At 72.4% G+C, this 56,704-nt stretch carries 49 protein-coding genes and 1 riboswitch (1 of these 50 only partly in view); of the genes, 32 read left to right on the plus strand and 17 right to left on the minus strand.

What is annotated here, in order from left to right; all coding sequences use genetic code 11:
• Positions 1-220: 220 nt before the first annotated feature.
• Positions 221-730 carry an ATP-binding protein gene (locus HHX41_RS01750; protein WP_310741720.1) on the minus strand — a complete coding sequence of 170 codons (510 nt, stop codon included), beginning with the start codon at positions 728-730 and terminating at the stop codon, positions 221-223.
• A 200-nt stretch (positions 731-930) separates the two neighbouring features.
• On the opposite strand from HHX41_RS01750, the gene HHX41_RS01755 reads away from it, so the two are divergent.
• The 3 genes from HHX41_RS01755 (at position 931) to HHX41_RS01765 (ending at position 2,406) form a co-directional block, all read left to right on the plus strand.
• Positions 931-1,752: a helix-turn-helix transcriptional regulator gene (locus HHX41_RS01755; RefSeq protein ID WP_169978942.1), complete on the plus strand. Its 822-nt coding sequence runs from the start codon at positions 931-933 to the stop codon at positions 1,750-1,752.
• The gene (locus HHX41_RS01760) at positions 1,753-1,986 is read left to right on the plus strand and encodes a DUF397 domain-containing protein (protein ID WP_169978940.1); all 234 of its coding nucleotides are present in this window, start codon (positions 1,753-1,755) and stop codon (positions 1,984-1,986) included.
• A 144-nt stretch (positions 1,987-2,130) separates the two neighbouring features.
• A complete protein-coding gene (locus HHX41_RS01765; protein WP_182904536.1) occupies positions 2,131-2,406 on the plus strand; it encodes a hypothetical protein in 276 nt (91 codons plus the stop codon).
• 42 nt (positions 2,407-2,448) lie between these two features.
• Here HHX41_RS01765 and HHX41_RS01770 read toward each other — a convergent pair whose 3' ends face one another.
• A complete protein-coding gene (locus HHX41_RS01770; RefSeq protein ID WP_169978935.1) occupies positions 2,449-3,030 on the minus strand; it encodes a histidine phosphatase family protein in 582 nt (193 codons plus the stop codon).
• Positions 3,031-3,129: 99 nt separating this feature from the next.
• Here HHX41_RS01770 and HHX41_RS01775 point away from each other — a divergent pair, with 99 nt between their 5' ends.
• Complete coding sequence (locus tag HHX41_RS01775) at positions 3,130-4,002, plus strand: Gfo/Idh/MocA family protein (RefSeq protein ID WP_182904537.1); 873 nt, start codon at positions 3,130-3,132, stop codon at positions 4,000-4,002.
• Here HHX41_RS01775 and HHX41_RS01780 read toward each other — a convergent pair.
• Positions 3,965-5,260, minus strand: a complete 1,296-nt coding sequence (locus HHX41_RS01780; protein WP_259400553.1) for an acyltransferase — start codon at positions 5,258-5,260, stop codon at positions 3,965-3,967. The genes HHX41_RS01775 and HHX41_RS01780 overlap by 38 nt on opposite strands.
• A gap of 637 nt (positions 5,261-5,897) precedes the next feature.
• On the opposite strand from HHX41_RS01780, the gene HHX41_RS01785 reads away from it, so the two are divergent.
• The 9 genes from HHX41_RS01785 to HHX41_RS01815 all read left to right on the plus strand — a co-directional run bounded on the left by HHX41_RS01785 (position 5,898) and on the right by HHX41_RS01815 (position 15,213).
• Positions 5,898-7,877, plus strand: a complete 1,980-nt coding sequence (locus tag HHX41_RS01785) for a hypothetical protein (RefSeq protein ID WP_182904538.1) — start codon at positions 5,898-5,900, stop codon at positions 7,875-7,877.
• A 73-nt stretch (positions 7,878-7,950) separates the two neighbouring features.
• Positions 7,951-10,065, plus strand: coding sequence for a hypothetical protein (locus HHX41_RS01790; protein ID WP_182904539.1), 2,115 nt, complete (start codon positions 7,951-7,953; stop codon positions 10,063-10,065).
• Positions 10,066-10,095: 30 nt separating this feature from the next.
• On the plus strand, positions 10,096-10,218 hold the full coding sequence (locus tag HHX41_RS40100) for a hypothetical protein (protein ID WP_259400554.1): 123 nt from the start codon (positions 10,096-10,098) through the stop codon (positions 10,216-10,218).
• Between the two features lie 15 nt (positions 10,219-10,233).
• Positions 10,234-11,196, plus strand: a complete 963-nt coding sequence (locus HHX41_RS01795; RefSeq protein WP_182904540.1) for a hypothetical protein — start codon at positions 10,234-10,236, stop codon at positions 11,194-11,196.
• A gap of 1 nt (position 11,197) precedes the next feature.
• Positions 11,198-11,332 (plus strand): hypothetical protein, encoded by a 135-nt coding sequence (locus HHX41_RS40105; RefSeq protein WP_259400555.1) that lies wholly within the window; start codon positions 11,198-11,200, stop codon positions 11,330-11,332.
• A 77-nt stretch (positions 11,333-11,409) separates the two neighbouring features.
• Positions 11,410-11,546: riboswitch (cobalamin riboswitch) on the plus strand.
• 78 nt (positions 11,547-11,624) lie between these two features.
• On the plus strand, positions 11,625-12,590 hold the full coding sequence (locus HHX41_RS01800; protein WP_182904541.1) for an ABC transporter substrate-binding protein: 966 nt from the start codon (positions 11,625-11,627) through the stop codon (positions 12,588-12,590).
• A 45-nt stretch (positions 12,591-12,635) separates the two neighbouring features.
• Positions 12,636-13,676, plus strand: a complete 1,041-nt coding sequence (locus HHX41_RS01805) for an iron ABC transporter permease (RefSeq protein WP_169978929.1) — start codon at positions 12,636-12,638, stop codon at positions 13,674-13,676.
• Positions 13,673-14,494, plus strand: coding sequence for an ABC transporter ATP-binding protein (locus tag HHX41_RS01810; protein WP_310741721.1), 822 nt, complete (start codon positions 13,673-13,675; stop codon positions 14,492-14,494). Before HHX41_RS01805 ends, HHX41_RS01810 begins: the two co-directional genes overlap by 4 nt.
• Positions 14,495-14,499: 5 nt before the next feature.
• Positions 14,500-15,213: an adenosylcobinamide amidohydrolase gene (locus tag HHX41_RS01815; protein ID WP_182904797.1), complete on the plus strand. Its 714-nt coding sequence runs from the start codon at positions 14,500-14,502 to the stop codon at positions 15,211-15,213.
• Here the strand turns inward: HHX41_RS01815 and HHX41_RS01820 are convergent.
• Both HHX41_RS01820 and HHX41_RS01825 read right to left on the minus strand, forming a co-directional pair.
• Positions 15,206-17,059, minus strand: a complete 1,854-nt coding sequence (locus HHX41_RS01820; RefSeq protein ID WP_182904542.1) for a serine/threonine-protein kinase — start codon at positions 17,057-17,059, stop codon at positions 15,206-15,208. The two genes, HHX41_RS01815 and HHX41_RS01820, sit on opposite strands and share 8 nt — an antisense overlap.
• 43 nt (positions 17,060-17,102) lie before the next feature.
• A complete protein-coding gene (locus tag HHX41_RS01825; RefSeq protein ID WP_182904543.1) occupies positions 17,103-18,788 on the minus strand; it encodes a zinc ribbon domain-containing protein in 1,686 nt (561 codons plus the stop codon).
• A 195-nt stretch (positions 18,789-18,983) separates the two neighbouring features.
• Here HHX41_RS01825 and HHX41_RS01830 point away from each other — a divergent pair, with 195 nt between their 5' ends.
• Both HHX41_RS01830 and HHX41_RS01835 read left to right on the plus strand, forming a co-directional pair.
• Positions 18,984-20,168, plus strand: a complete 1,185-nt coding sequence (locus HHX41_RS01830; RefSeq protein WP_169978925.1) for a sensor histidine kinase — start codon at positions 18,984-18,986, stop codon at positions 20,166-20,168.
• On the plus strand, positions 20,165-20,827 hold the full coding sequence (locus HHX41_RS01835) for a response regulator transcription factor (RefSeq protein WP_169978923.1): 663 nt from the start codon (positions 20,165-20,167) through the stop codon (positions 20,825-20,827). Before HHX41_RS01830 ends, HHX41_RS01835 begins: the two co-directional genes overlap by 4 nt.
• On the opposite strand, the gene HHX41_RS01840 is transcribed toward HHX41_RS01835, so the two are convergent.
• Positions 20,767-21,477 carry a hypothetical protein gene (locus HHX41_RS01840; protein WP_182904544.1) on the minus strand — a complete coding sequence of 237 codons (711 nt, stop codon included), beginning with the start codon at positions 21,475-21,477 and terminating at the stop codon, positions 20,767-20,769. The two genes, HHX41_RS01835 and HHX41_RS01840, sit on opposite strands and share 61 nt — an antisense overlap.
• Before the next feature lie 177 nt (positions 21,478-21,654).
• On the opposite strand from HHX41_RS01840, the gene HHX41_RS01845 reads away from it, so the two are divergent.
• The 3 genes from HHX41_RS01845 to HHX41_RS01855 all read left to right on the plus strand — a co-directional run bounded on the left by HHX41_RS01845 (position 21,655) and on the right by HHX41_RS01855 (position 25,574).
• Positions 21,655-23,745, plus strand: a complete 2,091-nt coding sequence (locus tag HHX41_RS01845) for a DUF6421 family protein (RefSeq protein ID WP_182904545.1) — start codon at positions 21,655-21,657, stop codon at positions 23,743-23,745.
• A gap of 23 nt (positions 23,746-23,768) precedes the next feature.
• Positions 23,769-24,422 carry an SDR family oxidoreductase gene (locus HHX41_RS01850; protein WP_182904546.1) on the plus strand — a complete coding sequence of 218 codons (654 nt, stop codon included), beginning with the start codon at positions 23,769-23,771 and terminating at the stop codon, positions 24,420-24,422.
• A gap of 78 nt (positions 24,423-24,500) precedes the next feature.
• Positions 24,501-25,574 (plus strand): low specificity L-threonine aldolase, encoded by a 1,074-nt coding sequence (locus HHX41_RS01855; RefSeq protein ID WP_310741722.1) that lies wholly within the window; start codon positions 24,501-24,503, stop codon positions 25,572-25,574.
• Between the two features lie 26 nt (positions 25,575-25,600).
• Here HHX41_RS01855 and HHX41_RS01860 read toward each other — a convergent pair whose 3' ends face one another.
• Positions 25,601-26,494: an AraC family transcriptional regulator gene (locus HHX41_RS01860; protein WP_182904547.1), complete on the minus strand. Its 894-nt coding sequence runs from the start codon at positions 26,492-26,494 to the stop codon at positions 25,601-25,603.
• Between the two features lie 90 nt (positions 26,495-26,584).
• Between HHX41_RS01860 and HHX41_RS01865 the strand changes: the two genes are divergently transcribed.
• Positions 26,585-27,433 (plus strand): alpha/beta fold hydrolase, encoded by an 849-nt coding sequence (locus tag HHX41_RS01865; protein ID WP_182904548.1) that lies wholly within the window; start codon positions 26,585-26,587, stop codon positions 27,431-27,433.
• A gap of 49 nt (positions 27,434-27,482) precedes the next feature.
• Here HHX41_RS01865 and HHX41_RS01870 read toward each other — a convergent pair whose 3' ends face one another.
• A complete protein-coding gene (locus HHX41_RS01870) occupies positions 27,483-28,151 on the minus strand; it encodes a DUF305 domain-containing protein (RefSeq protein WP_182904549.1) in 669 nt (222 codons plus the stop codon).
• Between the two features lie 106 nt (positions 28,152-28,257).
• Between HHX41_RS01870 and HHX41_RS01875 the strand changes: the two genes are divergently transcribed.
• A complete protein-coding gene (locus HHX41_RS01875) occupies positions 28,258-28,941 on the plus strand; it encodes a DUF3105 domain-containing protein (RefSeq protein WP_182904550.1) in 684 nt (227 codons plus the stop codon).
• Between the two features lie 16 nt (positions 28,942-28,957).
• Here the strand turns inward: HHX41_RS01875 and ald are convergent, their stop codons facing one another.
• Positions 28,958-30,076, minus strand: a complete 1,119-nt coding sequence (ald, locus tag HHX41_RS01880; protein WP_182904551.1) for an alanine dehydrogenase — start codon at positions 30,074-30,076, stop codon at positions 28,958-28,960.
• Between the two features lie 176 nt (positions 30,077-30,252).
• On the opposite strand from ald, the gene HHX41_RS01885 reads away from it, so the two are divergent.
• Positions 30,253-31,752: a SecDF P1 head subdomain-containing protein gene (locus HHX41_RS01885; RefSeq protein ID WP_396793968.1), complete on the plus strand. Its 1,500-nt coding sequence runs from the start codon at positions 30,253-30,255 to the stop codon at positions 31,750-31,752.
• Positions 31,753-31,896: 144 nt separating this feature from the next.
• The gene (locus HHX41_RS01890; protein ID WP_182904553.1) at positions 31,897-32,559 is read left to right on the plus strand and encodes a hypothetical protein; all 663 of its coding nucleotides are present in this window, start codon (positions 31,897-31,899) and stop codon (positions 32,557-32,559) included.
• On the opposite strand, the gene HHX41_RS01895 is transcribed toward HHX41_RS01890, so the two are convergent.
• Positions 32,544-34,817 (minus strand): molybdopterin cofactor-binding domain-containing protein, encoded by a 2,274-nt coding sequence (locus HHX41_RS01895; protein ID WP_182904554.1) that lies wholly within the window; start codon positions 34,815-34,817, stop codon positions 32,544-32,546. The two genes, HHX41_RS01890 and HHX41_RS01895, sit on opposite strands and share 16 nt — an antisense overlap.
• Before the next feature lie 106 nt (positions 34,818-34,923).
• Here HHX41_RS01895 and HHX41_RS01900 point away from each other — a divergent pair, with 106 nt between their 5' ends.
• The gene (locus HHX41_RS01900; protein ID WP_182904555.1) at positions 34,924-36,447 is read left to right on the plus strand and encodes a PucR family transcriptional regulator; all 1,524 of its coding nucleotides are present in this window, start codon (positions 34,924-34,926) and stop codon (positions 36,445-36,447) included.
• Positions 36,448-36,462: 15 nt separating this feature from the next.
• Here the strand turns inward: HHX41_RS01900 and HHX41_RS01905 are convergent, their stop codons facing one another.
• Both HHX41_RS01905 and HHX41_RS01910 read right to left on the minus strand, forming a co-directional pair.
• Complete coding sequence (locus HHX41_RS01905; RefSeq protein ID WP_182904556.1) at positions 36,463-39,348, minus strand: BTAD domain-containing putative transcriptional regulator; 2,886 nt, start codon at positions 39,346-39,348, stop codon at positions 36,463-36,465.
• A gap of 26 nt (positions 39,349-39,374) precedes the next feature.
• Entirely contained in the window at positions 39,375-42,314 is a 2,940-nt protein-coding gene (locus HHX41_RS01910) for a BTAD domain-containing putative transcriptional regulator (RefSeq protein WP_182904557.1), read from the minus strand.
• Positions 42,315-43,615: 1,301 nt separating this feature from the next.
• Here HHX41_RS01910 and HHX41_RS01915 point away from each other — a divergent pair.
• From HHX41_RS01915 to HHX41_RS01925, 3 genes are all read left to right on the plus strand, one after another.
• Entirely contained in the window at positions 43,616-44,908 is a 1,293-nt protein-coding gene (locus HHX41_RS01915) for a helix-turn-helix transcriptional regulator (RefSeq protein ID WP_182904558.1), read from the plus strand.
• A 185-nt stretch (positions 44,909-45,093) separates the two neighbouring features.
• A complete protein-coding gene (locus HHX41_RS01920; protein WP_182904559.1) occupies positions 45,094-45,660 on the plus strand; it encodes a copper resistance CopC family protein in 567 nt (188 codons plus the stop codon).
• Positions 45,657-47,651 (plus strand): cytochrome c oxidase assembly protein, encoded by a 1,995-nt coding sequence (locus HHX41_RS01925; RefSeq protein WP_310741723.1) that lies wholly within the window; start codon positions 45,657-45,659, stop codon positions 47,649-47,651. The genes HHX41_RS01920 and HHX41_RS01925 overlap by 4 nt, the downstream gene beginning before the upstream one ends.
• A gap of 80 nt (positions 47,652-47,731) precedes the next feature.
• Here the strand turns inward: HHX41_RS01925 and map are convergent, their stop codons facing one another.
• Complete coding sequence (map, locus tag HHX41_RS01930; protein ID WP_169978888.1) at positions 47,732-48,580, minus strand: type I methionyl aminopeptidase; 849 nt, start codon at positions 48,578-48,580, stop codon at positions 47,732-47,734.
• A 42-nt stretch (positions 48,581-48,622) separates the two neighbouring features.
• Between map and HHX41_RS01935 the strand changes: the two genes are divergently transcribed.
• A complete protein-coding gene (locus HHX41_RS01935; protein WP_169978886.1) occupies positions 48,623-48,799 on the plus strand; it encodes a hypothetical protein in 177 nt (58 codons plus the stop codon).
• Positions 48,800-48,916: 117 nt separating this feature from the next.
• On the opposite strand, the gene HHX41_RS01940 is transcribed toward HHX41_RS01935, so the two are convergent.
• On the minus strand, positions 48,917-49,312 hold the full coding sequence (locus tag HHX41_RS01940) for a hypothetical protein (RefSeq protein WP_182904560.1): 396 nt from the start codon (positions 49,310-49,312) through the stop codon (positions 48,917-48,919).
• Between the two features lie 104 nt (positions 49,313-49,416).
• Here HHX41_RS01940 and HHX41_RS01945 point away from each other — a divergent pair, with 104 nt between their 5' ends.
• The gene (locus HHX41_RS01945) at positions 49,417-50,376 is read left to right on the plus strand and encodes a LysR family transcriptional regulator (RefSeq protein WP_169978885.1); all 960 of its coding nucleotides are present in this window, start codon (positions 49,417-49,419) and stop codon (positions 50,374-50,376) included.
• A gap of 22 nt (positions 50,377-50,398) precedes the next feature.
• Here the strand turns inward: HHX41_RS01945 and HHX41_RS01950 are convergent, their stop codons facing one another.
• Positions 50,399-50,977, minus strand: a complete 579-nt coding sequence (locus HHX41_RS01950) for a hypothetical protein (RefSeq protein WP_182904561.1) — start codon at positions 50,975-50,977, stop codon at positions 50,399-50,401.
• Between the two features lie 131 nt (positions 50,978-51,108).
• Between HHX41_RS01950 and HHX41_RS01955 the strand changes: the two genes are divergently transcribed.
• Both HHX41_RS01955 and npdG read left to right on the plus strand, forming a co-directional pair.
• Positions 51,109-52,257 (plus strand): lipase family protein, encoded by a 1,149-nt coding sequence (locus tag HHX41_RS01955; protein WP_220503629.1) that lies wholly within the window; start codon positions 51,109-51,111, stop codon positions 52,255-52,257.
• A 99-nt stretch (positions 52,258-52,356) separates the two neighbouring features.
• A complete protein-coding gene (gene npdG, locus HHX41_RS01960) occupies positions 52,357-53,028 on the plus strand; it encodes an NADPH-dependent F420 reductase (protein ID WP_169978848.1) in 672 nt (223 codons plus the stop codon).
• Positions 53,029-53,031: 3 nt separating this feature from the next.
• On the opposite strand, the gene HHX41_RS01965 is transcribed toward npdG, so the two are convergent.
• Positions 53,032-53,712 carry an alpha/beta hydrolase gene (locus tag HHX41_RS01965; RefSeq protein ID WP_182904562.1) on the minus strand — a complete coding sequence of 227 codons (681 nt, stop codon included), beginning with the start codon at positions 53,710-53,712 and terminating at the stop codon, positions 53,032-53,034.
• A gap of 113 nt (positions 53,713-53,825) precedes the next feature.
• Between HHX41_RS01965 and HHX41_RS01970 the strand changes: the two genes are divergently transcribed.
• On the plus strand, positions 53,826-55,004 hold the full coding sequence (locus HHX41_RS01970; protein WP_182904563.1) for a PLP-dependent aspartate aminotransferase family protein: 1,179 nt from the start codon (positions 53,826-53,828) through the stop codon (positions 55,002-55,004).
• 54 nt (positions 55,005-55,058) lie between these two features.
• Here HHX41_RS01970 and panB read toward each other — a convergent pair whose 3' ends face one another.
• Entirely contained in the window at positions 55,059-55,904 is an 846-nt protein-coding gene (gene panB / locus HHX41_RS01975) for a 3-methyl-2-oxobutanoate hydroxymethyltransferase (RefSeq protein ID WP_169978842.1), read from the minus strand.
• Between the two features lie 200 nt (positions 55,905-56,104).
• Between panB and HHX41_RS01980 the strand changes: the two genes are divergently transcribed.
• A protein-coding gene (locus HHX41_RS01980) for an MFS transporter (protein ID WP_182904564.1) crosses the window boundary here: on the plus strand, positions 56,105-56,704 show its 5' end (the start). 651 nt of this gene lie beyond the right edge of the window; 600 of the gene's 1,251 nt are visible here — the first part of the coding sequence; the start codon lies at positions 56,105-56,107; its stop codon lies off the right edge, out of view.

Here is a 56,704-nt window from a genome sequence, read left to right on the forward strand (position 1 = left end):
TGTTCCGGGGAATCCGGGCCGCCGGCCGAAGGGCGCTCCCATGCATTCCGGGCTGCACGGGAGCGCTCTTCGGCCTGCGGACCGTAATCGGGGACAGGCAGATCTAGCGGTCGGGTTAGGTTTTCCGACGCCCCTGACGGAAGAGCGGCCATCCCCTTACTCAGGCGGCGGAGAGCCCCGGCGAAGCGAGTGGCCCCGCCGTCCGGCCGCCGGCCGGTGTTCAGGCCGCCAGTACGGCCCACACCGCCTTGCCCTGCGGGACGAGCGGGCACCATCCCCAGTGCACGCTCAGCGACTCCACGATGTGCAGTCCGAGGCCGCCCGGCTCGAAGGGGGTGGGGTCCCGCAGCACCGGCGCGGCCGACCCGGGATCGGTGATCGCGCAGGTCACGTGGGCGCCCCGCCGGATCAGCGACAGCCGCATGGCCTCCCGCGCGCGGGTGTCGGCGATCGTCATGCCGTGCCGCAGGGCGTTGGTGACCAGTTCGGAGACGACCAGTTCCATCCCGTCGAGCAGGTCCGCCAACTGCCAGCCCGCGAGCGTCCCGGCGGCGAAGCTGCGCGCCGAGTGGACCGACTCCGCGCGGGGCGGCAGGACGAAGGTGGCGCTGGCGGTGGCCGACCCGGGGTCGAGGAGATCGCGTGCGGGCTCCGGCCACCAGCCGATAGGGGGCCACCAGTCGAGCGCCGACCACTGGTTCTGGCCACGAGTCAGGTTCGTGGACTGCACGGGATCATGATGAAGGACACTCCTGTGCATGTGCAAGAGCGAATGCACGTGCAAGCGCGTTGTGCAAGCGCTACGGTTACCCCCGAACACCACTGGGACGAAGGGGGCGATCTTTGACAGACTGTGAACCAGTCCACAAAGCGGAGGAATAGCACGTGTCCATAGATCCGCCCGGATCCGGTTCCACCGTTCGACGCATCATGCTCGGTGCGAGCCTTCGCCGGCTGCGCGAGCAGCGGGGGTTGACCCGTGAGGTCGCCGGATTCCACATCCGTGCCTCAGAGTCGAAGATCAGCCGGATGGAGCTCGGCCGGGTCGGGTTCAAGACACGTGACGTCGAAGACCTCCTCACGCTGTACGGCGTCCACGACGACGACGAGCGGCGTGGCCTGCTGGAGATGGTCCGCGAGGCGAACACGCCCGGGTGGTGGCACAAGTTCGGCGAGGTGCTGCCGAACTGGTTCGTCACCTACGTCGGCCTGGAGGAGGCCGCCAGCGTGATCCGCACCTACGAGGTGCAGTTCGTGCCCGGCCTGCTGCAGACGGCGAAGTACGCCCAGTCGGTGATCCGGCTCGGTCATCCGGACGCCCCGGAGGACGAGCTCGAACAGCGCGTCCATCTGCGGATGCAGCGGCAGGAACGGCTCACGCGTAAGGACGGTCCCCGGTTGTGGGCCGTCATCGACGAGGCCGCGCTCAAGCGGCCCATCGGAGGGAGTGCGACGATGCGCGAACAGCTCCAGCATCTGCTGGAGGTGTCCACGCTGCCCAACATCACCCTTCAGGTGATGCCCCTTCGCTACGGGATGCACGCGGCCGAGGGAGGCGCGTTCACCATCCTCCGCTTCCCGGAGTCCGACCTTTCGGACGTGGTCTACGTCGAGCAGCTCTGGGGTGCGCTCTACCTGGACAAACGTGAGGACATCGATCCCTACCTCACGGCCATGGAGCAGCTGTGCGTGGAGAGCACCACGCCCGGCGGCACTGCCGAGATCCTCGGCGAACTTCTCAGAGAGACATGAATGCAGACATATAACGGGATGCCCGCAACCGACATCGCCGGGGTGACCTGGCGGAAGAGTGCCCACAGCAACTCGACCGGCAACTGCGTGGAGCTGGCCGAGCTTCCCGACGGCAGCGTGGCCGTCCGGAACTCCCGCTATCCCGAGGGGCCGGCGCTCATCTACACCCGAGACGAGATACGGGCCCTGGTGCTCGGGGTCAAGGACGGCGAGTTCGACGGCCTCCTGGTGTGATCGGACGGTGTGACCGGACGGTGTGACCGGCCTTTCTGGTGTAACCCGTGTTCACCCGCTTCTCACGGGCGTAACAACGCGACGCGGGAGGCGTAACACGGATCCGGCACAGTGAGTCCCAGGAAAGCTCACAAGGGGGACCCCGTGCTGGACCAGATGACTCTTTACCCGGTGGCCGACGACGTGCTGTTCGCACCCGGAGGCCGTGTGGTGATCCGCACCTACGGCGTCGCCTCGCCGGTGGATCCGGCGGACGGGCGGCCCAGGTCGGTGGCCTACCGGACGTGGGTCACCGGGGTGCGGGAGCAGCCCAGGTACTGGCGGTGGGGGCACTTCGAGGACGCCCGGCGCGGCCACCGCAAGGTCCTGGATTGGCTGACCGGCCGAGGGCCGCAACCCCAGCCGGTCGCCCAGGCGTGATCGTCACGTTCTGGTCGTCACGGCGTGATCGTTTGTGATCGTTCAGGCGGGCGCGTTCCAGCGCAGCAGGACGGGCTCGTCGCCGTGCTCGTGCCCGAGGACGGAGTACGTCCCGGTGTCGAGGCGGAAGTACCTGCCGTGGTCGGGTGGCAGCCCGAGCCAGCGGGCCGCCAGCACGCGCAGCATGTGCGCGTGCGCCACCACCAGCACGTCGCCGTCCGCCGAGCGGATCCGGGCGAGGACCTTGTCCGCCCGCTGTCCCACGTGCTCGACGGTCTCACCCGGGTGCGCCTCGTCTCCCGGGACGACCCCGTCCCGCCAGACGAACCAGCCGGGACGTGACGTGCGGATGTCGGCGGTGGAGACGCCCTCGTAGCCGCCGTAGTCCCACTCCCACAGGTCCGGGTCCACCTCGTACGGCCCGGCCCCGGCCAGTTCGGCCGTACGGCGGGCCCGCTGCGCGGGACTGACGAGGACCAGCGCGAACGACCGGTCCGCCACCAGGGGGGACAGGGCGCGCGCCTCCTCCTCGCCGTGCGGGGTCAGCGGCAGGTCGGTGCGGCCCGTGTGCCGCCCGGCCCTGCTCCATTCGGTCTCGCCGTGCCTCAGCAGGATGACGTTCATAAGGGCTCCATCTTGCCCGTACGGCCGGTTCCACGCGCGGCGGCCCCCTTGACCGCGCGGCGGCGGCCTGCAGTAGGGTCCCCGCGGAGAGGGGACGCCATGGAGCCGGTGCGGGTGGGACTCGTCGGTGCGGGACCGTGGGCGGAGATGGTCCACGCGCCCGCCCTCGCGGCGGGGCCGCACACGACGCTCTCCGGGGTCTGGGCACGCAGGCCCGAGGCGGCGCGCGAGCTCGCGGACGCCCACGGCGCGCCCTCCTTCGAGCGGCTGGAGGACCTGTTCGCGGCGTCCGAGGCGGTCGCCTTCTGCGTGCCGCCCGCCGTGCAGGCCGAGCTGGGCGTGCTCGCGGCCCGGGCGGGCAGGGCACTGCTGCTGGAGAAGCCGCTCGCGGCCGACCTCGATGGCGCCCGGCGCCTGGCCGGGGCGATCGAGGAGGCGGGAGTGGCCTCCCAGATGCTCTTCACCTTCCGATACTCGGCGGCGACCGTCGAGTTCCTGGACCGCGCCCGGCTCATCGAGCCCTTCGGCGGGCACGCCGCCAACATCTCCGGCAGCCTGCGCGGCGGCCCTTTCGCCACCCCTTGGCGGCTGGAGCGCGGGGCGGTGCTCGACGTGGGCCCGCACACGATCGACCTGCTCGACGCCGCGCTCGGCCGGGTGGTCGCGGTCAGGGCACACGGCGATCCGCTCGGCTGGGTCGGCCTGCTGCTGGAGCACGAGGGCGGCGCGGTCAGCGAGGCGTCGCTGTGCATGGCCGCCGAGGGCGAGACCCCGCCCAGCCGGATCGACGTGTACGGCCGCCGCGGCAGCGCCTCGCTGCTCGGCTCCGAACTCGGCGACGTCGTCCCCGAGGTGGTCAGGCAGTTCGCGGGCACGGTGCGCGACGGCGGCGGGCATCCGCTCGACGCCCGCCACGGCCTGCGCCTGCAGGAGATCATCGACGACGTGGAGCGGCAGCTGCGGGCCGGCTGACCAGGGCCAGCCCCGCGACCAGGGCGGCGGACGCGATAACCGGCGCGGGGCCGGGCGCGAAACCGGTGATCGTGAGGGTGAGCAGCGCGCCGCCGACGAGCGGGGCGGCCGCGGGCACGAGCCGGTGGGCGGCGGCCCCCACGGGGTCCTCGAATCGGCCGAGCATCGCGGTGAGCGCGACCAGGACCAGCGCCAGGGCGGCCAGCCACAGCGGGACTGCGCTCCACCAGGTCGCCGAGCCGGTGTCCGGGGTCGCCAGCCCGAACCCGACGATCGCCACACCGGCGACGGCGACGAGCGCGGTCATGTGCCACAGGTAGACGGTCATCATGCGCGGCGCGAGCGCGGTGAGCACCGCCTCGGCCCTCGGCCGGGCGGCCAGCGTGTTCAGGGCGGGGCGCAGCAGCATCGCCAGGCCGAGCTGGCCGGCGAACAACGCGAGCAGGCAGGCGCTCGGCGGGGCCATGTTCGAGATCATCCCCGGCATCCCGATCATGCTGGCGGGGTAGGGCCCGGTCGTCACGAGGGCCGCCACCATCGCGAACCCGGCCACCGCGAGCCCGGCGGCCCGCCGTCCCGTCAGCCACTCCAGGCCGCCCTCGGCGTACCGGAACCCGACCTGGTGGACCGCCAGCCAGACGAACGCGACGTTGAGGTAGCCGGCCGCCTCCAGGCCGGAGAAGCGCACCACGTCCATCAGCACCGCACCGCCCGCCAGCACCGGCAGGGCGACCCCGGCCCGCACCCGCAGCAGGTGCGGCGTGGCAACCACGGCCAGCAGGTAGACCGCCAGGAACCAGAGCAACTGGCCGACCGTACGCGCGGCCACCTCCACCGGCTGCGCGGGCACTCCGAGCGCGACCAGGAGATGGGGGAGCGGCAGCCACACGACCGCGAGCGGCACGACCGGCCAGGCCAGGCGGCGCACCCGCCGCGCCGTCCACGCCCGCGCCACGCCGGACCGCGCCTCCGGGCGCCCCGCACGGCGCGCCGCGGACCGGAAGCTGATCGCGTTGGCCGCGCCCCCGGCGAAGAAGACCAGCGGCATGACCTGCGAGATCCAGGTGACGTACGGAACCGCCGCCAGGGCGTTGCCCGTGGTCAGCCGTCCCTGGGCGTACGACAGGACCGGCATCGTCCAGTGCTGGACGACCACGAGGACCATCCCGAAGACGCGCAGGACGTCGATGAAGCGGTCCCGTGGCGTGGGCGCGGCCGGGGCCCTTTCCGGAGCGGGGGGAAGCATGGTCAGGGACATGGGGGGACGCCTTCGCTGTGTCGGGCCGCCGTGCGAGGTGCGTCCGCGGGCGGCGGGGGGTCGAGCACGTCTAGCGTCCCGCCGCGGCCCCGGCCGGCGCAGCGACGCGGTCCCTACTTCCGATCATGGGCGACCCCCTACCGCCGGGGTAGGGCCTGCCCTACCGTCCCCGCGAACGCCCAGGTGGACGGAGCACGCGACCGGCCACTCGGGCCCGATAGCGCGCTCGGTCCTCCCCGTCGTGTAAAACGCACCCGGCCTCTCGCATCATGAATGGCGGCCTCGGTTTACGGGGTCATACATCGGCCGGAGGCGCTATCGCCGAGAAAGCGCAATGCGGTCGCTCGGCGAAATCCGCTGATATCACGAGATGGTTATGGGATGCGCGATCTCGATTGGTGGATTAGTCTGACCTGGTTTCCGGCACTTCGCCGTTCGAGCATCATCCGAGGCAGACGGGTCGATCGAAACAGGCGCCAGCGAGGAAAGAATGGATGTCGAACCGCTCGCGAGCACGACGACGCGATCCGGAAGCCGGCCCGCGGATCCTTTTGCGCGAAGGACCATCGGTGGCAGCTTTTCGGTCATTTTCGGCACGACCCGCTGCCTTTATCGGCACCTGCTGACGATATGCGCCATGACCCTCGTCCCGGGCCTTGTGGCGCCGTTGGCCGTGCTCGTCGCCGCGGGCGACCGGGTCGCGGTCGTCGGCGGAATCCCGCGATTCGTCGAGTCCTCACCGGTCTTCGGCGTGATCCTCGCCGTGTCCGCGGTGACCGCGATCGCGTCGGGCCTCGCCGCCCTGGCCGGCGGCGCCCGTCTCGTGCTGGACTTCACCGACGGCCGTCCGTTGTCGGCCCGGCTCGCGGTGACGGCCGTCCTGCGCCGGGCGCCGACGTTCGCCATGCTCGTCGTCCTGTTCGTGCCGGCCGTCCTCGTGCTGGTGGCCATCGGTGCGGCACTGGCGGCCTCGGCGCCGTCCGTCGTCCCGGCGGTGATCGTGGTGACGGTGGTCGGCGTCACCACGCTGCCGCTGATGATCGCGTGGGCCGCGCTGACCGATGGGGTGCCTCCGCTGCGCACGACGTGGCGGCTGATCTCCCGTGGCTACGGCCGAGCCGTCTGGATGCTGGCGCCGGGATACCTCGCCGTTCCCGTCCTGCTCCAACTGGGCCTGTTCGCACTGGGCGGGCTGCTTCCCGACCCCACCGACGGGCTGTTCCGCGACGCGGCGCGGCCGGCCGCGGCCGTCCTGCAGACGCCGCTCCAGGCCGTCGCCGTCGGCTGCTGCTACGCCTACCTGCGCCGGCTGGGGCCGGCCACTGTTGACGACCTCGACCGGGAGAAGGGCCGCGAGCGCGGCCGTGAGCGCGCCGGGTGGCGGTGGCCGCCGATCATCGCGGGGCCGGCCGTACTGCTGGTCGCCCTGCTGCCCGGCCTGCTGTACGGCGGGTACGCGGCCGAGCCGCTCTCCTGGGCCCGAATGGTCGACAACGAGATCGGCGTAAAGGAAGAGAACGTGTTCCACCCGTCGCGCACCGAGATCATGCTCGGCCCCGGCGGGAAGCCCGTCGTCTTCCGCGACGAGCACCGCCCGGTGATGGTGTTCTGCGGCGACGACACGTGTGGCGACCATGTCAGCGTCACGCTGGACCAGTACTTCCGCACCCATCCGGCGACGGCGGTCGCGCCCGACGGCTCGCTGGTCGTCGCGGGCTGGACGAATGAGATCGGCGCCTCCCAGATGGAGCTGGTCATGTTCTCCTGCCGGCCCGACGGCTGCGTCCGGCGGCCGGGCGAGCCGCTGAAGGCCACCGAGGAGACGTCGGACGCGCGGGCCGCCGCCGTGGCGACACCGCACGGCCTCGCCATCGCCTGGAGCGTCCGCCTTCCCGGCCATGACAAGAAGCCTCTCTCCCGCGTCGAGCTCGCGCTGTGCGACGACGTCGCCTGTGCCCGGCGTCGCGTCGTTTCGGTGGGCGACATCGTCGACAGCTTCACGCTGGATGACATGGACGCCCGTGTCCTGGCCGTCGCCGCCTCCCCGGACGGGCGGCCGGTCGTCGCCTACACCGACCGGGGCGCCCACAAGATCACTGTGGCGAGCTGCGAGTCCGCGGCGTGCGCGCACCCGTCGATCCATGCGTTCGACCTGCCCGCGCTGACGAGGTACACCTGGCTGACCAGCACCCTGCGCACGCAGGTGGTGGTGCGGCCGGACGGGCGGCCGGTCATCGTGTACAGCGACCCCGGCGACGGCCACACCTCGACGATCCTGCTCTGCTCCGATCCGGCCTGTTCGGGCACGCCTCGTTTCGTGCCGGTGCCCGAGGTCGTCGCGGTGAGCGCGCCCGGCCTCGCCCTGGACGCCCATGGCCTCCCTCTGCTGGCCGGTTACCGCTGGAAGGGCGCCCTGATCGATCTGGTCGCGTGCGAGGACCAGAACTGCGCCCGCCGCTCCGCCTCCCCTCTGCTGCCCGCCGGCGGGGTCGGGCAGTTCGACCTCGCCATCGGCTCCGACCAGCGGCCGCGCATTCTGTGGTACGGCACGGCCGATCCGGCCGGCGGCAACGCGTATCACCTGCTCACCTGCGCCGACCCGCACTGCGCCCCATGAGGAACGGGGATCGGGGCGCTGATCTGCCCGCGGCCCGTCTTCGCGCGACCGGGCCGCCACCACGAGGGGGGAAATGAGTCGCGAATCGTCCACCAGCCCGGCGGCCCGATCGGAAGCGTGGTCGCAGGAGACGCTCGCCCAGGTGTGGGGCGAGCGCGACCTCGAGATCGTGTACGGCACCGCGGGCCGCCTCTACCGGCCGCTGCTGGCCGTGTGCGCCATGACGATCGTGCCGGCCCTCATGGCGACGGCGGCCGTGGTCGTGGCCCTGGGCGACCGGATCGCCATCGTCAACGGGGCCCCGCTGCTCCTGACCTCGTCGCCGGGTGTCCTGTGGGCGTACGCCGGGGTGCTGCTCATCATGATCGCCGCCGGACTCGCCTGTTCGGCCGCGGGCAGCCGCCTCGTCGTCGATCACATCGATGGCCGCCCGTCGTCGCCGGCGCGTGCCGTCCTGGCCGTCCTGCGCCGCCCGCACGCCTTCCTGCTGCTCGCCGCCGAGTTCACGCTGGCGGCCGGAGCGCTGCTCGTCCTGGTCGTCGTCGTGGCGGAGTTGGTGGAGTCGATCGTTCTGGCGCTGATCCTGGCCGCGGTGGCCGGCCTCTTCACGCTGCCCGCCCTGCCCGCCCTGCTCGCCCTGACCGCGCTGACCGTGTCTCCGGGGCGCGTTCCTCCGCTGAGAACGGCGTTCCGCCTGGCCGCCCGCGACTACACGGGAACGGCCTGGAGGATGGCGCTGGCGGGTCTCGTCATCCCCGGCCTGGCCCAGGCGGCCCTGTACGGCCTGCGCTTCCTACTCCCGGTTCCCACCGGCGTGGCGATCGCCGACGCCGCACGGGTGACGGCGGCGGTCCTGCTGGCACCGTTCCAGGCGGCCACGCTGGGGTGCTACTACGCCCACCTCAGGGGATGGGACACGCCGGAGCCCACGACGACCGGCGAACCCGCCAAGCGGCGGACCAGGTCCTGGCCCGTCGTGGCCGCGCTGCTCCCCGGCCTGCTGTACGGGGTGTTCGCCGCCGCCAACCCGCTCGGGCGGGCCGAGGTGGTCGACAACGAGCTCATCGCGAAGGAGCTGTACCCGGGCCACTCGATCAGCGCCCAGATCGTCACCGGCTCCGGCGGCCGACCGGTCGTCATCACCGACCAGGGCATGCCGAAGCCGGCCTTCTGCGGCGACGGCGCCTGCGCGCGGCAGGCCGCCGTCCCCCTGGGGGCCTACCTGAACGGGCAATCCGTCGCCACATCCATGCCCGACGACTCGGTGCTGATCTCCGGATGGGTGTACGAGCCGTCGCCGAGCGACGACGTCGAACTCCACCTGTTCTCGTGCCGCCCCGGCGGCTGTGCGCGACGGCCGGGAAATCCGCTGCGGTTGGCGCGGAAAGGGTGGCTCCACGTGAACGTCGCCGCGGCCGCGACACCGGACGGCGTCGCCATCGCCTCGATCGCGCCCGAGCCGGGCTCCGACGGCGTTTTCGCGCGCGTCGAGCTCACGCTCTGCCGGGACGCCGCCTGCGCCGCCCCGCGGACCATCGCTGTCGGCCGCCTCCGCGACAGGCCCATCGTCAGCGTGGACAACCGCACGGTCGCCGTCGCCGTCTCCCCGGACGGGCGCCCCGTGATCGCCTACGTCGACCGGGTCTCGCGGAAGACGACCGTGGTGAGCTGCGACACTCCCGCCTGCCCGCATCCGCGGACCCACGCGTTCACGGCATCCGAGTCGCCCGAGCCGGTCCTGTGGGGCTGGCTTAACCGCTCACTGCGGATCCAGATGGCGATCGGGCCGGACGGCAGGCCGGTGATCGTCGAGAACGACCCGGAGCGTGAGGTCTCGAAGATCCTCTTCTGTCCCGACCGGGAGTGTTCCGGGCCCCCGCGGTCCGTGACCGTGTCCGAGATCGCCACGAGGAGCGCCCCCGGCCTGGCCCTTGACGCCGCCGGCCGTCCGATCCTGGCCGGCTACGACACGGAGGACCTCCGCGTGACCGTCCTGGCGTGCGAGGACACCGGCTGCGCCCGCCGCCGGCTCACCCACCTCATTCCCGCGAACGCGTTCGGTTCCCTCGACCTCGTCGTGGGCCCCGACCGCCGCCCGCGCATCGTCTGGTACGGCACGCCCGATCGCGGGGGGACGCCCACTTATCACGTCCTCACCTGCGCCGACACGTACTGCCGGAAGTCCTAGACGAAGCGCCCGGACATCCCGAGGAGGGACATGAGTCTCGGAACGCCGGTGAGCGCGACGGGGTCGCCCGCCGCCTGGCCGGATGACGCGTTCGACCGGTTGAAGGGCCTTCGCGGCCTGCGCATCATGTACGGCACGGCCGTCCGTCTCTAGCGGCACCTGCTGGCGGTGTGCGCCCTGGTCCTCGTCCCGCCGTTCGTGGCGCCGGTGGCCGTGCTGGTGGCCCTGAGCCACCGGGTCTCCTTCGTCAACGGAGCTCCTGTGCTCCTCGTGCCCTCACCGGCCGTCCTATGGATCTTCGCCGGACTCGTGCTGACGGCCGTCGTGTCAGGGTTCGCCTGCCTGGCCGCGGGCAGCCACCTCGTGGTGGGCCACATCGAGGGCCGCCCCCTGTTGGCGGGGCGTGCTGTCCTGGCCGTTCTCCGGCGCCCGCACGCCGTGCTGCTGCTCACCGTCAATCTCGTGGTGATCCTCGCCGCGCAGACCGGTGTCATCGCCGTGGTGGCCCATGCGACGGGATCGATCGTCGCGGTGGTGATCCTGGGCGTGCTGCTCGTCCTCCTGACGCTTCCGGCCGTACTCGCCTGGGCGGCGCTGCCCGAGCGAATTCCGCCGCTGACGGCGGCGTACCACCTGGTGGCCTACGACTTCTGGTGGACGATCCGGACGATCGCGGTGGCCTTCGCCGCCGTTCCGGTCCTGGCGCAGCTCGGTCTGCACCTCCTCTGCGCGGCACTCCCCGTCCCGACCGGCGTGCAGATCGGTGACGCCCTGCGGATGACGGTGGCCATCCTGCTGGTGCCCTTCCAGGCCGCAGTGCTCGGCTGCTGCTACGCGCGGCTCCATCGGGAGAACCAGGCGCGCTGGGGAGCCCTGGTGATCCGGGGAGACAAGGGTGGGCGTGGGCGGTCCGCGACCGCGACCGGCGGCGCACCCGGCGGGCGACGCACCCGTTGGTGGCCGGTCGGGCTGGTGCTTCTGCCCGGCCTGCTGTATGGCGGCTACGCGGTGGCCGGTCCGCTCAGCGGCGTGATCGACAACGAGATAGCGGGCGAGGACCTCGGCTGGGATCTCGGCGAGCTGCGTGGGGAGAGACGTCACCCACCTGATCCCCACGTCCTACGTGGGTGAGGTGGACGTCGCCATCGGTCCCGGCCGACGCCCGCGCATCGTCTGGTACGGCACGCTCGATGGCAGGAGACCTCCCACCTATCACCTCCTCACCTGCGCCGACGCCTGGTGCGGCCTGCGGCCGTCGCCGTCCTGACGGGCAGCCGTCGCCGACGGGGGCGGCGGGCGGCACGGGGGCCTGGGCGGAGCCCGGCGGGGGCGGGGGGTGGACGCCGGACAGGGGATTGGTACCGTTGCGTCCGACGCGCGCCGCGCAGCGAAGTCCGGTGAGAATCCGGCGCTGTCCCGCAACTGTGGTTCCCCGCCCCCGGGGACGAGCCAGGTCGCCTGCGCTGTGCGCCGACGCCATCGACCCTCGTGGAAAAGGGTGATCCGTCGCTTCCAGCGGGTCCCTCGATTCCCGGCATTCCCCCTGATGGAGGACCCTCGTGAGGCCCGTACGCACGGCCGTCGCGGGTGTGGTGCTGGGCGTGCTCGGACTGGCCGGCTGCGGCCAGACCGACGGCGCCGCCACGTCCGCGGCCACCACCCCCGCAGTCTCGGACACCGCCGCCTCGAACAGCACGGGGCAGGGCGCCTTCCCCGTCACCGTGCAGGCCGGAAACGGCGCGGTGACCATCGCCAAGCGCCCCGAGCACATCGTGTCGCTCTCGCCCACGGCCACCGAGATCCTGTTCGCGATCGGCGCGGGCGCGCAGGTGTCGGCGGTGGACGACCAGTCGAACTACCCGCCGGAGGCGCCGAAGACCTCGCTGTCGGGGTTCAAGCCCAATGTCGAGGCGATCGTGGCCGCCAAGCCCGACCTCGTCGTGCTCGCCAACGACCTGGAAGGCGTCGTGGCCGGTCTGGGGAAGGTCGGCGTGCCGGTGCTGCTCGAACCCGCCGCGACCAAGCTGGACGAGACCTACGACCAGATCAGGGACCTCGGCGCGGTCACCGGCAACACGGCCAAGGCCGAAGAGGTGGCGAACGGCGTCAAGGAGAAGCTCGACGCCCTCGCGGCGGCGGCGCCGAAGGGCAAGAACCTGACGTACTACCACGAGCTGGACAGCACGCCCTACGCGGCGACGTCGAGCACCTTCCTCGGGCAGGTCTACAACCTGTTCGGGCTGAAGAACATCGCCGACGAGGCGCCCGACGCGGCGGGCGGTTACCCCAAGCTGTCGGCGGAGTTCATCGCCAAGGCCGACCCCGACCTGATCTTCCTGGGCGACACCAAGTGCTGCGGCCAGAACGCCGCCGCGCTGGCCAAGCGGCCCGGCTGGTCCGGCCTGTCCGCGGTGAAGAAGGGCCGCGTGGTGGAGCTGGACGACGACATCGCCTCCCGCTGGGGGCCGCGGGTCGCCGATCTCGCCCAGGCCGTCGGCGACGCCGTCCAGAAGGCGGCGAGCTGAGCCCGTGGTGGTGTGACGCGTGGCCGGTGAATGCGTGGCCGGTGAATGCGTGGTGACGCCGTGACCCCGGCCCGGCGCGGCCGGGCGCTGCTCGTCGCGTCCGCCGTGCTGGCGGCCAGCCTCGCCGTCGGCCTGGTGGCGGGCGCGGCGGGCATCTCGCCCCGCGCCATCGCGCTCGCGCTGCTCGACCGGCTGCCGCTGGTGTCCCTGCACTCGGGGCTCGCGCCGGTCGAGGAGGGGCTGCTGTTCCAGCTCCGGGTGCCGCGGGTGCTGCTCGCCGCCGTCGTGGGCGGGCTGCTCGCCACGGCCGGGGCGGGTTACCAGGGCGTGTTCCGTAACCCGCTGGCCGATCCGTACCTGCTCGGCGCGGCGGCCGGGGCCGGTCTCACGGTCACGCTCGTCGTGGTCTTCCTGGGCGGCGACGCCGGGGTGACCGCGGTGCCGGTCGCCGCCTTCGCCGGGGCCGTCGGCGGGGTGTTCCTCGCGTACGCGCTGGGCCACACGGCGGGCCGGGGCGGCGGCACCGCGACGCTCGTGCTCGCCGGGGTGGCGGTCACCTCGTTCCTCACCGCGATCCAGACCTTCGTGCAGCAGCTCAAGGTGGAGGAACTGCAGCGGATCTACGCCTGGATCCTCGGCGACGTCGGCGGCGGCTGGGACCAGGTCCGCATGATCGCGCCGTACGCCGTGGTGTCGACCGTCGTCATGCTGCTGCACGGGCGGCTGCTCGACGTGCTGTCGGTCGGCGACGAGGAGGCGGTCAGTCTCGGCCTGCACGCGGCGCGCGTGCGTTTCGCCGTGCTGCTGGCCGCCTCGCTCGCCACCGCGGCGGCGGTCGCGGTCAGCGGGCTGATCGCGTTCGTCGGGATCGTCGTGCCGCACGTGGTCCGGCGGCTCGCCGGCTGGTCGTACCGGATCGTGCTGCCGCTGTCGTTCCTCGGCGGCGCCGCGTTCCTCGTGCTGGCCGACACGATCGCGCGTACGGTGCTCGCGCCGGCCGAGCTGCCGATCGGGGTGGTGACGGCGTTCGTCGGCGCGCCCTTCTTCGTCACCGTCCTGCGCGTGACCCGGCGGGTGGAGACGTGAGCGGCGACGGGCACCCGGCGATCGAGGCGCGCGGCGTGGGTGTCACCCTCGGCGGGCGGCGGGTGCTCACGGACGTCACGCTGTCGGCCGCGCGCGGCCGGTGGCTGGCGGTCATCGGGCCGAACGGCGCGGGCAAGTCCACGCTCCTGCGGGCCGTCGCCGGGCTGGTCCCGAGGGAGGGCGAGGTGCTCGTCGACGGGACGGCCGTGGACGACCTGCGCCCGCGCCGGCGGGCCCGGCTGATCGCCTACGCCCCGCAGAGTCCCGCGCTGCCGCCCGACATGAAGGTGTACGACTACGCGCTGCTGGGCCGCACGCCGTACATCCCCTATCTCGGCAGCGAGAGCCCGCGGGACCGCGAGGTGACGCGGTCGGTGCTGGAACGGCTCGACCTGGACGGCTTCGCGTCCCGGCCGCTCGGGCACCTGTCCGGCGGCGAGCGGCAGCGGGTCGTGCTCGCCCGGGCGCTGGTGCAGCAGGCGCCGGTGCTCCTGCTGGACGAGCCGACGACCGCGCTCGACCTGGGTCATCAGCAGCAGGTGCTCGAACTCGTCGACCGGCTGCGCCTGGCCGACGGCCTCACCGTCGTGACGACGCTGCACGACCTCAGCCTCGCCGGGCAGTACGCCGACGAGCTCGTGCTGCTCGCCGCCGGGCGCGCGGTCGCGGCCGGGCCGCCCGAGCGGGTGCTGGCGGAGCCGCTGCTGACCGAGCACTTCGGCGCCAGCGTGCGGGTGGAGCCCGGCCCCGACGGGCGCCCGCTCGTCCACCTGGTCCGGCCGCTGACCTCCCGGATGACTCCCGTGGAGGGAACGTGACGGGCCTGGCGCGGCCGTCCCTGACGTACCGCGTGGAGGACGGCCTGCGGCTCGGCGCGCTGCTGTGGCGGTTCGGGCCCGGCTGGCGGATGATCTCCTCCGCCATGCTGGGCGGCGGCGTCGGCCGCCGCGAGTGGGTGCTGAACGCGCAGGTGGCGGCCGGTTACTCACGCATGGACCCGGTGGAGCACATGGACGCGCTCGGCCCCGGCGGTCCCGGAGTCGGCATGATGACGGCGGCGCTGGTGGAGCGCTACGCCGCCGCGTCGGACGGGGGAGCGGAGGCCGTCGCCACGGTGGGGCTCGGCGTGCCGACCTGGGCGGCCTCGCCCGAGGGCGTGCCCGACCCCGGCGTGCCGGCCGCCGCGGAGCCGGGCGAAGAGCCCGCGCGGGAGGCCGTCGGCGCGGGAGACGCGGGGGCGAGCGTGCCGCGCCCGGGGACGATCAACATCCTGGTGGCCGTCCCGGTCGCGTTCTCCGACCCGGCACTGGTCAACGCCGTGATGACGGTGACCGAGGCGAAGACGCAGGCGCTGATCGAGGCGGGCTTCCCCTGCACGGGGACCGCGTCGGACGCCGTCTGCGTCGCCGTACGGGAGGAGGGCCCGGTGGAGGCGTTCGGCGGCCCGCGCTCGGTCTGGGGCGCGCGGATCGCCCGCGCGGTCCACCGGGCCGTCCTCGACGGCGCGCGGGACTGGCGGGCCCGGCGGGCTACTTGAAAGTGATCGTGTTCACCATGTGGTCGATGAGCGGGCGGTCGCACCGGCCGGCCGGGCAGAAGAACGCGATCAGGACGGTCGTGCCGGCGTCGCTCTGACGGACGACGTAGGCGGAGAAGTCCAGGCGCCCGGTCTGCTGGGGGTCGCTGAGCACGCCCTCGATCCGGAACGCGGGCTTGGCCCCGACGGTGGTGGGAGTCGGCACGCCGTAGTAGGTGGTCACGCCGGGGAGCGCGGGGCCCAGGCTCTCCTGCAGCTCCAACGGCGAGTCCGAGGTGCTCAGGGTGTTGCTGACCTGGGCGAACACCCCTGTGGCCCGGTCCGGATGGGCCGTGATGATGGAGTTCACCTTCGACCAGTCGGTGTTGCCCGGCACCGCGAACAACGCGTCGAACTCGTCCACGGCCGGTGAGGCGATCATCCACTGGTCGGCGTTGGTCCTGGCCTCGCCCCAGGTCGCGGGGTAGGCCATGGTGAACGGCGCGGCGGTGCTGCCGGGGTAGGTGTTCCACGTGGCGGCGGCGTCGCCGCCACGGGTGAGCAGCAGTGCGGCGGCGACGGCGATGGACACCAGGACCGCCAGACCGCCGATCAGCGGCCCGAGCGGCAGTCCCCGCCGGCGGCCCGGCGAGGCCGCCGACGCGACCGTCGCCTGCGCGTGCGACGACTCGGGAGGGTAAGAGCCGTGCCCCTGGGCCTGCCTGTGACCGGAGGCCCCGGCGCCCGGCGGGTGGCTGACGGGCGGGCGGGACGCCGAGGGCACCGACTGCGGCGGCACCGAGCCCGGGGCGTGGGAGACGGGCGGCCGGGTGCCGGGCGGGAACGAGGAGGGCGTCGCCTGCGGATAGGACCCCTGCGGGTACGACCCCTGCGGGTAGGACCCCTGCGGGTAGGACTCCTGCGGGTACGACCCGGCGGACACCGGGGGCACCGAGGGCCCGGGAGACGCCTGGGAGACCGGGGGATAGGACGGGGAGACCGGCCCCGCCGGGTCGCCCGCGCCGCCGCTGATCGCGTCGCGCAGCGCGGACACGAAGGCCTGACAGGTCGGGAACCGCTCGGCCGGCGCCTTGGCCAGCGCCCGCGTGATCACGGCGTTCGCCGCGTGCGGCAGGTCGGGTCGGTACGGCGTGAGCGGCGGCGGGTCGTGCGAGACGTGGGCGTAGAGCAGCGCGAGTTCGGTGTCCCGCTGGAACGGCGGCTGCCCGGCGAGCGCCTCGTACACCACGCAGGCGAAGGCGTACAGGTCGCTGCGGCCGTCGACCGGCAGGCCGCGGATCTGCTCGGGAGCGACGTAGCGCGGGGTGCCCATGAAGTGGCCGTGGCTGGTCAGCCCGGCCTCGGCCGCGGAGCTCTTGGTCAGCCCGAAGTCGGTCAGGTAGACGTGGTCGGACTGGGTGACCAGGATGTTGGCCGGTTTCACGTCGCGGTGCACCAGCCCGTGGGCGTGCGCGGAGTCCAGGGCGGAGGCGATCTGCGCGAACAGCGGGTTGGCCCGCCCGACGGGCAGCGGGCCCTCCGACTGCACGAGCTTGCGCATGTCGCTGCCCTCGACGTAGCGCATGGCGATGAACAACAGCTCGTCGCGCTCGCCGGCCTCGTACACCGGGATGATGTTGGGGTGGTCGATGCTCGCCACCATCCGCGACTCCCGCACGAACCGGTCGCGGAAGCGGTCGTCGTGCGCGAGTTGCGGCGCGAGCACCTTCAACGCCACGGCCCGGCCGAGCCGCTGGTCGCGCGCCCGGTAGACCGTCGCCATGCCACCCCGTCCGACGACCGCCTCGATGGTGTAGTCGCCGAGCCGCCGCCCGACGAGCGGCGGCATCACCGGCCCCTCTGTCATGCGGCCTCCCCCTTGAATGTTCTATTGCCTATGAGCACATTGCTCACGAATCGACTGGATTCCCGCAGAAGCCGCAGAAACGGTGTCCCTGGCCCAGGCGCATGCCGCACTGCGTGCAGAACTTCAGCTGTGCCTGTCCCTGCGGGAGCTGTGCCTGTCCCTGCGGAGGCGACGACGGGTTCGGCGGATACGAAGGCCCGCGCGGCGGTGCGGGATCGCCCGGCTGCGCGTGCCCGTGCGGCGGCGACAGGTCCGCGGGGTACGACCGCCCGCCCGGCGGGGACGGGTCCGCCGGCCCGGGACCGGCGGACACGGCACCGGCGGACACGGGACCCGGCGGAACCGGAGCCGGCCCCATGACCTCCGGAGACCGGGCGGCCTCGGCCCCGAACACCCGCGTGACGGCGTACGGCGGCCAGGAGGTCTCCCCGGAGTGGACGGCCCCGGCCTCGGCCGCGCCCGGGTCCGTGTGGACGCCGCCGAGGTAGGCGTCGCCGGCCGGGCCGTCGCCGTCCTGCGCTCCCGCGGCGCTCCTGCGGCGCAGCAGCACGACGCCCCCGGCCAGCAGGGCGAGGACCACGACGCCGCCGGCCACCCACACGTAGGGCGGCACCCCGGACTTGGGCTGCTCCGCCTGTGCGGGACGGGCCACCGGCCGGTTGCCGGTGTCCACGGCCGTGCCGGCCTTGGCCCGGGCGTCCCGCAGGTGGTCGGCTGCGACCACGTGGTCGGGCCGCAGGTTGAGCACCTGCTGCAGCGCGGGTATCGCGCCGGTGTAGAGCTTGTTGTGGTAGGAGGCGAGCGCGTTCTCGTACACGACGTCGACCGGGCCGCGGCGCGGGGTGACGCCGGCGGCGACCAGCGCGCTGCGGATCTCGTCGGCGGGGGTGATGGCCATGGGCTGGTCACCGCCGCCGGAGATGAACCCGATCACCTCGCTCTTGCCGTCGTCGATGAGGGCCGCGCCGGCCGCGCCGTCGTCGAGCAGCTTGCGGACCTTGTCGCGCTCCTTGAAGGTCCGGCTGCCCGGGGGGTCGAGGTGCGCGGTGTCGAGCTTGGGCGCCACCTTCGCCGAGGGCCTGCCGGTCAGCGTCATCACGTCGAGCGACTCGACCGCGCCGCCGATAACCGTGGCCAGCGGCACCGTGGGCAGCGTCTGCTTCTCACCGCCCTTGGTGACCTTGAGCACGGCCGGGGCCGCCGGGGACGCGCCGGTGGTCAGGATCTGCGCGGGCAGGCCCCCGGGCGGCGGCGGGTCGAGGTAGGGGTGCACGGTGACGTTCGTCGTGACGTCCGCGATGCAGGTCGAGTCGGTCTGCTGCGGCGGGTAGCACGCCTTGAGCCGCCGGTCGAGGTCGGGGTCGTCCAGCGAGTGCCGCTTGAAGTCGGCCGGGATCTTCACCTTGAAGTACTCGGCGAAGACCCGGTTGGCGGCGTACACCCGGGGGTCGTCGGCGGCCTGCACGACCTGGGTCGCAGTGACGACCACGCCGTCGGGCGTGACCGTGAAGCCGCTGCCCTTCGCCAGGTCGACGTCGTAGTCGCGGATCATCTGTTTGATCACGCCGCGGTCGTCCAGCAGCGTGATGCGGACGTGCGAGGAGGACTCCACACGTACGCCGCCGGGAGTGACGCGGTCGGTGGAGCCGCTGGGGTGCGGGTGGAGCATGGGCGCCGCGAACGCGGCGAACGCGCCCAGCCCCGCTATGAGGGAGTGCAGGCGGGGCATCTGCGTCTCCTAGGCGTGTTCGGATCGCTTCAAGCGTCTCAGCGCGGACAGTGCTCGACAAGATGAGTATCGTGACCGACACCCACTTGATACAGGGCGATGATCGCGCGGTCACTTGACGATGACTTGCAGGCTGATTGCGGGACGCCTGTTCCCTGCTGCGCGCTCTGCCGGATAGGGGTTACTCTGCGCGTCATGCGCGTGTCCCCCCTCCGCTCGGTTCCCCGCGTCGACCTTCTGATCGGCCTGGCCATCATGGCGCTGGGCACCCTCGAGGCGTTCACGGTCGCCACCGAGTACGGCGCGGCCCGCAATCCCCAGCTGTGGTGGGTCGGGCAGGCGCTGGTCACCGGAGTGCTGGTCTGGTATCGCCGCAAGGCGCCGGTGGCGGTGTTCATCCTGATGATCCTCGCACAGTACGCCTGGCACCGGCAGGGCCACGAGCAGTGCCCGGTCTGGCAGCTCGCCGCGCTGCTCATCGTCTTCCACACGATCGGCGCCCACCTGCGCATGAAGCACGGCGGCGCCTGGGCGCTCGCGGGCATCCTGATCTTCGACTCGGGGGCCGTCGACCACCGCTTCCTGCCGTTCGAGGAGGTCATCTACCTGACGGTGATGTTCGGCTCGGCGTACGCCACGGGCCTGGCCCTGCGCGGCTACCTGCTGCGCGCGCACCGGATGAGCGAGCGGGCGGCGCGGCTGGAGATGGAGCGGGAACGCCGGGCCGCCGAGGCCGTCGCCGCGGAGCGGAGCCGGATCGCCAGGGAACTGCACGACGTGGTGGCCCACAGCGTCAGCATGATGGTCATGCAGGCCGGCGCGCTGCGCCGCCGGATGGGCGCGTCGCAGGAGGGCGAGCACTCCCCGGAGACCACGATCCTGTCCGGCATCGAGCAGGCGGGCCGGGAGGCGGTCGAGGAACTGCGGATCATGCTCGGCGCGCTGCGGATGCCGCAGGACGAGGCGCTGCCCCAGCCGGGGCTCGACATGGTGCCCAACCTCATCTCCACCGTCGGGTCCTCGGGGCTTCGCGTCACGCTGGAGACGGAGGGCGAGCCCGTTCACCTCGCGCCGGGTCTCGACCTGTCGGCCTACCGGATCGTGCAGGAGGCCCTCACCAACGCGGTGAAGTACGCCGGGAACGCCGACGTCCGGATCCGGCTCGCCTACCGCCGTGACCGGCTGGAGCTGGAGGTCGCCGATAATGGCGGGGGCGCAGGACCGGCGCTGTCCACCGGCAACGGGCTCATCGGCATGCGCGAGCGGGCCGAGCTGTTCGGCGGCTCCCTCGACGCGGGGCCGCTGCCGGAGGGCGGCTTCCGGGTCCGCGCGACGCTGCCGATCTCCCAGGGAGTGCCGATGAGCGAGGCGACGAATTGACGATCCGCATCGTCCTCGCGGACGACCAGGCGATGATCCGGGCCGGTCTGCGCATGGTGGTCGAGAGCGAGCCCGGCATGGAGATCGTGGGCGAGGCCGCCGACGGCGTGGAGGCGGTCGCCCTGGCCCGCCGGGTCCAGCCCGACGTCGTGCTGATGGACATCTCGATGCCGCGCATGGACGGCCTCACCGCGGCCCGGCAGCTGCTCGACGCGCCGCATCCGCCGAAGGTCGTCATGCTGACGACGTTCGACACCGACGAGAACCTGTACGCCGCGCTGCGCGCGGGGACCAGCGGCTTCCTGCTGAAGGTGTCGCCGCCCGAGCAGCTCGTGGAGGCGATCAGGGTCGTCGCCGCGGGTGACGGCCTGCTCGACCCCGCCGTCACCACGCGGGTGATCGCCTCCTTCGCCGGCCGGCACGAGCCGGTGCGGCCGCCGCAGCTCGCCGAGCTCACCCCGCGTGAGCTCGAGGTGCTGCGGATGCTCGCCCGCGGCCTCACCAACGCCGAGATCGCCAAGGAGCTCTTCGTCGGCGAGGCCACGGTCAAGACCCACGTCGCCCGTGTGCTCATGAAGCTGAACCTGCGCGACCGCGCTCAGGCGGTCGTGTTCGCGTACGAGTCGGGCGTGGTGACGCCGGGGTCGGCGCTCGGGTAGTACGACGCCCATTCGGCGTTCGTCATGCGCAGCACCTTGAGGCCGAGGTAGCCCAGGGCGATGACCGGGGCGCCCCAGAACGGGATCATCACCGGGCTGTACGGCACCGCGAGCGAGCCCAGGTAGCCCACGGTGACGACGACCGGCACCCACCAGTGGACGAAGCCGGTGCGCCAGACGGCCAGCAGGAGCAGCGGCAGGCCGACCATGCCGAGGTAGAGCCACGGCATCACGAAGCCGAAGATGGTGCCGGGCAGGTTGAACACCTCGTCGAACATCTTCTGGCCCTGCTCGACCGGGTAGTGCTGCCCGAACCACCACTCCACGGGGTCCATCATGAGCAGCGCCGACTGGCTGATGTAGCCGACGATGGTCATGCCGCCGGCGATGTGCCCGAGGACGACGGACCTCTTGCGCACCAGGTGCAGCAGGCCGAAGGCCGCGATCGGGACGAGCAGCCAGCTCCAGTGGTAGAGCGCCGACTCCAGCTGGGCCAGGGCCGGGTTGTCGCTGTAGCTGAGCATCTCGCGGTCGTCGCCCCAGGTGCCGGGGTCGACGAGGAGCGCGACGAACTGCAGCAGCGGCGCGACGAACAGCAGGACTCCGGTGACGCTTCGCCGGAAGGCCACCGAGTCGGACAGTTTGAACATCGATCTTTCCCCTTGCTCGGGTCTGTCTCCCTACGGCCGGTGACGGTAGGTGGGCGACCCGCGGGGACTCGTCCTCCGCTCGGGTGATGTCTCGTCATCCGCTAGAGCGACTTATCGCCACAGGGCGAGGTATGTGTATATTTTTCGGAAGATGGCTCACACTACGGGAGATTTTTCATGAAGGCGTTCCCGGCGGTCTTGTTCGACGAGGCGCACAGCGAGGCGTGGACGATCCGGCGAGAGGTCGCCGAGGCCATGAATCCCGCCCATCCCGACGACAACAGCTACGCGGAGGCGGCCGAGGCGCTGCGGCGGCTCGGTCACACGGTGCGCGCGCACACCGAGGGCCCGGTCACCCCGGACGTGCTGGCCGGGTGTGACGTCTTCGTGATCGCGCACCCCTCGGCCGGGCGCTGGGAGCGCACCACCGGGGTCGGCAGCCCCGTCTTCACCGCCGAGGAGATCGACGCCGTCGAGGCGTACGTCGCGGACGGCGGCGGGCTGATCGTGCTGGCCGAGCACGAGCAGGACAAGTACGGCAGTAACCTCGCCGGCCTGCTCGCCCGGTTCGGGGTCACGGTGGAGCACACCACCGTGCAGGACCCGGGAAACTGCCACAACACGGTGGCCACCTGGGTCCTCGGCGTCCCCTCGGCGCAGGCCGTGCCCGGGCAGGGCGGCGTGGCCCAGGACCTGCTGGCGCAGGTGCGCCGGGCGTGCTTCTACCGCGCGGGCGCGCTCGGCGTGCCGGCCGGGGCGAGCGTCCTGTTCGAGACCTCCGCGTCCGCCGACCCCGCGTCCGCCCCGCTCGTCGCCGCCGTACGGCACGGCAGGGGGCGCGTGGTCGTCCTGGCCGACTCCGACCTGTTCGGCGACGACTCGATCCGCGACTACGACCACGAGAAGCTGTGGGGCAACCTGGTCACCTGGGCCGCCCGCGTGCCCGAGGCGTCCGGCGCCGCCCAGGCGTCCCGCCCCGAGGTGGCGGAGGAGTTCGCCCGGCTGAAGGCCGCCGTCGAGCGGCTGCGCCCGCTCCAGGCCAAGGACGGCTCCGTCACCGGCGACCACGACGAGGCCGTGGCGTGCATCAGCGAGATCGTCGACGGCATCGCCCGGCTCGCGGCGCACTTCCCGCACGACGCCGAGTATCTCGACGCGGTCATGAGGGACTTCCGCGCGTGGGTGGCGGCCGGGCTCGGCAAGCCCGACTTCCTCGACTCGCTGAACGTCTTCCACCCCGACGCCCAGCGGATCGACGGACTGGAGCACCTGGTCGTCTTCCCGATGTACACGCAGAACGGCAACCCCGACCGCAACGTCGAGGCGGTCTGGATCCGGGTCGTGTGGCCCGAGTGGCTCGCCGCGCTGGAGGCGGGCGGCTACGACAACCCGATGTTCGTGCCGATCACGTTCGTCGACTTCACCTCCGGCTACGACACCAACTCGGCCGTGCTGTTCCCCGAGACCGTGGTCGTGCGCCAGACCCCGCCGCGCTTCACCTGGGGCGGCATCTTCTGCGACCGCGAGGCGGCCCGGTTCCGCCGGGTCAGCGAGGCCGCCGCGGCCACGCTGAAGCTGGAGCTTCCGCCGGACGCCGCGCGGCTGCTGGCGTCCCAGGACCTCGCCCAGGACACGTTCGTGCTGTGGGACCTGGTCCACGACCGCACGCACAGCCACGGCGACCTGCCGTTCGACCCGTTCATGATCAAGCAGCGCATGCCGTACTGGCTCTACAGCCTGGAGGAGCTGCGCTGCGACCTCACGGCGTACGGCGAGGCCGTGAAGCTGGAGGCGGCGGGCGTGCCGCACGCGCGGTACGTCCAGTACGCCATCCTGTTCGACCGCCTGTTCCGCTTCCCGATCACCGGTGACCGGGTGCGCAACTACGACGGGCTCGGCGGCCAGCTGCTGTTCGCCTACCTGCACCGGCAGGGCATCGTGCGGTGGACCGACAACCGGCTCACGATCGACTGGTCGCGGGTCGCCGACGGCGTCGCCGACCTGCGCGGCGAGGTGGAGAAGCTCTACCGCGACGGCATCGACCGGTCCAAGCGCGCGCACTGGCTCGCCGCGCACGAGCTGGTCGCGACCTACGTCGAGCCCGACCCGGCCTCGGCGTGGAAGCAGGGCGTTCAGGCGCTGCCCACGGAGCAGAAGGCCATGGTCGACGCCGTGCTGCCCGACGAGTTCCCCCTGAGCATGTTTTACGAGGCCCTGCGCCGTAAGCTCACCGACGTGGTGGAGTCGACCCGGGGCATCCGGGCGTGAGCGCGGATCTGGAGGGGCGTGCGATGAGCAGAGTGATCGTGGTCACGGGGGCGGGCGGCCCGGCCGGCCGCGCCGTCGCCGGGAAGTTCGCCGAGCTCGGGGACACCGTCGTCGGCGTGGACAAGTCCGGCGCCGAGGGGTGTCTGGCCGTCGACCTGCTCGACCGGGACGCGGTGCGCGGCCTGGCCGAGCGGGTGCGGGCCGAGCACGGCCGGGTGGACGGCGTCGTCCACCTGGTCGGCGGCTGGCGGGGGTCGAAGACCTTCGCCGACACCTCGCTCGGCGACTGGGACCTGCTGCACGACCTGCTGATCAGGACCCTGCAGAACGTGTCGCTGGAGTTCGAGCCGCTGCTGCGGGCGAGCGGGAACGGGCGCTTCGTGATCGTCTCGGCGCGGGCGGCCCAGAGGCCCACCCAGGGCGGCGCGGCGTACGCCGCCGCCAAGGCCGCCGCCGAGGCGTGGACGCTGTCGCTGGCCGACGCGCTGAAGGACACCTCCGCCGCCGCGGTGGTTCTTGTGGTCAACGGGCTGGTGCACGATGAGATGAGGGCCGCGAACCCGGACAAGCCATACCGGACCTTCACCGACGTGAAGGACCTGGCGGCGGCGGTCGCGGGCCTGTGGGATGAGGAGCCGGCGGCGGTCAACGGCCGCAGGATCGACCTCACACCCTGATCTACGCTGCTGATCCGGACCCGCGGCCGGCCCTGTGGAGCCGGCCGCGGGTCCGAACCGCGACTGGGGAGACATCTCGTGACAACCGATGCCGTACGGCGGCATGACCCGGCGAGCCGGACGTTCGCCAGCGACAACTACGCGGGGGTGCACCCCGAGATCCTGGAGGCGATCGCCCTCGCCAACGGGGGACACCAGATTTCCTACGGCGACGACGTCTACACCGAGGCGGTCCGTGGCGTCTTCCGCGGGCACTTCGGCGAGCAGGCCGAGATCTTCCCCGTGTTCAACGGCACGGCGGCCAACGTCGTGTCGCTGCGCTCGATGTGCGCCCACTGGGAGGCCGTGGTCTGCCCCGAGAGCGCGCACATCAACACCGACGAGGGCGGCGCCCCCGAGGTCACCGGCGGCCTGAAGCTGCTGCCGGTCGCCACCCCGGACGGCAAGCTCACGCCGGACCTGATCGACCGGCAGGCCTGGGGCTTCGGCGACGTGCACCGCGCGCAGCCGCGGGTGGTGTCGATCTCCAACGCGACCGAGCTCGGCACGCTGTACACGCCGGCCGAGATCAGGGCGATCTGCGACCACGCCCACGAGCTGGGGATGTTCGTCCACCTCGACGGGTCGCGGATCACCAACGCCGCCGCCGCGCTCGACGTGCCGCTGCGCGCCCTGACCACGGACGCGGGGGTCGACGTGCTGTCGTTCGGCGGCACCAAGATCGGGCTGCTGCTGGGCGAGGCCGTCGTCGTGCTGAACCCGGCGGCGTCGCGGGGCCTGCCGTACCTGCGCAAGACGAGCATGCAGCTCGCCTCCAAGATGCGCTTCGTGTCGGTGCAGTTCGAGGCCCTGCTCGGGGGCGACCTGTGGCTGCGCAACGCCCGCCAGGCCAACGCCATGGCCCGGCGGCTCGCGGACGCCGTACGGGACCTGCCCGGGGTGAGCGTGCCCCGCCCGGTCGAGGCCAACGCGGTCTTCGCGGTCCTGCCGGCCGACGTGGCCGACCGGCTGCGCAAGCGGTTCCGGTTCTACAACTGGAACGAGCAGGTCGGCGGGGGAATGGTCGAGGTTCGGTGGATGTGCGCCTTCGACACCACCGAGGCCGACGTGGACGCGTTCGCCGCGGCGCTGGCCGAGGAACTGCGCGCCTAGCTCGACCCGCGGCCGTCGTCCCGTCGTCAGCCCGGACGACTCACGGTGATCGACGGCGGCCGCACCCTGTGCTGCTCCCCGGAGGGAGCCTCCCGGCCGGGCCATGCGATGTCGTCGACCGCGAGAAACGGCTCGCCCGCCACGCATCCCGGGGTCACCCCGATGAACTCCATGACGTCTCGATGCAGGTGGGACTGGTCGGCGTAGCCGGCCTCCACCGCGACTCGGGCCGCGCTGCCACCCCCGACCAGGCGGTGGGCGGCGTGGTCGAAGCGGACCAGCTTCGCCGCGCGCTTGGGCGGCAGGCCGATCTGCGAGTGGAATCGGGACCACAGGCGCTTACGGCTCCAGCCGAGTTCGGCGGCCAGCCGGTCCACCCGGACCAGGCCGCGGCCTGCGACGATCCGGCGCCAGGCCCAGGCCACCTCCGGGTCCGCCGGCGGCCCCGCCGCATGCCGGCGGGCGAGCAGCGCGCCGGTCAACGCGAAGCGGTCCTCCCAGGAGGAGACATCGGCCAGCCGCTCACGGATCTGTGCCGCCTCCCGGCCCCACAGGTCGCCGAGGGCCACCACGGCGCCGTCGAGGTCACCGGGGGAGATGCCCAAAATCGCGCGTGCGATGACCGGAGACAGGCGCACCTGCACGCACTCGACGTTCTCACCCCGTGCCCAGGCCGCGCCTCCTGACCCGAGTCCGGGCCCGGCGACGAGACTTCCCCGCTGCCGCCGCCCGCCGGCGTAGTCCACGACGGGCGAACCGGCGCCGAACTCCAGCAGCAGCGTCACGGCGGGGTGCGGGACCATCCGGAGCGCGTCCAGGTCGCCGACGCGGAACCCGGCCATGGTGACACCGGCCACCCGGCTGGGCCGTCGCGGGCAGGCGACGTCCCACACGGCCTCACCGTGCACGAATGTCGACACGGTCGCCAGGCTATGCGAGCACCGAACCGATATGCGGGCGGGGAACATTCGTCCAAGACGCCGGCGTCCGGCGGCGGTGACAGTGGGCGCATGACTGTTTCCGACGGCAACCGGCATGTGGAAGACGAGAAGACCGCGAGTTCGACGCTGTCCCTGGACGACGGCGACATCCACGTGTGCCAGGACGGCCCCCGCCACGCCCCGGCACTCCTGCTGATCCACGGGTCCGCCTCCTCGACCCGCTCGTGGGACTCTTTGGTCCCGCTGCTGACCGGATCGCATCGCGTCATCCGGATCGACCTGCTCGGGCACGGCCGGTCGGCCAAACCGGCCGGCCCGAGCTACGCGCTCCCGGACCAGGGGCGCCGGGTCGGCGTGGCACTGGACCGGCTCGGCGTCGAGCGCGCGATCGTGGCCGGTCATTCCAGCGGGGGCGCGGTCGCCACCGCTGTCGCCGAGCAGCGGCCCGACCTGGTGACCGCGCTCGCGCTCATCAACACCGGACCCGGCATGGACGCCTTCATCGCACCGGAGTCAGCCGCGATCGCACCGTCGCAATGGCCGCCGGACGACGAGCGGATCCGCCGGTTCGCGAGCTCCGGCTTCAGCCGCGCGGGCTACGAGATCCCACAGGAGCTTCTGGACGAGGTGCGCCTCATGACCTACCACACGCTCACCGCGACGATGGGGGCCACCCGCGACTACCTGGAGCGACAGGCGCTCCCGGATCGGCTGAAGGCCCTCGGCAAGCCGCTACTGGTGATCTTCGGTGAGGACGACCGCAGATGGCGATCCTCGTCCGCCGCCGACTACCGTACGGTTCCGGGTGCGAAGATCGAGATGCTGCCCGGTCTCGGGCACTCGCCCATACTCGAGGACCCGCCGCGGACCGCGGCCTCCCTGCTGGCCTTCACCGCGATCCACTCCGCGCGGGACTGACAACCCGGTCTTCGTCACCCGCCGCCGACGGCGGACCGGACGCGGAGGGTCACGGCGCGTGGAGCGGCTGGGCTCCCCGCTTGGCCAGCAGGTCCTTCATCGTGCGGATCTCGGCGTTCTGGCCGTCCACGACGTGCTGGGCGAGCGCGCGCACCTCGTCGCGGTCCGACAACCTGAGCAGGCCCTCGGCCATCTCCACGCCGCCCTGGTGGTGGCGGATCATGAGCTGGAGGAAGAGGACCTCGGCGTCCCTGCCCGTGGCCTGGCGGAGCCGGTTCATCTCCTCCTCCGTCGCCATGCCGGGCATCGTCCCGGCCGGCGTGGTGGCGGAGGAGGCCGCCCCGCCGTGCCCGTGGCCGGCCATCCAGGCCATCGCGGGGCGGCCGGAGCTCTGGTCCAGGCCCCACTGCTGGAGCCAGCCCATGAAAATTCCACGCTGCGTGCTCTGCGTCGTGATGATGTCGTACGCCAGGCTGCGCAGCGGCTCGTCGGAGGTCTTGTCCCTGAGGACGAAGGACATCTCCACCGCCTGGGCGTGGTGGACTCCCATGTCCCTGGCGAAACCGGCCTCGGGGGAGGTGTCCCCCGGCGTTCCGGACCTGGTGAGGAACACCACGAGCGCCGCCACCGCGAGGAGGACGGCGACCAGCCCGAGGGCGGAAAGGGAACGCCGGGCCGGGGGAGCGGTCTCCACCGGAGCGTCGATGTCAGTGCTCATCGCTCACAGGCTACTCGCCACCGCCCTCGCCCTGCCCGAAGCGATACCTTTAGCCACTATTCTCCATACGCAGCGGGGGTGTAAGGGATCTGCGGATGGAGGAGCGATGACCAAGGAGAAGACGCAGGCGAGGCGCGAGCACCTCGCCCGTATGCGCGCCGAGCAGAAGCGCAAGGAGCGGCGCGCCGCGCTTCTCATGTGGGGTATAGGCGGCCTCGTGATCGTCGTCCTTGTCGCCCTCGTCGCCGTGTACGTGGTCAAGGACCGCTCGGCCAAGTCGCTCGACGCGGTGAAGACCTACACCTACAAGGGTTCCGACCACTCGTGGACCAAGGTCTCCTACAAGGAGAACCCGCCTGTCGGCGGCCCGCACAACTACTACTGGCAGAACTGCGGCATCTACGACAAGCCGATCCACAACGAGCATGGTGTCCACTCCCTGGAGCACGGCGCGGTGTGGATCACCTACAGCCCCGACCTGCCCAAGACCGAGGTGGACAAGCTGAAGACCATCGCCTCCGCGGACTACATGCTGCTGAGCCCCTACCCGGGCCTGCCGTCCAAGATCGCGGCCAGCTCCTGGAACCACCAGGTCACGCTGGACTCCGCGGACGACCCCCGCCTCACGCAGTTCGTGAAGAAGTACAAGCAGAACCCGACCAGCACCCCCGAGTACGGCGCGTCCTGCACGGGCGGCATCGGCACCACCTCGGAGCAGCCGCTCCCGCCGGAGCCGTCGGCGTCGGGCAACCCGCAGGAGCCGATGCCGAGCGCGGCGCCGTCCAACTGAGGTTCCCCGGCAGACGTCAGGGGACCAGCACGCGGTCCACGGGCACGGCTTCCAGCCCGTGGGCCTCGGCCACCGGACGGCTCGTGAGATGGCCCTGGTGAGTGCTCAGTCCGAGGGCGAGCGCGGGGTCGGCGGTCAGCGCCTCGCGCCAGCCCATGTCCGCGATCGCCAGCGCGTACGGCAGGGTGACGTTGGTCAGCGCGTACGTCGAGGTGTGCGGCACCGCCCCCGGCATGTTGGCCACGCAGTAGAACACCGAGCCGTGCACGCGGTAGACCGGGTCGGCGTGCGTGGTCGGGCGTGAGTCCTCGAAGCAGCCGCCCTGGTCGATGGAGATGTCCACGAGCACCGACCCCGGCTTCATCCGGGAGACGAGGTCGTTGCTCACCAGGGTCGGCGCCTTGGCGCCCGGCACGAGCACCGCGCCGATCACCATGTCCGCGTCCACCACCGCCCGCTCGATCTCGTACGCGTTGGACGCCACGGTCTGGCAGCCGCCCCGGTAGAGGAGGTCGGCGTGGCGCAACCGGTCGACGTCGCGGTCCAGCAGCAGCACCTGGGCCCGCATGCCCATGGCGACCGCGGCGGCGTTCATGCCCGACACGCCGGCGCCGATCACCGCCACCTTGGCCGGGTAGGTGCCGGGGACGCCGCTCATCAGCACTCCGCGGCCGCCGCCCTGGCGCATGAGATGGTAGGCGCCCACCTGCGGCGCGAGCCGTCCGGCGACCTCCGACATGGGAGCGAGCAGCGGCAGCGTGCGGTCGGGTTTCTGCACCGTCTCGTACGCGATGCCGGTCACGCCCGACTCCAGCATGGCCCGGGTGCACGGCTCCGAGGCGGCCAGGTGGAGATAGGTGAACAGCACCTGGCCCTTGCGCATCCGGTGATACTCGTCCTGCACCGGTTCCTTGACCTTCAGGATCAGGTCGCCCTCGCCCCACACCTCGTCCGCCGTGCCGAGGATGACGGCCCCGGCGGCGGCGAAGTCCTCGTCGGGGATCGCCGACCCCTGTCCCGCGCCCTTCTCGACGAAGACCCGGTGACCCTTGCGGACGAACTCGTTGACCCCCGCGGGTGTGAGCGCGACCCGGTATTCGTGCGTCTTGATCTCTCGGGGAACTCCCACCTTCATGTCTTCACTGTCTGCTCTCGGCCTTCGCATGGCACCGGGCAACGGGCAACCATTTGGCGGGTATTGGTGACAAATTGTCAGTAATAGAGCGAGTTGAGCGTTCCACGGCCGGTCGGTTACCCGCGGTTGACAGACCTCGGTAGGCTCTGCGAGCGGTGTAAGGGATCGAGGTGGGAATGCACAACGCGCCCGTGCCGGGGAACGAGGAGCCCGGCCCGTGGCCCGGCGGCCTGACATCGGGAGCCGAGACGGCACCCATGCCGAAGCCGGTCGGCCCCGAGGCCCGCGGCGGCGCGCCCGGCGAGTACGACTGGTTCGGCGGCCCCGGGGCCACGGGAGAGACGTCCGTCCTGCCCGCCGCCGATGGTGGGGGACAGGACGACACGCTGACCGGGCCCGTCCGCGTGCCCGGTGACCCGCTCCGTGACCCGCTGCCCGGGGCCGGAGGTGTGCCGGGTGACCCTGGTGGCGCCGGCCGGTTCGACGACCCGCTCGGCGTGCCTCTTGTGCCTTATGAGTCCGTCGATCCCCTGGGCGTGGGCGGTGTGCCCGTCGAGCCGGTCGATCCCCTCGGCGTGCCCGATGACCCGCTCCGTGACCCGCTTCGTGACCCGCTGCCCGGGGCCGGAGGTGTGCCGGGTGAGCCTGACGGCGCCGGCCGGTTCGACGACCCGCTCGGCCTGCCCGGACCCGATGGCGTTCCCGGGGCCCCGCCCGCTCCCGCTCTGGCCGGTGAGCCGGTGGAGCCTGTCGCGCCCGACATGCCCGGAGTGCCCGGCGCCCCGGCCGTGGACGGGACGGAAGGGCCGGTTGACGGGGCGGTTGACGTGCCTCCCGCCCCGCCCGGCCCTGCGGAGCCGAGGGCGGCCAGGGGGACCACGATCGCCCTCGTCGTCGCCCTCGTGCTGGTGGTCGTCATGTCCGGCGCCCTCGGCGCCGTCGCCGTGATGATGACCCGCAACCCGGACGCCCCGCCGCTCAAGCAGACATCCGTACGCACCCTGCTGACGCCGGTGCACTTCGCTCCGGTCACCGGGGTGGGTCCGGCGCCGTGCACCGGGACGGACGCGATCCCGGACGACAAGGGCGCTTCCTGCTACCAGCTCGACCCGGGGGTCACGGTCACGACCGTGCAGAAGATCGAGGAGGTGCCGGAGAACGACGGCACCTACTCGATCCGGCTCGTGCTGTCCCCCTCCAGCCAGGAGCAGATCGCCGCGCTCACCCGTGAGACGGTCAAGCAGCAACTCGCCGTCGTGGTGGGGGAGAAGGTGGTGGCCGCCCCGCGGGTCGCCCAGGAGATCACCCAGGACAGTCTCGGCATCTCGGGCTTCGACAAGGCGCAGGCCGACGCGATCATGGCGCTGCTGACCGGCTCCGCCCCCGCGGGACAGCAGCCGAACCCGGCCGCCTCGCCCTCCGCCGCCGACGCCGGGCAGCCGGGTGGCACACAGCCGGACGGCACCCAGCAGGGCGGTACGCAGCCCGGTGGCGGGACCCAGCCGGATGGCACGCAGCAGGGCGGCACGCAGCCGGATGGCACGCAGCCGGATGGCACGCAGCAGGGCGGCACGCAGCCCGGTGGCACGCAGCAGGGCGGTACGCAGCCGGATGGCACGCAGCCCGGTGGCACGCAGCAGGGCGGGGGCCAGCCCAGCATCGAGCAGTTCCAGTGAGTTCACCCCTGGGGGACCGGCTCCCCCGGGGGCGGCGCTTCGGGCGACCAGCCGGAGCGGAAGCCGGCGTGGAAGCCGGAGTGGAAGCCCGCGTGCAAGCAGGGGGCAATCCGGGTGCAAGGAGATTCCTCTAACGTACGGCGTGTGTCAGCACCATGGTTGCGAGGCGCGGCCGCCACGGCCGTGACCGCCGCGTTCCTGCTCCCCGCCTCCCTGCTCGCCGCGGCCCCGGCGCTCGCGCACGGCGCCCAGGCCCCCACCCAGGCCGAGCCCGCACCGGCGACGGTCGCCAAGCAGTTGTTCCGCGCCTGGCTGCGCGCCGACCGCCACGCGGCCTCCCGGGTCGCCACCGCCGGCGCGGTCTCCACGCTCTTCTCCTATCCCTACCGGGCCCCGGACGAGTTCGCGGGCTGCTCGGGCAACTCCTGCCGGTTCGTCCACACCAGCGTGCGCGTACCGGGCGGGCTCGGCGGCCTCCTGATGATCGTGTCCGGCGCGAAGGTCACGAAGGTGTACGAGTCGCGCCACCTCGTGAAGCCGTCAGCCGCCGCCGGGTACCTGTTCGACGCCTGGCGCAAGCACGACCCCAACCGAGGCCTGGAGATCGCCTCGACCACGGCCGTCAGGACGCTCTTCCGGGCCAAGTACGACCCGAAGGGCGTGAAGTACTTCTTCCAGGGCTGCAGCTCGGAGCCCAAGGGCCACAGCTGCGCCTACTCCTACGAGGGCGGCGCCATGTTCATGCACGTACGCGGCTCGAAGAGCCGCGGCTACGAGGTGACCTCCATCGGCTACGTCGCCGACTGAGCGCCGGCCGCGGCGGTCGGCGCGAGCGCGATGTCCTCGGGCCGGATCGGGACACGGGGGAGATCCAGCCCGGTCGCGGCCCTGACCGCCGCGGCCACCGCGGGGGTCGACGAGAGCGTGGGCGGCTCGCCCGCGCCCCGCAGGCCGTACGGCGCGTGGGGGTCGGGGTTCTCCAGGACCGACAAGCGCATCGGCGGCATGTCGAGGATGGTGGGGATCAGATAGTCGGTGAACGAGGGGTTGAGCACCCGCCCGTCCCTGACCTGGATCTCCTCCATCAGCGCCAGGCCCAGGCCCTGCGCGGAGCCGCCGTGGATCTGCCCCTCCAGGGCCAGGGGGTTGAGGATCTTCCCGACGTCCTGCACGGCGGCCAGCTCGACGACCTTGACCAGGCCCAGCTCGGCGTCGACGTCGACCACCGCCCGGTGCACGCACAGCGCGAGCTGCGTGTGGGAGTCGCCCTGGCCCGTGACCGGGTCCATCGGGAACGTGGGCCGGTGACGGTACTCCCGTGTCTCCTCGACCGGCCCGAACCGCTCCAGCACCTCCTCCAGGGACAGGTCCGGATGGGCCGCCCGCAGTGCGTCGAGCCGCGCCCGCACCGCCTCGCACGCCGTCTTGACCGCCCCGCCGGTGACGTACGACTGGCGGGATGCCGAGGAGGACCCGGCGGAGCCGACCGCGGTGTCGGCCGGGGCGACCGTGACCCTGCCGATCCCGAGCTCCGTACGCGCGATCTGGGCCTGGACGGTGACGAGCCCCTGGCCCACCTCGGCGGCGGCGGTGTGCACGAGCACGTGCGGCTCGTCCCCGGCGAGCTCGACGCGCACCCGTGCCGTCGAGTAGTCGTCGAAACCCTCGGAGAAACAGATGTTCTTGATGCCGACGCCGTAGCCCACGCCGCGCCGCACGCCCTCGCCGTGCGTCGTCTGCGCGACGCCGCCCGGCAGGAGGCGCAGGTCGGGCTCGCCGCGCGGGCCCGCGGGCAGGGGCATCGCGGCCAGTTCCGCGAGCATGTCCGCCAGCGGCGCCGGGCTGTCGACGACCTGCCCGGTGGCCAGGCGCGACCCCTGCGACACCGCGTTGCGGACGCGGATCTCGACCGGCGACAGCCCGCAGGCCGCGGCCAGGCGGTCCATCTGGGACTCGTAGGCGTAGCAAGCCTGCACCGCCCCGAACCCGCGCATCGCCCCGCAGGGCGGGTTGTTCGTGTAGACGCCGTACGCGTCGATCCACACGTTGCCCACCTCGTACGGCCCGACGCCCAGCGAGGCGGCGTTGCCGACCACGGCGGGGGTGGTCGAGCAGTAGGCGCCGCCGTCGAGCAGGATCTCGGCCTTCACGTAGACGAGCCGCCCGTCGGCCGTCGCGCCGTGCTCGTAGCGCATGCGGGCGGGATGCCGGTGGACGTGGCCGAAGAACGACTCCTCCCGGCCGTACACCATCTTGACCGGGCGGCCCGTCCGCAGCGCCAGCATCGAGGCGTGGACCTGCATCGACAGATCCTCCCTGGCGCCGAACGCGCCGCCGACCCCGGCGAGAGTCAGCCGCACCTTGTCCTTCGGCAGGCCCAGGCACGGCGCCACCTGGTCCTGGTCGACGTGCAGCCACTGGGTGGCGACGAACAGGTCCACGCCGCCGTCCTCGGCGGGCACGGCAAGGCCCGACTCGGGCCCGAGGAACGCCTGGTCCTGCATGCCGACCTCGTACTCGCCGGTGACGACCACCTCGGCCTCGAAGGTGCCCCCCACCCTGACCGGCTGGTGCCGTACGAGGTTGCCTCCCGGATGGACGGCGGGGCAGGAGGGGTCGAAGGCGGCCCGGTGGGGATCGGTCACCGCTTCGCGCTCCTCGTAGTCCACGACGATCGCGGCGGCGGCGCGGCGGGCGGTCTCCGGATGGTCGGCGGCCACGATCGCCACGGGCTCGCCCTGGTAGCGGACCTGGTCGACGGCGAGCACCGGCTGGTCGCGGAACTCCAGCCCGTAGAACTTCTCGCCGGGCACGTCCTCGTGGGTCAGCACGGCGAGGACGCCGGGCATCGCGAGCGCGGGGCCGGTGTCGATCGAGCGGATCACCGCCGACGGGTGCGGGCTGCGCAGCGTCGCGCCCCAGAGCATGCCCTCCAGCCACAGGTCCGAGGAGTAGGCGAACTCCCCGGCCACCTTCAGCGTGCCGTCGGGGCGCGGCACGCTCTCGCCGAGGCCCGAAAGCCGCCCGATCCCCGTCGCCGTCTCAGTCGTCGCGCGCCGCTCCATCGTCGTAGTACAGCAACCGGGCACGGGCGGGGCCTATCGGCGCGGCGATGAAACCCGGCGACGGCCGGGGTCGATGCTTGTATATATCTCCAAATACGCTTCTGTCGTGCTGTTGCAAGATCTGCTCACCGCCCCGGAACTGCGGCTCGCCCTGCTCACGGGCGACGAGCGGCTGGACCGCGAGATCAAGGGCGTGCTGATCACCGACCTGCCCGATCCCCGGCGGTACCTGTCGGGCGGCGAGCTGGTGCTGACCGGCCTGATGTGGCGCCAGTCGCCCGCCGACTCCGCCCGGTTCGTGGAGGCCCTGGCCGAGGCCGGAGTGGCCGCGCTCGGCGCCGGCGACGCGCGGCTCGGCATGGTGCCGGACGACCTGGTGGACGCCTGCCGCGCGCACGGGCTGCCGCTGTTCGCAGTGCCCGTCGAGGTGTCGTTCGGGGCGGTCACCGAGCTCGTCGGCAGGCGCGTCGCCGCCGCCCAGGCGGGTGACCTGCGGGGCGCGCTCGGGCGGCACCGCAGGATCGTCGCGGCCGTGGCCGAAGGGGCCGGTCTCGGCGAGCTGTTCGCCTTGGTCGAGGCCGAGCTCGGCGTCACGGCCGCCGTCGTCTCCGCCTGCGGCACCGTCGTCGCGGGCGCCCTGCCCGAGGAGCGGGCCGTACGGCTGGCGCGCGACTACCTGGCCGCCGTCCGCCTGCCCGTCGTCGTCAACCGCGGCGGGCCGTTCACGGTGTTCGCCGTGGACCGCTCGCACCGGGCCGCCGGCTGGGCCCTGATCTGCCGGGGCGAGATCGACGTGGAGATCGGCTACGAGCTGGCGGCGTGCGTCGCCATGGAGCGGACCCGGGCGGAGGAGGGCCGCCGGGTGGAGCGCCGGCTGGCCGAGCAGCTCATCGCGCTGGCCTGCGCGGGCGGCGACCTCGCCGAGCTGTCGGCCCGGCTGCGGACCTGCGGCATCGACCCGGCCGAGCCGTACGCCGTGGTGACCGTCACGGCGAGCAGGCGCGGGGCGACGGACGGCCCGGACCCCGCCCTGCTGGGCGGGCAGGTGACGGAGGAACTGCTGGACCGCCGGGTGGTGGCCGCGGCGGGCGCCGACGCGTCGGTGGCGCTGGTCCCGCTGCGCGACGACACCCTCTGGGGCGACCGCGACGCGCTCGCGGCGCTGCTGCGCGCCCGTACGGCGGTGCTCGCCGGCGGGCTGCCGGGAATCCGGGTGTCGGCCGGGGTGAGCGGTGCGCTGACCGGGCCGCAGGCCATCCGGGGCGGGGTGGATGAGGCGGGCCACGCCCTGCGGATGGCCGAGGCGCGCGGCGGGGGAGTGGTCACCAGCGACGAGATCTACACGCACGCGCTGCTGCTGGCGACCGTGCCCGGCGACGTGCGCTCCTCGTTCGCCGGGCGGCTGCTGGGACCGCTGTTCGACTACGACCGGCGGCACGGCGCCGAGCTGGTGCGCACGCTCGGCGCGTTCCTCGACTGCACAGGTTCGTGGAACGCCTGCGCGGAACGGCTGCACGTCCACGTCAACACGGTGCGCTACCGGATCAGGCGCGTGGAGGAGCTGACGGGCAAGGACCTGTCGTCCATGGCCGATCGGGTCGACCTGTTCCTCGCCCTGCGCGCCGGCTAGCCACTCCCGCCCCGGTCAGCCGTCTCCGGCGGCGGCGTGCCCGCCGTCGAGCAGGGCCAGCTCCTCGCGGGCGAAGCCCATCGTGTAGGCGGCGCCATACTTCTCCGCCACGGCGAGGGCCTCCAGCAGGTACTCGCGGGCCTTGTCGAAGGCGCCCTTGAGCCGCTCGGCGCGCCCCAAGGGGGCCAGGCACCGCAGCTCCATGACGCGGTGATGTCTCTCCCTGCTCAGGGTGAGAGCCTTCCGGTAGACGATCGCCGCGGACCAGGGGTCGTTCTGCTTCTCGTGCACCTCGGCCAGGCCGAGCAGCGCCTCTCCCATGTGCATGGGGTCCCCTGCCTGTTTCGCGAGGCCATCGAGCTCGCGCCACGTCGCTCTGGCCTCCGCCACGTGGCCGAGACCGAGCTGCGCCGTGCCGATGCCCGTGAGAGCATGCCGTTCGCCCACCGCCGCCCCGATCTTCCTGGCGATGCGAAGCTGCTCCCACGCCGACGCCAGGGCTTCTTCGTACCGGTGCAGTGCGTTGAGCACCACACAGAGATTGCCCAGGGCCCTCATGCGCGCGAAGGAATCCCCGGCGGTGCGGCGAAGGTCCACCTCGGCACGCTGGTGGACGAGCGCCTCCTCGTTGCGTCCCGCCGGGCCCAGCCCCATGGCGATGTATCCGTGCGCGAGGGCCGAGATCTCCGGGTCCGCGAGGCGCTCACCTACTTCGAGTGCCTGACGGCCGAGGGGCAGGATGTCGTTGCGGTGTCCGATGAAGGTGAAGGGCCATTGACAGGAGAAGCCGAGATGGGCGCCGGAGCGCGCGAGGGAGGGATCGCGCGACGCCGTCGCCTGGGCCGCCACGGCGAGGATGTTGGGGCGTTCACGCTCCAGCCACGCGGACGCGTCCGCGCCGTCGGTCAGAGCGAACGGCTCACGCTCGGCGAACTCGTGCGGGGGGTGCACCCGATGAGGGTCGATCAGTTTCATCGTGAGGCGCGCGGTCGTGCCGTACAGGCCGAGCACGCGGTCGAGCGCGTCGTCACGGTCACGCTCGCTCAGGCGCCGCTCGGCAAGTTCCATGGCGAAGAGCCGCACCAGGTCATGGAGGCGGAACCGGCCCTGCTCACCGGGTTCGGCCAGATTCGCCCGCATCAGGCGGGACACGGCTCGCTCCGCCGCGTCCCGCGGCGTGTCGAGAAGGGCCGCCACGACCTCGGCTGTGGCGTCCGGTGTGCGCAGGACGCCCAGATGACACAGGGCCGCGGCCGCCGCCCGGTCGAGCTCGTGCCCGCTCCCCGCCAGCACGTCGTGACTGAGCTGGAGGCTGGCGCGCACGGCGAGGTCGCCCGACTCCAGCTCGTGCAGCGCCCGCCGTTCGTCCCGCAGCCGCGAGTTGAGATGGGACACAGGCGTGTAGCGGCTCTCCGACAGGCGCGCGGCCGCCAGGCGGAGGGCGAGGGGCAGCCCGCCGCAGAGGTCCACGAGCTCGGTGGCGGCGGCAGGGTCGGCGGCGACCCGCTCGGCGCCGATCAGTTTCGCCAGCATGGCGACCGACTCCGACCTCTGCATCCTGCCGAGGACGAGCTGCACACAGTCGTCGGCCACAGCGAACGACTCCCGGCTCGTGACGAGCAGGGCGTTCCCGGCCGGCAGGCCCAGCAGAGGGCGGACCTGCTCCGGGCCGGACGCGTCGTCCAGCACGATCAGCGTGTGCCGGCCCACCAGGCGGTCCCTGAGCATGGTCGCGGCCTCGTCCGGGTCGGACGGGACCGCCTCCGGGTGCACGCCGAGGCTCCGCAGCAGCCTCCCGAGCAGGTCGAGGGGGTTGAGCCGTACGACTCCCGGCGTCGCCCCGAGCATGTTCAGGTACAGCTGGCCGTCCGGATAGTGATCGCTCACCGTGTGCGCGGCGCGTACGGCGAGGGTCGACTTCCCCGCTCCCGCCGTGCCGGTGACGGCCACCACCGCCTGCGGGTCGCTTCCGTCCCAGGGCGCGAGCAGCGCGCGCAGGCGCACCACCGTGTCCGTCCGCCCCACGAAGACCTGCGGATCGCGCGGGAGCTGACGCGGCCGGACGACCTCCGCGGGAGCGGCGACAGGCGTGGGGGACGGCGACGCATCGAGAGAGGGGTCCGCGCGCAGAATCAGCTCGTACGCCCGCCGCAGGGACTCGCCCGGATCGACGCCGAGCCGTTCGGCGAGCAGACGCCTGGCGTCGTGGAAGACCTCCAGCGACTCCGCCTGCCGTCCGCAGCGGTAGAGCGCGAGCATCTGCAGTTCCCGGGCCCGCTCCCGCAGCGGGGCCTCCGCGGTCAGCCCGACGAGCGCGTCGAGCGACTCCTGGCGCCGGCCCAGCCGCAGCAGCGCGTCGGCCTGGTCCTCCCGGGCCGTCAGCCGCATGCCCTCCAGCCGGGCCCGCTCCGCCTCGCAGAAGGGGCCGGGAAGGCCGCCCAGGGCGGGGCCCGCCCACAGTCCCAGCGCGGCCTGCAGTTCGCACAGCCAATCGCCGAGGTCCTCCTTGCCCTGGTAGCGGCGAGCCTCCGCTAGGCGCTGCTCGAACTCCTCGGCGTCGGTACGGCACGCGGAGCGTGCCAGGCTGTAGCCGCTCGCGGAGTGGGTGAGCAGCCTGAACGGCCCACGCCTGCCTTGGTCCGGTTCGAGTAGCCTCCTCAGCCCGGCCACGTAGGTGTAGACGCTCTGCTCGGCCGTCTTCGGGGCGGCGCCGCCCCACAGATCGTCGATGAGCTGTTCCTTCGGGACGATCCGCCCGGCCCTGGCGGCGAGCACGCACAGGGCGGCCCGCTGCAACGGCGGCCCCAGGTTCACCTGCCGGTCGTCCAGCCACGCGACCACCGGTCCGAGGACCCGGAGGCGGAGACCGGCCTGCCGCGCACCGAATCCGTCTCTCGCCATGAGCGTCCCTCCTTCGTGGCGTGGCGTCAGCGGATCGACGTGAGGTGAGCCGGAGGGGGCTGAGCGGAGTCCGAACGGGGGAAGGCCGCACGGATGGCCCACAGTTCGGCCTCCACCTCACGGAGTTCCTCGTCCCCGGATGACTGTGCGATCGGCAGCGCCTTCCGGGCGCAGGCCAGGGCCTGCTCCGGTTCGCCGAGCCGGCGGTGTGCTCTGGCGAGCAGGGTGAGGGACCGGCACTCGATTACCCGATGGCCGATCTCGATCGCACATCGCAGGCCGCGCTCCAGGTGGGACCTCGCCTTGAGCGCGTCGTCGCGGTCCAGGTGCAGCTTGGCGAGCATCACCAGAGCCGCGCTCTCCTGGTAGCGATCCCCTGCGGCGTGGGCGAGCGCGAGCCCTTCGCCGAGCAGGTTCATGGCCTCGGCCAGGTCACCCAGCTCCTCGCAGGCCCTTCCTCCGATCAGCAGCGAATGACGCTCACCGACGTCGGAGCCGATCTCCCTGGCGATCGTCCGCTGTGTCTCGGTGCACTCGCGTGCCTGCGCGTACTGCTTGAGAGTCAGGTAGGTGACAGCCAGGTTGCCCAGCGCTCGCATCTCGCCGAACCGGTCCATCAGCATGCGTCTCAGTTCCAGCTCGGCCCACTGGTGCGGCATGGCGTCGGAGGCCTGGCCGGTGTGAAGCAGGGCGGCGGCGAGCTGACCGTGCGCCAGGGACATCAACTCCAGGTCGCCGACTCGCTCGCCCACAGCCAGCGCCTGTCTGCTCAGGTGGAGGTGCTCTCGGCGGTACGCGCTCCTCGACAGCTGCCAGTACAGGGCGAACCCGACGTAAGCCCCCCTGCGCGCGATGTCGTCGTCCTCGCTCACCAGCGCCTGCGACGCGGCCGCCACGACGTTCGCCAGCTCATCCTCCAGCCAGTTCCTTGCCTCGCCGGGAGAGGCGAGCGCGAGTGGGCGCTGCGGCACGGCGGGCCAGGGGAGCTGCACGCGGTGCGGATCCAGCACGGTGCTGGCCCGCCATGCCGTCGCGCCGTAGAACCCAAGCGCTCGCAGGAGGGCGCCCGCGCGGGCCTCGGGCGCGAGGCGGGTGTCCGCCAGCTCGATCGTGTAGAGGCGCACGAGGTCGTGCATGCGGAACCGGCCGGTGCCCGCGGCCTCCAGCAGGTGCGCGCGTACCAGGCGGTCGAGCGCGCGCTCCGCGGCGTCGGCGGGCTCGTCCACGAGGGCGGCCACGACGTGCGCCGTCACATCCGCCACATGGAGAAGGCCGAGATGGCACAGGACCCGCGCCGCCAGCCGGTCGAGGACGGCCTTGCCGCGGGCGAGGCTCTCGTAGCTGAGTTCGAGGCTGGAGCGCACGGCGATCTTGCCCGCCTCCAGTTCGTGCAGTGTCCGCCGCCGGTCCTCAAGCCGGTCGACCAGCTCCGCGGGCGTCCACTCCGGCCGGTCCACGAGCCGTGCGGCGGCCAGGCGGAGAGCCAGCGGCAGCCCGCCGCACAGGTCGGCCAGCCGGCCCGCAGCAGGGTCGGCCGCGATCCGCTCGGCCCCCACGAGTTTCGCGAGCATGGTGACGGCCTCCGACCGCAGCATGCTGCCGAGGACGAGCTGGACGCAGTCGTCGGTCACCGCGAACGACTCCCGGCTCGTGATCAGCACGCTGGTGCCGGCCGGTAGACCCAGGAGAGCGCGTACCTGCTCGGGCCCCGCCGCGTCGTCGAGCAGGATGAGGGTCCTGCGGCCCTCCAACCGGTCGCGCAGCATGGCGGCGGCCTCGTCCACATCGGACGGTACGGCCTCGCCGGGCAGTCCCAGGGCGCGCAGGAGCCTGCCGAGCACGTCGATCGGCTTGAGCCGCTCCACACCCGGAGTCGACCCCAGGAGATTCACATAGAGCTGGCCGTCCGGGAACGCGTCGACGGCGGCGTGCGCGGCGTGGACCGCCAGGGCGGACTTTCCCGCTCCCGGGGCGCCGGTGACGGCGACCACCGCCTGCGGGGGCGCGCCGTCCCAGGGGGCGAGCAGCGATCGCAGGCGCACCCTCTCCTCCGGCCGGCCGACGAAGCAGTTCACCGCGCGGGGCAATTGGCGCGGAGGGCGCGGGGGCGGGGCATCGGCGCCGGCCGCCCGCTCGCCCGCCGGCGTGGGCGAGGGACCCGCCTGCCTGAGCGAGGGATCGGCCCGCAGGATCAGCTCGTACCGTTCCCGCAGCGTCTCGCCGGGATCGACCCCGAGCCGCTCCGCCAGGAGCCGCTTGACGTCCATGTACGTGTGCAGGGCGTCCGCCTGCCTGCCGCACCGGTAGAGCGCGAGCATGAGCAGGTCACGGGCGCGCTCCCGAAGGGGAGCCTCGCCGACCAGTTCGGTCAGGGCGGCCGCCGCCTCCTGGTGCAGGTTCAGGCGGAGCAGCGCGTCGGCGCGATCCTCCCGCGCCGCCAGGCGCAACTCCTCGAGGCGGGCCCGCTCCGCCTCGGCGAACGGACCCGGTACGCCGCACAGGGCGGGGCCCGACCAGCACCCCACGGCGGCGTCCAGCGCGCGAAGGCAGCCGCGCAGGTCGCCGGCGCCGTCCAACCGGCGGGCCTCGGCCAGACGGCGCCCGAAGTCCTCGACGTCCACCTCGACCGGCCCGCGGGCCAGGACGTAGCCGCCCGACCGGGACAGCAGGACCGAGTAGGAACCTCGCCGGCCCCCCTTCGGCTCCAGTACCCGCCGCAGCCCGGCGACATAGGTGTAGACGCTCTGCTCGGCGGTGTTCGGCGGGCGCTCCCCCCAGAGCCCGCCGATCAGGGCCTCCTTGGTCACGACCTGCCCCATCTGCGCGGCGAGCACGCACAGGGCCGCGCGCTGCAGAGGAGGTCCGAGGCCGACGCTCCGTTCGTCGCGCCACGCGGCCAGGGGCCCGAGCATCCGCAGGCGGCAGGGTGAGTACGCGGACGTTTTACGCTCATTCGCGCTATCCATACGTATGAACTCCACCTGGTAACGGCGTAGATGCAACCTGTGGATGACCGCGATCGGGCGAAATGCCGCTCCCGTGCCCGGTACACGCCATGAGTCGCCGCTGCACTCGTCGCAACTGCACCCCGGCGGTTCCCCCCAAAACGGCGGCTTCGCGATGGCATCCCCGTGTTCGCCGGTCATCGGGCACGCCGTCGGGCCTGTTCCGGCAGAGCATCAAATATGCCATCTCCCATCTAGATATTGTCTAGACGCGCCGGATAATCCGCGGGTTCCAGTTGGCCCGGAATTTCCTACTCGCGGGTAAGCCCGCCTGTCGCATCCTTTTGACCTGCCCGGATGTCCGGAGGCTTACAGGTGGCGGTGCGGGGAGGCCCGGTGCCGTGGCGAGTGACACCGGCGAACGCCGTCCCGCCGTAGATCGCATTCGCCGCGCCGAATGCCGCCCAGGTGCCCGGATCCGGCGCTGACCTGCCTCTGTTCCGGACCGGCCGGTCGTTCGTCGTGCCCGCCGGTCGCGGGACGGACGCCGCCGGTCGTACGGACGCGAGCGCGGGCGGAGGGCTCCGCGCAGGCGGCCCCTGTGAGGGGCTGACGTGTAGGGATGCTTTCTCGGGGATCGCGGACCGCCTGCCGAACGCAGTCGAAGATTGGGCCGGCGGCCGCCTCCACTGTTCTTGTGAAGGCCGGCGCGGGAGAGGCCGGGCACGCGCCGCGGCATCACGCCCTCTGCGCGATCCGGGCGCGTCCCCGGCGGACATCCGCGCTCGTTGCGCGGCTTTCACAAGGCAGCCGCACATGGGAATCACGGTGGCCGATAAAAGTCAACGGATTCCTTCTGGTCGGCGTCCGGCTGGATCGGATGTTTGAAATCGCAGCCGTTGAGCGAATTTCCTCCGAAACAGGAAAGGTGCCGATGTCGTTACGGGATTCGACTTCGGGGGCCGCCCTTGTCGGAAATTCTGACCCGGACTGTGAGCGGAGCCTGTCAAGAACGCCGGCTCGGTTCCCCGCTGATCAATCGTCCGCCGCCGGGCGGCCGGGTGGACAGTAGTTCCCCGGCGGCAGGGTCGTCCGCCGGGGACGGCCCGTCCCGCTCAAGCAGCAGCTACGTGGTTCAGCAGCAGCCGTTGTCGAACGCGTATCGCTGCAGAGGAGACGGGGCGGCGCTGTTGGCCGTAGCATTGCCACCAACGGTCACAAGGGCCAAAATCAGGGCGGTAAGTAGATACGAGGTTGGGCGGCGCACGGTGGATCTCCCATCAACTCGGACTGCCAGGCCTACAATATTTCAGGAGTTGCCAATGGCCGCGCAAGATCTGGTCGGACAGCGCATCAAGGCGATACGGCGGCAGCGCGGGCTCTCGCAAGCGCAGTTGGCGCATCCTGAACTTTCCGACAGTTACGTATCACTCATCGAGAGCGGCAAGAGGACGCCGACGCCGGCCGTTCTCGAACTGCTCGCGCAGAAGCTCGACTGCTCGCTCACCTACCTCGTCAACGGCGTGACGGCCGAGCAGATGGAGGACCTCGAGGTCGGTCTCAGCTTCGCGCGGATGGCGCTCGAGAACGGCGAGGTCGCCGAGGCCCGCCGCAGGTACGCCGAACTGCTCGCGGACAACAACCTGCTGGGTCTCACCGCGCTCCGGGTGGAGGCCCGCTACGGGTACGCCCTGGCCCTGGAGGCGTGCGGCGAGCTCGGCGAGGCGATCTCGGTCCTCAACGAGCTCAACGGCTCCGAGGCGGAGGCGATGCCGCAGGAGCGCAAGATCGCCGTGGCGTTGGCGCTGTGCCGGTGCCACCGTGAGCGAGGTGACTTCTCCGCCGCCGTGCACGTGGGTGAGCAGACGCTCGCCGCCTTCGCGCGCAGCGGCTGGACCGACGAACTGGTCGAGCTCGGCGCCACCCTCCTGCTGGCGTACATGGTGCGCGGGGACATGCTGCGCGCGGGCCACTTCGCGAACGAACTGCTGGCGGCCGCCGAGACCCTCGGCACGTCCCGGGCGACGGTGGCGTCGTCCTGGAACGCGGCGCAGGTGCTGGAGAAGATCGGCAGGGGCGAGGAGGGCATGACGCTCCTCGAACGAGCGCTCGCCTTCCAGTCCGAGAACGGCGAACCCCGCAACCTCGCCCGGCTGCGCCAAGCCTACGCCTCCATGATGCTGCGGGTGCGTCCCGAGGAGGCGGAGCGGGCACGGGAGCTGCTCCTGCGGGCACAGCGGGAGCACGAGGCCTCCGCCACCAGCGCCTTCGACCGGGCGCGGACCGCCTGCGTCCTCGCCTGGGCGGAGATCGTCCTCGACCGCCCGGACGGGGCCGTCGACCACCTCAGGGACGCGCTGGCGCACGTGCAGCACACCAGGAGCGGCCTCCTGGCCGGCGCCAACCTTCTGCTCGGCCAGGCGCACTTCCTGCTCCACCAGGACGGGGACGCCGCCGCGGCGCTCGACCTGGTCACCGGTTGGCTGGAGGATGCGCCGCAGACCCTGAAGGCCGCCGAGGACTGGATGAACGTGGCGGAGATGCGGCGGCGCATCGGCGACGACTCGCAGAGCGTGGCCGCCTATCAGCGCGCCCTCGCCTGCGCCGGGCTGTAGGCGCGATCGCGCCCGCTCGTACCGGAGCCGGGGGAGGCGCGGCCGGGCCGCCTCCCCGCGGGCTCGCGGAAGACCGGCGTTCTCCCGAGCCCCACGGCCGCCGGGGTTCCCCTCGGTCCGTGATCGTGCTGTACCGGAGGTCTGGGGTACGGACCGGAGCCCCGCGTCGGTAGCCTGGGGGTGTCATGAAGAGACCCTTCCTCGCCGCCTTCGCCGCGCTCCTGGCGGCTCTTCTGCTGTGTGCCGCGCCGGTCCTGCCGGCTCAGGCGCACACCTCGCTCAAGAGTAGCGACCCGCAGAAGAACGCCCAGGTCAAGACCTTGCAGAAGGTCACGCTCGAATTCGCGGACTCCGTTCAGTTCCCGGTCGTGGTCGTCCGCGGCGAGGACGGCAAGCGCTACGAGCAAGGCGCGCCGGCCGTGGACGGGCCCAAGGTCGCCCAGGCGGTGACCGAGCCCGTGCCCCCTGGCCGCTACACGATCGCGTGGCGGGTGGTCTCGCCCGACGGCCACCCGCTGGAGGGCGAGATCCCGTTCACCGTGATCGGCGACCAGTCGCTCGGCACGGCGACCTCGGCCGCCGCTCCCGGGGAGCCCGCCTCCGCGGCGGCGCCCTCCACGGCCGCGACGGCGCAGGCCACCGAGGCCGAAAGCGCCGGGCGGACGGGTGTGCCCGGCTGGATCTGGGCGGTGATCTTCGGGATCGCCGGCGTCGGCATAGGGATGTTCCTGAGCCTGCGGAAGAAGCCGTGAGCAGGGCGGTGCGCCTGACCGCCGCCGCGCTCTGCGCGGCCGTGGGCGCACTCGTCATCGCCATGGTGCTCGGCGGCGCCGCGACGCCGCGGATCATCCCCGGCCTGCCCGACGAGGGTACCCTCACCCGCTGGATGCTGCCGCTGTCCAAGCTCGCGATGGACGTCTCCGGCGTGCTGACCGTCGGGCTGCTCGCCGCGGCCGCGGCGTTCCTGCCCAGCGACAAGGGCCTGCTCGGCAAGTCCGCGCTGAGCTACGTCAAAGGCGCGTCGTGGTCCGCGCTGGCCTGGGCGGTGGCCGCGGCGGTGGCGCTGGTCTTCAGCCTGTCGGAGACGCTCGGCATGCCGGTGGGGGAGGTCCTCGCCGGGAACGAGCTCACCAGCTACGCCAGCCAGGTGCCGCAGGGCATCGCGCTGACCCTGGTCGTGTTGTTCGCCGTCGCCATCGCGTTGTTCGCCCGCGGCGCGATCACCGCCGGCGCCGCCGCGGGCCTGCTGGTCTTCGCGCTGGCGACGCTGCTGCCGCCCGCGCTCACCGGGCACTCCTCCTCCTCGCCCAACCACGGGCTGGCCACCACTTCGGTGGCGATGCACCTGCTCTTCCTGGCGCTGTGGGTGGGCGGTCTCGGGGTGGTCTGCATCCACGCGCTGCGCCGGCAGCCGCTCCTGGACGTCGCCGCCGCGCGCTTCTCCCACATGGCTCTGTGGTGCTTCGCCGGGGTCGGCGTCTCCGGGCTCGCCGCCGCCGCCTCGCGCCTCACCTCGGTCGGCGAGCTGTTCACCTCGAACTACGGCCTGCTCCTGCTGGCCAAGATCGTCGCGTTCGCCGTGCTCGGGTTCTTCGGCTGGCGCCACCGCGGCCGTACGCTGCCGCGGCTGTCGGCGGGGGAGCCGCACGCCTTCCTCCGCCTCGCCCTCGGCGAGGTAGTGCTGATGGGGGCGACGATCGGCCTCGCCGTGGCGCTGTCCCGGACCGCCCCGCCGCCAGTCGACACCCCGGTCGACCGTGCGTTCGAGCTGCTCGGTTACCTCGTGCCACCGCCGATCTCGCTCGGCAACCTGGTGACGCTGTGGTGGTTCGACCTGTTCTTCGCCGTCCTCGCCGCCGTCATGGCCGGTCTGTACGGCGCGGGGGTCGTCCGGCTGGCCCGCCGGGGCGACCGGTGGCCCGTGGGCCGCACGGTCAGCTGGTATCTCGGCGTGGTCATCCTCGTGCTCAGCACGCAGACCGGTGTGGCGCGCTACGCGCCGGTGCTGTTCAGCGTGCACATGACCGAGCACATGGTCCTGTCGATGCTGGTCCCGATCTTCCTGGTGCTCGGCGCGCCGGTGACGCTGGCGCTGCGCGCGCTCAAGCCCGCCGCCCGCCGGGGCGACCGGGGACCGCGCGAGTGGATCACGGTGATCCTGCACAGCAGGGTCGTGAAGTTCGTCAGCCATCCCGCGATCGCCACCGCGATCTTCGTGGTGTCGACGTTCGCCCTGTACTTCACCCCGCTGTTCGCCGCCGCGATGGAGGAGCACCTCGGTCACATCGCGATGACCGTGCACTTCCTGCTCAGCGGCTCCCTGTTCTTCTGGGTGATCATCGGGGTGGACCCCGCGCCGCACAAGCTGCCCCACTACGGGCGGCTGCTGCTGCTCATGGTGACCATGCCGTTCCACGCGTTCTTCGGAATCGCCCTGATGAGCATGGGCACGGTGCTCGCGTCGTCCTACTACGACCAGCTCGGGCGCACCTGGGGCGCCTCCTCGCTGACGGACCAGCAGTCCGGCGGCGCGATCGCCTGGGCGTTCGGTGAGATCCCCACCCTGATCGTGCTGCTCGCGCTCGGCTACCAGTGGTGGCGCGACGACGAGCGCGTCGCGCGCCGGACGGACCGCCGCGCCGACGCCGTCGCGGCCAAGTCCGGCGGCACCGGGGACTCGGAGCTGGACGCCTACAACGACTATCTGGCGAAGCTGAACAAGCGGGACAGGGCCGCGGAGTAGGCCCCGCCGGCTCCGCCGGCGGCGATCGGTGCGCGATGAGCCGCGCGGCGCCACGCCGGGACAGGCGAGACGCCGCCGCGCTAGGGCAGGGTCAGGATCTCGTGCCCCGTCTCGGTCACCACGATCGTGTGCTCGAACTGCGCGGTGCGCTTGCGGTCCTTGGTCACCGCGGTCCACCTGTCCGGCCAGATCTCGTAGTCGATCGTGCCGAGCGTGAGCATGGGCTCGATCGTGAACGTCATCCCCGGCACGAGGGTCACCGACAGCGAGGGATCGTCGTAGTGGGGGACGATGAGCCCGGAGTGGAACGAGGTCCCGATGCCGTGGCCGGTGAAGTCGCGGACGACGCCGTAGCCGAAGCGCTTGGCGTACGCCTCGATGACCCGGCCGACGATGTTGAGCTGGCGGCCCGGCACGACCGCCTTGATCGCCCGCATCATCGCCTCGCGGGTCCGCTCGACCAGCAGGCGGGACTCCTCGTCGACCTCCCCGACCAGGAAGGTGGCGTCGGTGTCGCCGTGCACGCCGCCGATGTAGGCGGTGATGTCCACGTTGACGATGTCACCGTCGCGCAGCACGGTGTCGTCCGGGATCCCGTGACAGATCACCTCGTTGATCGACGTGCACAGCGACTTCGGGTAGCCGCGGTAGCCGAGCGTCGAGGGGTAGGCGGCGTGGTCGCAGAGGAACTCGTGGCCGATCCGGTCGAGTTCGTCGGTGGTCACGCCGGGGGCGACGTGCTTGCCGACCTCCTCCAGCGCCTGCGCGGCGATCCGGCCCGCGATCCGCATCTTCTCGATGGTCTCGGGGGTTTTGACGTCGCTGTCGCCCTTCTTGGGCTCGGCCTTCCCCACGTACTCGGGGCGGGGGATGTGGGCGGGAACCTTACGGGTGGGCGAGATCCGCCCGGGGCGGAGCAGCGTGGTCATGCCGCCAAGTCTAGTTGCGCGTCAGGGGGGCACGATTATGGCGTGAGCGATCAATGGTGGTTCTGCCTGAAGCACATGACCGTCGAGCCCGAGAAGGGCTGCCCGAACAAGGACCGGCTCGGCCCCTACGACTCCCGCGACGCCGCCGCCCAGGCCCTGCAGACGGCGGCCGAGCGCAACAAGCGCTGGAGCGAGCAGGACAAGGAATGGGACGACTGATCCCCTGACCCCCTCCCCGGACCGGCGCTTCCGTCGTCTTCTCCCCGGCTCCGATCCGCTCTGTCTCCTGGGGCCGGGCCGGGGACGCGCGCGGCGCCTGTGAGGCGTGACCGGGGCTCAGCCGATCGCGGCTATGCCGTGCTCGCCGGGCCGGCCGGTGCCGTCCGTAGTGCCCTCCTGGGCGGCGGCCCAGGAGCCTGCGGCCGGTGTCGCAGTGCCTGCGGCCGGTGTCGCGGCGCCTGCGGACTCGGCCGCGTGCCGGCGGGCTGCCGCTCGGCGGGCGACGAACCGGCCGAGGGTCCACACGCCGATGCCGCTCCACACCAGGTTGAGGATCGCCGAGGGCCAGGCGGAGTGGTACGCGCTGTTGATCATCAGGGTGACCGCCCCGCCGAAGTTGAGCAGCTGGTAGGGCAGGCCGTCCCCGGACATCCTGCCGGACGACACCATCGCGTACGCGAGCAGCAGGACGACGGCGCCCGCGGTGCCGATGATCGTGATGAACGTGGACATCAGGACGGCTCGCCGTCCACGGAAGTGGTCATGCTGCGATGATCCTGCCCATGAAGAGTGAAGAGCAAGTGAAGGATTCTTAATCCACACATAAGATCCGCTGTATGGATATCGACCCGCGGCGGCTGCGGATCCTGCACGAGGTGTCCCGCAGGGGCGGCGTCATGAAGGCCGCCCAGGCGCTGCACCTCACGCCCTCGGCCGTCTCCCAGCAGCTCGCCCAGCTGGAACGGGAGGTCGGCCTCGCGCTGTTCGACCGATCACAGCGCAGGGTCACGCTGACTCCCGCGGGCCGGGTGCTGGCGGCGTACGCCGAACGCATCGAGGAGCAGCTCGCCGAGGCCAGGCATGAGCTCAACCGCTTCGCCGAGAGGCTGTCCGGGCCGGTCACGATCGCGGCGTTCCCCACCGTGATCCGGCATCTGCTCGTCCCCGCCCTGCGCGAGCTGGCCGTACGGCACCCGCGGATCACCCCCGTGATCCACGAGTTGTTCGGGCCGGGCGCGGTGCAGGAGCTGCGCCTCGGCGGCGTGGACCTGGTGGTGACGGAACGGGACATGAGCCAGCCCGCCGCGTCCCTGCAGTCGATGTCCCGGCACCGCCTCCACGACGACGAGTACCGCATCGTCGCTCCGCCGTCGTGGGACAGGGTGCCCGCCACGGTCGCCGACCTCGTCGACCTGCCGTGGGTCGCCGGCGTGCCCGACCAGGCGTGCGGGCAGGCGCTCGAACGGCTCGCCCAGCTCCACGGGTTCGTCCCGCGCCGTGTGCACCTGATCGCGGAGTTCCCGCCCGTGCTCGGGCTGGTCTCGGCGGGGCACGGCGTGGCGATCGTGCCGTCGCTGGCGCTGCTCGACGTGCCGCCGGGCGAGGTGGTCGTCACCGGCATCCGCGGCGTGGGCAGCCGCAGGATCGAGGCGCTGACCAGGGTGAGCCGCACGACGTCGGGGGAGCCCGACCCCATGCAGGCCGTGGTGATCGAGGTGCTGCGCGAGGCGGCCGAGGCGGTGGACCGGCGGGTGGGCGAGCTCAGCCGTGCCCCGCTCGGTCCGCCCGCGTCCTGACACGCCGCAGGGCGCGGGCGCCTCAGTCGCTCACCCGGGGGCCGGTGATCCGGTCGGCCAGGCGGGCGAGGCGCTCCCGCAGGCCGAGCCGCCGCAGCTCTCCGGCGGCGCTGCTCACCAGGTGCTGCGCCGCGTCGAAACTCAGGACGGCCTCCCCGGCCGGTACGGCGATCGCGTCGTGGGCCAGCGACTCCAGCTCGGGGTCGCCGCCGTCGACGGCGAGGATCGTGGCGCCGCTGCGGCGGGCGTCGTCCACCCGCTCCAGCAGGGGCACGGGTGCCCGTTGCTCGGCGACCACGAAGAGCGTCTCGCCCCTGCCGGCGCCGCGCAGGCGCTCCATCCCGACCCGCAGGTGGGCGGGCGCGCCGGGCGGCGGCGCCCAGCGGACGAGCGTGGGCGAGAGCTGGGCGAGCCCCGACAGCCGGGCCTCGTCCGCGAGATGGGCGGTGACGTGCCACGGCTCGTCCTCGGGGGTGCCGACGACGAGGAGCCCCCCGGCCGACCGGGTGGCCCGCAGGGCCAGGCCGAGCTCCCGGGTGCGTTCGAGCCATCCGGTGGAGGCGAGCACTTCGCGCAGCAGGTTCACCGATGCGGCGTCCATGACCGCCATGGTGCCTGACACAAGCGCGTGAAGTCCCGCCAATTGGGTCCTTGACACACCGTTACCGCCGGGTAACGATCAGCCCACGGCGCCGATTTTGGAATGTGATCCAACAGCCGGAAGGCGGCTCTATGAACCTTCGCGTTCGCGCCACCCTGTCCATGATCGGGGCTCTCCTCCTGCTGCCCGCGCTCACCGGCACCGCACGCGCGACCTCCGCCGGGGACGTCGTCGAAGCCGGCCGCACGACCGTCTATCTCGTGCCCGGCAAGCTGCTGGAGGTGCCGGTGAAGGCATGGCATCTCCGCTACCGGTCCACGTCCGCCACGGGGGAGCCGAACGTCGTCTCGGGCACGCTGCTCGTCCCCGACGCCCCGTATCTCCTCGGCAAGCGGCCCATCGCCGGGTACGCCGTCGGGACGCACGGCATGGGCGACCGGTGCGCGCCGTCGGCCGCCATGGCGAACGGCACCGAGGCCGAGCTCGCCATCATGAGCCTGATGCTGCTCAAGGGCTGGGCCGTCGCGGTGACCGACTACGAGGGGCTCGGCACGCCCGGCGACCACACGTACATGGCGGGCCTGTCCCAGGGGCGCGCCGTGCTCGACTCCATCAGGGCGGCGGCGCGGGTGCCGGACGCGAACCTGTCCGCCACGGCCCCCGTCGTGGTCATGGGTTATTCGCAGGGCGGGTCGTCGGCGGCCTGGGCCGCCCAGCTCCAGCCGTCGTACGCGCCCGAGCTGCGGCTCAAGGGCGTCGCGGCGGGCGGCGTCCCCGCCGACCTGCGGGCGGTCGCCGACCACCTGGACGGCACGGGCGACTTCGGGCTCGCCGCGGCCGCCGGCATCGGGCTCGACGCCGCCTACCCGGAGCTGAACCTCGAGAGCTACCTGACCCCCGAGGGTGCGGCCCTGTTCGGGGACGCGCGCGACGACTGCGTGAGCGACCTGCGCGCCAGGTTCGACGGACGGCGCCTGGCGGACTTCACCACCGCCGACGTCATGAACCTGCCGGACTGGCGGGCCCGCCTCGCCGAGAACCGCCTCGGCGCGTCCGCGCCGCGGGTGCCGCTGTTCCTCTACCACGCCAAGGGCGACGAGATCATCCCGTTCGAGGTGGGCAGGACCCTGCGCAAGGAGTACTGCGCGCGGGGCGTGAACGTCCTGTGGACCGGCCTGCCGGCCGGCAGCCACGTGCTCGGCGCGGTCGAGGGCGGCCCGCTGGCGGTCGCCTGGCTCGCCACCCGCGTCGCCGGTCTCCCCGCCATCCCCAACTGCTGACCTCGCGTCTCCGCGGTGTCCCGCCGTGTCCCCGCCGGGAGAACCGGCGGGGACGCCCCGGAGAGATTCCGGCGGTGACCTGCTGGCATGATCTGAGCCATGGCTGAGCACACCACCGTAGATCTCCCCGACGTCTCCGCGCTGACCATCGGCATCCTGGGCGGGACCGGCGACCAGGGCAAAGGGCTGGCCCGCCGGTTCTCGCTGGCCGGGCACACCGTGCTGATCGGCTCGCGCAGCGCCGAGCGCGCCCAGGACGCGGCGCGTGAGATCGGCGTACGCGGGGCCGCCAACGCCGAGGTGGCGGCCGAGGCGGACATCGTGATCGTCGCGGTGCCATGGGAGGGGCACAAGGCCCTGCTGGAGTCCCTGCGCGAGCCGCTCACCGGCAAGATCGTGGTGGACTGCGTCAACCCGCTCGGCTTCGACAAGCAGGGGGCGTACGCGCTGCCCGTGGAGGAGGGGAGCGCGGCGCAGCAGGCGGCGGCGGTGCTGACCGGCAGCCGGGTGGTCGCGGCCTTCCACCACGTGTCGGCGGTGCTGCTGCTCGACCCCTCGGTGGCGGAGATCGACCTCGACGTGCTCGTGCTCGGCGACGACCGCGAGGCCACCGACGTGGTGCGCGCGCTCGCCGGCCGCATCCCCGGCGCGCGCGGCGTCTACGCGGGCCGGCTGCGCAACGCGCACCAGGTCGAGGCGCTGACGGCGAATCTCATCTCGATCAACCGCCGCTACAAGGCCCACGCGGGCATCCGGGTCACCGACGTCTGAGCCTCACACGGCGGTGGCGATGAGCCAGTCGGCCACCACGTCGGGAGCGACGAGCTGGTGCAGGTGCTCGCCGGGGACGCGGGCGACCGGCCAGCCCCGCTCCCCGGCCTCGTGGGCCAGGGCGGCGTACGCGTCCGCGAACCACAGGTAGCCGCCCTTGAGATGGTCCCATCGGGCCGGCACCGGGATGTCCTCCAGGTAGTACGCGAGGGGCAGCCGCGCCTGCTCGGCGACGACCACCTGCCGGACCACCGGGTCGGGCAGGAGGGCGGCGATGTCGTCCTCGGGCCACCAGTCGGTCCAGCGGGGCAGGACGCCCGAGTCGTCGGCGAGGCCGCGCAGGAAGGCGAGGTGCTCCGGCTCGGCCGCGCGGCAGGCGCCCGTGCGGGGCGGCAGGGCGGCGTCGACGAACAGGCAGGCGGCGACCTGCCCGGCGAGGGCCTGCGCGATCAGCGGCACGAACAGCCCGGCGTTGCTGTGCGCCACGACGGCCAGTGGCCCGCGCGGCGCGCTCGCCGCCACCTCGCTCACCACCCTCGGCCAGTACGGCGGCGGGCCCGTCGTCACGTCGGTCAGCGGGGGCACCACGGCGGTGTGCCCGCGCGCCCGCAGGGTCTCGGCGACCGGGGTCCAGGTCGAGGGGCCGACGGAGGGACTGTGCACGAGGAGGAAGCTGACATCCACCTCCTCATCCTCACCGTGCGCGGCGGAGACGGAACCCTCCTCCGCTCGCCGCGTAACCGATCGCCAGTCGACCAATCTGACAAGAGCGGCTTTTCTGGGTCATTCTGGACGGCATGAGCTCCCTGCATCCGGAAACGCGCGTCGTCCACCTGCCCCGGCCCACGCCGGAGGGCAGCAGGCCGATCGCCATGCCGATCTACCAGACCTCGGGGTTCGTGTTCGACGACCCGGCCGTCTTCGCCGACGGCATGGGGCGGCCCGACGGGGCGTACGTGTACGGCCGGCTCTCCAATCCCACCGTCCGCGCGATGGAGGAGGCGGTCGCCGGGCTGGAGGGCGGCGTGGCCGCCGTGGCCACCGGCTCGGGCATGGGCGCGATCAACGCCGTGCTGCTCGGCCTGCTGCGGTCGGGCGAGCACGTGATCGCCCAGTCGGCGCTGTACGGCGCCACCGCGCAGGCGCTGAACGGCCTCGCGGAGCGCTTCGGCGTCGAGGTCACCCACGTGCCGCAGGACGACCCCGCCGCCGTACGGGCCGCCGTGCGGCCCACGACGAAGCTGCTGTACCTCGAAACCATCGCCAACCCGATGACGCAGGTGGCCGACCTGCCGGGGATGTGCGCGGCGGCGCGCGAGGCCGGGATCCTCACCGTGGTCGACAACACCTTCGCCTCGCCGATTCTGTGCCGCCCCATCGAGCACGGCGCGGACATCGTGGTGCATTCGGTGACCAAGTACCTGTCCGGGCACACCGACGTCGTCGGCGGGATCGCCGTGTTCGCCTCGGAGGCCCTGCATCGCAGGGTGTGGTCGTACGCGGTGGAGCTCGGCGCCACGGCCGACCCGTTCGCCGCGTGGCTGACCCTGCGGGGGATGCAGACGCTGCCGCTGCGGATGGAGCGCCACTGCGCCAACGCCCGCGTGCTCGCGACGCGGCTCGCCGGGCACCCGGCCGTGGCCGCCGTCCACTGGCCGGGCCTGCCGTCCCACCCGTCGCACGAGCTGGCCGCCAAGCTCCTGCCCGACTTCGGCGGCGTGTTCTCCTTCGATCTCGCCGGAGGACGTCAGGCGGGCGAGGCGTTCATGCGCAACGTCCGGCTCGCGCTGCTCGCGCCCTCGCTCGGCGGCGTGGAGACGCTGATCCTCCACCCGGCCACGACGTCGCACCGTACGGTGGGCGCCGCGGGCCTGGCCGCCGCGGGCATCGGTGAGGGGACGGTCCGGGTGGCCGTGGGCATCGAGCACGCCGAGGACCTGTGGGCCGACTTCGCCCAGGCGCTCGACGCGATCTGAGGCGCCCTCATGGGAAGGGCGGCCGCGGCGTGTGCCACGGCCGCCCGGCGGGCCTCAGCGGTAGCTGTGCTCGGGCCTGGGGAAGACGCCGGAGACGACCTCGTCGGCGTACGCGCGGATCGCCCGGTCCATCTCTCCGGCCAGGTCGAAGTACTTCTTCACGAACTTCGCGGGCTGCGGGGTCAGGCCCATCAGGTCCTGCCAGACGAGGACCTGCGCGTCGGTGTGGGGCCCGGCCCCGATTCCGATCGTGGGGATGCTCAGCGACGTGGTGACCCGCTGGGCGAGGTCGGCGGGGACGCACTCGAGCACGACGGCGAAGGCGCCCGCGTGCTCCAGCGCCTTGGCGTCGGCCATGAGCTCGTCACCCGCCTGGCCGCGGCCCTGCACCCGGTAGCCGCCGAAGGCGTTGACCGACTGGGGGGTCAGGCCGAGGTGGGCCATGACCGGGATGCCGGCCGACACGAGCATCTCCACCTGCGGGAGGACCCGGTGGCCGCCCTCCAGCTTGACGGCGTGCGCGCCGGCCTCCTTCATGAAGCGGGCCGCGGTCTCCAGGGCCTGCTGGGGTGAGGCCTGGTAGGAGCCGAACGGCAGGTCGGCCACCACCATCGCCCGCGACGAGCCGCGTACGACCGCGGCGGTGAGCGGGATGAGGTCGTCGACCGTGACGGGCAGCGTCGAGTCGTAGCCGTAGACGACCATGGCGGCCGAGTCGCCCACGAGCATCACCGGGATGCCCGCCTCGTCGAACACCTTGGCGGTCATGGCGTCGTACGCCGTCACCATCGGCCACTTCTCGTGGCGCTCCTTGGCGGCCGCGATGTCGCGGACGGTGACCCTGCGCCCCGCGGCGCCGCCGTAGAGGGCGGGCGTGGACATGACGGAAACAGAGGACATGGCTACCTCCAGGCCTCGTGGCGCCCCTGTGGCGTCCCCGGACAGTCAGATCATTGCATGTCGACATTGCTTGGAACACCCCGAGTGGGCGGGGTAATCCGCGCGTGCGACTGCTGCGGCAAATGGGGCAAATGGGGCGACCCGGCGGAGGGAATGTCGGAGGCGCCCGGCACAATGCCGTGCGGAGGTAAGGAACCACAATGGCTTTTGATCGTTACCGGCGGGTGCTCGCCCTGCCGGGCGTGCGGGCGTTGCTGCTGGTCGGCATGATCGCGAGAATCCCCCTGACCGGCACCGGAATGACGCTGACCCTGCACGTGGTGAACAGCCAGCATCTGGGTTTCCTCCAGGCGGGCCTGGTCGGCACCGCATCCATGGCGGGCGCCGCGGTCGGCTCGCCGCTCGTCGGCCGCTTCGTCGACCGCCGCGGGCTGCGCCCGGTCATGGCCGTGACGACCGTCGTGCAGCTGTGCCTGTGGTGCGCCGCGCCGTCGCTGCCGTACGCCGTGCTGCTGCCGGGGGCGCTGATCGGGGGACTGTTCAGCCAGCCCGTGTTCGGGGCCATCCGGCAGTGCATCGCCGCCATGGTGCCGGTGGAGAACCACCAGACCGGCTTCGCCCTCGACTCGATGGGCGTGGAGTTGTCGTACATGGTGGGGCCCGCCCTCGCCGTCGCGAGCGTGACCGCGTTCGGCAGCACCCCGACGATGTACGGCGTGGCCGCCGGTCTGGTGGGCTCGGGAGTGGCGCTGTACCTGCTCAACCCGCCCACACGGTCGGCCGAGGAGAATGCGGGCCAC

Origin of the sequence: Microbispora sp. H13382, assembly GCF_014161445.1 — a bacterium.
In the GTDB taxonomy this organism is placed as follows: domain Bacteria; phylum Actinomycetota; class Actinomycetes; order Streptosporangiales; family Streptosporangiaceae; genus Microbispora.

Excerpts from the sequence above, each read along its gene's own strand:
- HHX41_RS01865 (WP_182904548.1), top strand. The coding sequence starts at position 26,585 with ATGACTGTTTCCGACGGCAACCGGCATGTGGAAGACGAGAAGACCGCG.
- HHX41_RS01970 (WP_182904563.1), top strand. The coding sequence starts at position 53,826 with ATGAGCTCCCTGCATCCGGAAACGCGCGTCGTCCACCTGCCCCGGCCC.
- HHX41_RS01945 (WP_169978885.1), top strand. The coding sequence starts at position 49,417 with ATGGATATCGACCCGCGGCGGCTGCGGATCCTGCACGAGGTGTCCCGC.
- npdG (WP_169978848.1), top strand. The coding sequence starts at position 52,357 with ATGGCTGAGCACACCACCGTAGATCTCCCCGACGTCTCCGCGCTGACC.
- HHX41_RS01825 (WP_182904543.1), bottom strand. The coding sequence starts at position 18,788 with ATGCCCCGCCTGCACTCCCTCATAGCGGGGCTGGGCGCGTTCGCCGCG.
- HHX41_RS01870 (WP_182904549.1), bottom strand. The coding sequence starts at position 28,151 with ATGAGCACTGACATCGACGCTCCGGTGGAGACCGCTCCCCCGGCCCGG.
- HHX41_RS01885 (WP_396793968.1), top strand. The coding sequence starts at position 30,253 with ATGCACAACGCGCCCGTGCCGGGGAACGAGGAGCCCGGCCCGTGGCCC.
- map (WP_169978888.1), bottom strand. The coding sequence starts at position 48,580 with ATGACCACGCTGCTCCGCCCCGGGCGGATCTCGCCCACCCGTAAGGTT.
- HHX41_RS01805 (WP_169978929.1), top strand. The coding sequence starts at position 12,636 with ATGCGTGGTGACGCCGTGACCCCGGCCCGGCGCGGCCGGGCGCTGCTC.
- panB (WP_169978842.1), bottom strand. The coding sequence starts at position 55,904 with ATGTCCTCTGTTTCCGTCATGTCCACGCCCGCCCTCTACGGCGGCGCC.
- HHX41_RS01910 (WP_182904557.1), bottom strand. The coding sequence starts at position 42,314 with ATGGATAGCGCGAATGAGCGTAAAACGTCCGCGTACTCACCCTGCCGC.
- HHX41_RS01770 (WP_169978935.1), bottom strand. The coding sequence starts at position 3,030 with ATGAACGTCATCCTGCTGAGGCACGGCGAGACCGAATGGAGCAGGGCC.
- HHX41_RS01940 (WP_182904560.1), bottom strand. The coding sequence starts at position 49,312 with ATGTCCACGTTCATCACGATCATCGGCACCGCGGGCGCCGTCGTCCTG.
- HHX41_RS01790 (WP_182904539.1), top strand. The coding sequence starts at position 7,951 with ATGAGTCGCGAATCGTCCACCAGCCCGGCGGCCCGATCGGAAGCGTGG.
- HHX41_RS01760 (WP_169978940.1), top strand. The coding sequence starts at position 1,753 with ATGCAGACATATAACGGGATGCCCGCAACCGACATCGCCGGGGTGACC.
- HHX41_RS01915 (WP_182904558.1), top strand. The coding sequence starts at position 43,616 with ATGGCCGCGCAAGATCTGGTCGGACAGCGCATCAAGGCGATACGGCGG.
- HHX41_RS01920 (WP_182904559.1), top strand. The coding sequence starts at position 45,094 with ATGAAGAGACCCTTCCTCGCCGCCTTCGCCGCGCTCCTGGCGGCTCTT.
- HHX41_RS01955 (WP_220503629.1), top strand. The coding sequence starts at position 51,109 with ATGAACCTTCGCGTTCGCGCCACCCTGTCCATGATCGGGGCTCTCCTC.
- HHX41_RS01950 (WP_182904561.1), bottom strand. The coding sequence starts at position 50,977 with ATGGACGCCGCATCGGTGAACCTGCTGCGCGAAGTGCTCGCCTCCACC.
- HHX41_RS01820 (WP_182904542.1), bottom strand. The coding sequence starts at position 17,059 with ATGACAGAGGGGCCGGTGATGCCGCCGCTCGTCGGGCGGCGGCTCGGC.
- HHX41_RS01845 (WP_182904545.1), top strand. The coding sequence starts at position 21,655 with ATGAAGGCGTTCCCGGCGGTCTTGTTCGACGAGGCGCACAGCGAGGCG.
- HHX41_RS01850 (WP_182904546.1), top strand. The coding sequence starts at position 23,769 with ATGAGCAGAGTGATCGTGGTCACGGGGGCGGGCGGCCCGGCCGGCCGC.
- HHX41_RS01875 (WP_182904550.1), top strand. The coding sequence starts at position 28,258 with ATGACCAAGGAGAAGACGCAGGCGAGGCGCGAGCACCTCGCCCGTATG.
- HHX41_RS01830 (WP_169978925.1), top strand. The coding sequence starts at position 18,984 with ATGCGCGTGTCCCCCCTCCGCTCGGTTCCCCGCGTCGACCTTCTGATC.
- HHX41_RS01755 (WP_169978942.1), top strand. The coding sequence starts at position 931 with ATGCTCGGTGCGAGCCTTCGCCGGCTGCGCGAGCAGCGGGGGTTGACC.
- HHX41_RS01780 (WP_259400553.1), bottom strand. The coding sequence starts at position 5,260 with ATGTCCCTGACCATGCTTCCCCCCGCTCCGGAAAGGGCCCCGGCCGCG.
- ald (WP_182904551.1), bottom strand. The coding sequence starts at position 30,076 with ATGAAGGTGGGAGTTCCCCGAGAGATCAAGACGCACGAATACCGGGTC.
- HHX41_RS01785 (WP_182904538.1), top strand. The coding sequence starts at position 5,898 with ATGACCCTCGTCCCGGGCCTTGTGGCGCCGTTGGCCGTGCTCGTCGCC.
- HHX41_RS01775 (WP_182904537.1), top strand. The coding sequence starts at position 3,130 with ATGGAGCCGGTGCGGGTGGGACTCGTCGGTGCGGGACCGTGGGCGGAG.
- HHX41_RS40100 (WP_259400554.1), top strand. The coding sequence starts at position 10,096 with ATGAGTCTCGGAACGCCGGTGAGCGCGACGGGGTCGCCCGCCGCCTGG.
- HHX41_RS01840 (WP_182904544.1), bottom strand. The coding sequence starts at position 21,477 with ATGTTCAAACTGTCCGACTCGGTGGCCTTCCGGCGAAGCGTCACCGGA.
- HHX41_RS01905 (WP_182904556.1), bottom strand. The coding sequence starts at position 39,348 with ATGGCGAGAGACGGATTCGGTGCGCGGCAGGCCGGTCTCCGCCTCCGG.
- HHX41_RS01895 (WP_182904554.1), bottom strand. The coding sequence starts at position 34,817 with ATGGAGCGGCGCGCGACGACTGAGACGGCGACGGGGATCGGGCGGCTT.